Origin of the sequence: Pseudovibrio sp. Ad13 (assembly GCF_001623225.1) — a bacterium.
Lineage (GTDB): Bacteria > Pseudomonadota > Alphaproteobacteria > Rhizobiales > Stappiaceae > Pseudovibrio.
On record NZ_LMCC01000018.1, the window covers coordinates 344,929 to 402,055 of the forward strand.

The window sequence follows — 57,127 nt, forward strand, 5'->3', positions numbered from 1 at the left end:
ACCGATGTGATGTAGTCCTTCGCATCGGTATAAAACGCGCTCGCATCAACAATCAAATTCCCGCTGTCGAAACGCGCACCAATCTCTGCGGTCACTGACGTTTCAGGATCAAGGTCAGCGTTACCATAGATTTTTCCAGCAGGAGAAAATACTGAGCCCAACGTGCTTTGGAGGAGTGTCGGATATACATATCCCTGAGACACATGCGCTCTTAGCGCAAAATTCTCAAAGCCCGTATAGTTTAGACCCAAAGCACCCACAAATGCCTGATCGCTCTCATCCCGATCACCTGCAGTGCCTTTATTCTCACTCGCAACGAAGTAATAACGGCCACCAGCAGTTAGCGTAAGATCATCATTCAGATCCCACTCATTCTGAAGGAACGCAGACAAAGTCGTAAGTTTGGCCTCATCTCGCTCTGTAATATTGACCGGGAAGACAGGTCCAGGAACGCTGATAGTGGTCGTGCCAGTGCTGAAACTATCCTTATCCAACTGATCCTGGACAGCCTGAAAGCCGATTGAGGTCAACATGTTGTCAAACAAGGTCAGATCAGCTTGCCCATTCAGGCCGAATGTAAGCAGTTCGCTCTCAGTCTTATTCTCACGCTTCAAAACTGGCGCTCCAGGAGGAGCCAGCTCATAGTCTACAAGAGCCACACGATCAATCTGCTGGACGTATCCATCCAAATGGATTTTAGCAATGCTCTCATTTACATCGGTAAAGTCATAGAATAGGCCAACTTTGGAACGGTCGCGCTTTGGCAAGTCCATATCAAACTGACGCATCACAAACCCGATATCAGCAGGATCGGTGTAAACCTCACTTTCCTGCTCAAATCGTTCAGCCTTGATACTAAATTTATGTTGGTCGCCAGTGTAGCCAACATAGGCCGTTACACTCTGGTTTTCAAAAGCACTACCTTCCAGCGTGCCATCTGCTGTTTCGCGATCACCATGTTTGGATTTGCTAGCAGAAAACCGATAGTCCCACTGATCAATAGTCCCAGCAGCTGAGCTGAACCCCGTAATACCATTAGTAGAGGAATCGAAGGTCGTTCCGATCTCAACCTGCACGGCACGATCGGCACCCTTCTTAGTGATAATATTTACAACGCCGCCAATAGCTTTCGAGCCATGCAGGACCGAGCCCGGGCCCTTCACCACTTCTATGCGTTCGATATCAGACGGGGAAATCAGAAATACAGCACCATAAGAAGTATGATCAGAGATCTCTTGCCCATCTACGAGCACAACATTTCGCGAAGATTCTTCACCACGAATGCTGATCCGCTTCATACCTGCAACGTTGCTATCGATAATCTTGATGCCAGGAACATCACGCAGAACTTCAGTTACACTATCTGCAACAGCCCGCTCAATCTGCTCGCTCTCCACCACAGCAACGGAGCGGGTTACTTCATCCAGGCTTTGCTCACTACGCGAAGCTGTGACGACAATTGGCCCGAGCTCTTGTGGCTCTGTTTGCTCCTGAGAATATGCACCTGACTGCAGTGCGAGATAGCAGATTCCGGTCATCAAGCCGGAGACAAAACCCTTGGACATCCCTACAACCTTTAATATGAGTTAATTACTCATATTATTGGATTGAGATATCTATCAATGTAAAAATAGCCACTCAAGTAAAATACATGAATATAATACTCATATTTGTGTCATTTTAAACACATCTCAGGTTGCTTCTCCTTACTTCATTTGATTTGGATCAAGCAATCACACAGACAAGAGCTTCTGGCAGATGACAATCAGCAGTTTCGTCAACGGCTGATTCGACTCACTTACTTTGGTAGGAGCAAAGAAAAACCCACCTTCGAGAACTCTCAAAGGTGGGTTACTACTCTAGCGCCCTATGCAACTAGCCTAAGCGATGCTTAGTCATAAACAGCAGAGACGTTCTCTTTGTAAGCTTCCAGCGCGTTGGCTGGCAGGCTGTGGGCGATGCCTTGGTGGCAATCAATACAGGTCTTGCCTTCCTTGAATGCATCAGAGTGAGCGGCAGAGGCACGACCTTCCTGAAGAACGAAGTCCATAGAGTTGAACTCATGACAGTTGCGGCACTCGCGACTATCGGTCTTCTTCATTGCAGTCCAAACATTAGTCGCCAGTTGAAGACGCTTCTCCTCAAACTTCTCCGGACTATCAATAGAGCCCAGAGCCTTGTGATATAGCTCTCTGGAAGCTTGTACTTTGCGAACCACCTTATGCACCCACTCTTTTGGCACATGACAGTCCGGGCATGTTGCCCGCACGCCAGATGCATTCGCATAGTGGGCCGTCTCAGTATACTCCGCATAAACATTTGCTTCCATCTCATGACAGCCGATGCAGAATTCTTCGGTATTCGTCATCTCCATGGACCAGTTGAAACTACCCCAAAAAACCACACCGACAACAACGCCAATCAGCAACAGAGCGCCTGCAGAAATTGTCGTTGCAGGATGTCTCAAAAACCGCCAGATCCGTTTGAACAAGCCAGGTCCCTGATCTTTACTGGGAATTGCGCCTTGATTGCTCATATTAAATTCCTCCAGTCAGAAGTGCCATCTAGCGTTCGCTTGACGGAGTAAATTCATTCTCCACCAGCGGATCAGCATCGACTTGAGGAACATGGCATTGCGTACAGAACCAGCGTGTACCTGCAACCCGGTCCAGCTGACGTCCTTCACGGTCTGCATAATGTGTCATGGACAAGGTTGGTGCTTTTTTCTCCCCTGCATTGGCCCAGTCATGGCACGTCAGACACTGGTTGACTTTCAGGTCAACCTGATAAGCCTCAGTCTTGTGTGGCACCAATGGTGGTTGCTGACGGAACTCACGGTTCACCCGAGTGTTTTGCGGGCGAGCAATCGGCTCGACGAAGACAGGTTCATCAACCTGTACACCCCGCAATGACTTTACCCCCTCTGCATGTGCGCTCAAGGCAGCAAAGCCGGTAAGGTGCAAAACCGCCATAATGGTGATAGCCTTCCAAGGCACTCCCGTTTTCATTTGTGACCTCCCATAGCTTTGGTCGTGACCGGATCGCGGGGGCCCGGTTCGATTGAAGTAGGTTGAATAAGTTGAGTATCGAAACGATGGGTGAAACTGAAAACATCCAGATCGCATACGTCGATACAGCGACCACAAGACGTACAGTCTCGATTTACAATCAGCGGGGTATCATCCCCTTTGCCTCGCAAAGCCGGAGAGATTACGTGGATCTCGGGGCAAACCTCGAAGCAGTCCATACAGTCATCACAAGCATCCCGGTTCTTCGCAGAAACCCGCAGCAAGCTCTTGGTGTTGAGCAGCCCATAGACAGCCCCCATAGGACAAAGGTGCCCACACCAACCATGCCGGGAGACAAAGGTGTCGAATAAAAACACCATCAACACCGCAGCCCAGGCAAACCCCATGCCGAACACCAATCCGCGGTGCAGCAAGGTCACGGGATTGACTAGCTCATAAGCAAGAGAGCCAGATCCGGCAGCAACCAGCAGCGTCATGGCCAGCACCCAATATCGGGTGTGCTTTTTCGGTTGCCATCCTTTTTTCAGATCAAGCTTGCGGTGCAACCAGTTGGCGCTATCAGTCACGACGTTCATGGGACAAACCCATGAGCAATACAGCCGGCCGCCAAACACCGCGTAAAAGCCAACCACAATGGCAACACCAATCAAACCTGTCAGTTCAGGCCAATGTCCTGTCACCATCGTCTGCAGCAGCAGGAAGGGATCTGTCAGCGGAAGGATATCCAGCGTCATGCTGGAGGTCAGTGTTCCTTTGACTATCCAGAGGCCTGCCCACGGCCCTGCAAGGAAGAGAGCCAGAATGAGCAATTGCGAGCTCCGTCTGAGTAACAGAAATCTGTTGCGCAGCACCCAGCTTCTCTTCTTCTCTTTTGGTACATGAGCGTCTAATGCATGAGTGGTCATGGCCGCCCCTTCCCTGGCTGGAATACGGGCTCAAACCCACCAGCATCCGGCACACGATCAGGCAGATCAATCACACCGGGAACCAACGCATTTCCTGCTTTGGCTTTTTCCTCCCAACCAAGCCGGTAGTGCTCAGCACTCTCAGCTCTGGCAATTCGGCGAGGAAGAACCTTGATTGCAGCTTCTGGCAACACACACGACTGCTCGCATTTACCGCAACCCGTGCAGACGTCTGCATAGACAGTTGGCGAAAAGACTGCGTGACTACCGGTCCGCGTGTTTGGTGTCATTTCGAGTGTGATCGCTTCATCAATCAGCGGGCAAACCCGATAACAAACCTCACAACGCAAACCGAGGAAGTTAAGGCAGTTCTCCTGGTCAATCAGAACAGCCACACCCATATCAGCATCGTCGATATCGGTGAGAGAATGATCCAGTGCCCCTGTCGGACAGGCAGCAACACAAGGAATATCCTCACACATTTCACAAGGCACATCGCGGGCTGTAAAGTATGGCGTTCCTGTTGCCGGGCCAGTTTCACCAAGCTCGGCGAGTTTCAGCGTGTCATATGGGCAATCGCGAACACACAGTCCGCATCGCACACACGCACTCAAAAACTCTTCTTCAGAGAGAGCTCCGGGCGGTCTGATGGCGTCGGCAGGAAAAGCCTTAGCCTGCGCCTGATAGACCGTCAGAAACGTCGCAGCAACAGCACAGCCACACGCTGTGCGGGCCGCGTCGCCAAGAAACTGGCGACGCTTTGCACTGCTGAGGCCTGTCTTTTTGAGATCAGACATGGTTCTTATCCATTGCTGCTCAGAGGGTTGCTCTAAGCGCTTTCCACCTTACAAGCGCACTTTTTGTAGTCGGTTTCTTTCGAAATCGGACAAGTGGCATCGAGTGTAAGCTTGTTGGTCAACTGGTTTGCATCGAAGAAAGGCATGTAAACCAAGCCTTTTGGAACCTTGTTCCGGCCCCTGGTTTCCAGGCGTGTCAGCACTTCACCACGACGAGTGGAGATAGTGACTTCCTGCCCTCTTCGAAGACCACGCTCCCGCGCATCTTGCGGATGCATAAACAGAACAGCAGACGGGAATGCCCGATGAAGCTCTGGGACGCGCTGCGTCATGGAGCCTGTATGCCAGTGTTCAAGCACACGACCGGTGCAGAGCCAGAGGTCATACTCGTTGTCTGGCACTTCTGCTGGCGGCTCATAAGGTGCGAAGATGATGTTCGCCTTGCCATCAGGCTTACCGTAGAATTTAACGCCTTCACCTTTTTTAACGTAAGGATCGTACCCCTCGCGGAAGCGATAGAGTGTTTCCTTGCCATCAACCACTGGCCAGCGGAGACCCCTCGCTTTGTGGTAGACATCAAAGTCAGCCAAGTCGTGCGCATGGCCACGCCCAAATTCGGCATATTCTTCAAACAACCCTTTTTGAACGTAGAAGCCGAAGTCTTCAGACTCATGGTTATTGAAGCCTTCTTTGACTTCAGAGACCGGGAACTTATCGACGACCCCATTGGCATAAAGCACTTCAAAGAGTGTCTTGCCGCGCAACTCAGGCATTTTGGCAAGCAGTTCTTCAGGCCAGACTTCTTCTGTCTTGAAGTACTTAGAGAACTCCATAACCTGCCAGACATCTGACATGGCTTCACCCGGAGCTTTCACCTGCTGACGCCAGAACTGGGTACGGCGCTCTGCGTTACCATAGGCCCCTTCTTTTTCCACCCACATAGCTGTTGGCAGAATAAGATCAGCAGCCATTGCTGTAACGGTTGGATATGGATCAGAGACAACAATAAAGTTCTCAGGATTACGATACCCCGGCCAGCCTTCCTCGTTCATATTAGGAGCTGCTTGCAGGTTATTCGTGCACTGAACCCAATAGGCATTCAACTTGCCATCTTTAAGCATGCGATGATGCAGAACTGCATGGTACCCAGGCTTGGCAGGAATTGTTCCTTCAGGAATTTTCCAGGCAGTCTCACAGATTTCACGGTGCTTAGGATTTTTGACCACCATGTCTGCAGGCAGACGGTGCGCAAATGTTCCGACCTCACGGGCAGTACCACATGCAGATGGCTGACCCGTCAGCGAAAATGGACCATTGCCAGGCTCAGAGATCTTACCAGTGAGAAGATGAATGTTGTAGCAAAGGCTGTTCACCCAGCTGCCGCGTGAGTGCTGATTAAAGCCCATTGTCCAGAGAGACATAACCTTGCGGTTAGGATCAGCATAGATCTTCGCCAGCTTCAGAAGTTTTTCAGCCGGAACGCCAGACATTTCTTCTGTATACTCAAGCGTATACTTGGAAACGAGCTGCTTATACTCCTCAAAGTCGATCTTGGAGATCTTACCAGAGCCAGCATTTTCAGCAGCCTGCTCGCGCGGATCATTCGGACGCAAACCGTAACCGATATCTGTCGCAGTTTTGGTGATGTTGACGTGCTTATTGACGAAGTCCCAGTTCACCGCATCATTTTCAATGATGTAGTTAGCGATGAAGTTGAGGATCACCAGATCAGTCTGTGGCGTGAACATCATGCCGTTGTCAGCAAGTTCAAAGCAACGGTGCTCGAAAGTAGAAAGCACATGAACTTCACAGCCCGGCTTGGTCAGACGGGTATCTGTAATACGTGACCAAAGGATTGGGTGCATCTCTGCCATGTTCGAGCCCCAAAGCACGAATGCATCGGCAAGCTCCATGTCATCATAACAACCCATCGGCTCATCAATACCGAAGGTCCGAATAAAACCTGCCACAGCTGACGCCATGCAATGGCGAGCATTCGGATCAATGTTGTTAGAGCGCAGACCAGCCTTCATAAATTTGGAAGCAGCATACCCTTCCCAGATAGTCCACTGACCAGAACCAAACATACCGACTGCGGTTGGGCCTTTTTCCTTCAATGCATCCTTGAATTTTTCGGACATGACAGTGAAAGCTTCATCCCAGGAGACAGGCTCAAACTCACCATGCTTGTCATAGACGCCAGCGGTCTTACGTAGAAGCGGTGTTGTCAGACGATCCTTGCCGTACATGATCTTGGAAAGGAAATAGCCTTTGATACAGTTCAAACCGCGGTTCACTGGTGCATCAGGATCACCTTGTGTGGCGACAACACGGTCGTCCTTAACACCTACAAGGAGAGAGCAACCTGTTCCGCAAAAGCGGCAAACAGCCTTGTCCCAGCGTATATCGGAGGCTTTTCCCTGAGCCTCGGCGGACTTTGGTAAAGCGATACCAGCTGCAGAAGCAGTTGCTGCAACCGCTGCTGACTTTATAATATCTCTGCGAGATGCCGTGATTGACATGTTTTGCCTCCCGTTAGGCCGCCTTCAAGTCAGGGTCGGTGTTTGGTTCGAATTGATGATAGGTAAGACCAGCGGACACGACGCCTGGCGTCCGGTGAATTTCCAGCACCTGCTGATCAGCGAAGGTCTCTTCCGTATCCTCTGCAGTCACAACAAGCTGGTTTGTATCCTCTTTGGTGATATGAACTTCCACGCCCGGCAGGGCGGACAATGCTTCAGAAACCTCTTGGGTTTTCCCCGCTAAGCAATTAACGAGAACGCCGCAAATGTTCATAGAACCTCCTCTTGGAGTTTAATTTCGCGCATTTCGATGGATCCATTGGGACAGGCAACAAGGCAGGCACCACACCCGGTACAAGCCTCACTGTCCAAATCAGGAATTTGCTGGCCACCTAGGCCAAGATGAAATCGGATTGCCCTCATCTCACAAAAGTCAGCGCAGGCCCGGCACGCGATCTTTTGATAGGAAAGGCAGTTGGAGCCGATCGTGGCTTTCATCGCCCAGGGAGCGTCTTCAGTCTTAACGAGCGCTCCCTTTTTGCAAACGTCGACGCACGCTTCACAGAAGGTGCAGGATCCCACTCCAAAATCGACAACAGCCAATCTGCTCCGCTCAGAAATTCGAAGGATCTTTTCAGGACACGCAGAAACACAATCACCGCAACCGGTGCATACATCGGAAAATTCAACTTCACCAATACTGTAAGGCGGACACGGCTTATCCTCCGCATACTTGGACATACCAAGAAAATGCCGCCTTCCCATCTGCGCTTTCATGATAGAATCAACTTCTCAACTGAACTGAGAAAAATATATCAACGAGATTACTTTTGTATTTTGATTGCAATCAAATTGAATGCTTCAGAAATACTAGTACGAATAACTCAAGATTTAAATTTAACTTGAGTTTACATCTCACGTTTCCGTGATAGTTTAGCTTTCGTCCACATTTCAAATTACTTCAAACTAAACTAATTTAGTGATTTCTGAAGTAACGTCAGTACGTTCATCAAAGCCCCCCAAAATCCGGACCTGAAACCGACTATTTTAAAGCTGAAATTTTGTACTGCTTTTGTGGAGGCTGATGCACTTTGTAAAACTATTACGCACACTCAAAAACATAAAGATTACAGTGGATTTCCACGTACTTTTTCTTGGTCGTGTGCTGATGTTTTTTGCAAGTGATTTGCACTCTCGAAAACGAGCTATTTTTCTGAAAAAACAACGTCTTTAGGCTTAAAAATCAACGGACATTTCGAAGCCAACAACCCATGCATCAGAGATATTTGTCTGGCCATTTGGGTTCACCACATACTGCCCATCGACCGTCGTATAGAACCATTCCGTAAACTGAAAACGATGGTTCACCTCAAACACAAGTTCATAGGTCTGGCCTGGCAGGTCATCACTGAAGAAACCAAGATAAAATGCACCCGCTGTGATGTCGTTATCCCGGCTATCAAGCAGTCCTTTGTAGTAGGCACCACCACTCACTCCATAAGGCAAACTGTTGATGCTTTGTTGTAGCGCAAGCGTGAAAAGCCCCCAGAGATTAAGGCCTTGATCCGGTTGCTCTTCATAGACCATCTGGTTCGCTATGAAATAGAGCCCCCAGTTGCCCTCTTCCGTCGCGTTTGCATCGGTGAAAGGCGTGTAATCACTGGTGTCATAATAACCGCCAAGCATATACCGGCCTGGCAAGTAAGCACTGGTCTTCTCCTGCCCAACCAGAACCCCACCTTCTGCAATCACCAACACGCCGTCTTCGGGATTGAACTTGAAGTTAAATCCTTGATCTTCGTTGTCCTGCGCATTCAAGTCCGCGTTGTATGCACCGACAGAAAGGTAGAGAAAGTCCTCTGGTTTCACTGTTCCCCGAACACCCCACTGGCTGAAAGGGGGAGTAGTAAATGAAGGCAAGTTTTCAAGAAGCTGGGCCGGGTTTCCATTAACAGCGCTGTTGACATAAAGCGGGAAAGCCTCACTGAACGCAAAGTCCGCCCCCGCAGAAAGTCGACCTATCGCAATCTCCACCCGATCATTCGCCAGCGTCTGCAAAATGTTCATCTGCGAGACACCGAAAACATCGCCGATAAAGATCTGCGCCACATCAAAAACGTTATTGATGTCTTCACCAGACAAATCTCGCCCAAGCCCCTGATACAAACCAAGACTGAAACTGGTTCCGCTCAAGCCCATCAGTTTTTCAAAGTCAAAGTTGATATTGGCCCCGAGCGCTCCGGCATAAGCGGCACTTTGCCGTTCTCCTCCAACCGGATTTGCCATGATATCGTGGGTGTAATTCAACTCCGGATCGATACCCATATCGTTGAGCTTCGTCCGATACCCGCCCCAGTCTCCGGTAGCAGTCTCCCAATCGCCCCAGTTCAATGGCCAACGAGAACCTTGCGCCTGCGCTATGCCGTTGAAAAGTACATAAAACCAAAGACATGCGAGCAGCAGGCCACGCCACTTCATCAAACTTGCCAGTGAGGTTAGAGCAACAGACGCTCGCAACTGTTGTTTCTCCTGTCAGGAAACACCAAATCAGATGGAACGCAGCACAACTCCAGCGGGACAACGCTATGCTGGCACATTAATTTTTGCTTCTGAATTGATAAAACTATCAATCAGAACAATCAGATGGCCACAGCGCACAAAAAAAGCGCGATCCTTGTAGATCGCGCTCGACTTCCGATGCTTGCAAAACAGATGGTTAGTCCAGCAAACCATCCGATTTATCCATCAGATAACGGATATGTTTTGCAAAGGGATACGCAAACGGATAGCCCAATACAACACCGCCAGCCATCGCAAGATAAGGTGACATCACTGGCCATCCAACCCATGAGAAAATCAGCGACAAAAAGAAGAGGTTGATACCGACCGCTCCAATACCCAGTGGGTAAAGGTAGAGTGCCAGCCTTCTTACACTGATGCGATAGCTGAGGTCTTCTTCACTCATCTGCCTTTTACAACCCGGTGCACGACATAAAGTGAGACAACAAGCATAACAGTAGCAAGACCAAACCACAGCTCAGCAGTCGCACTTTGCGGCTGAGGCACAGGACGTTGGTATCCGGAAACTGCAGCCATTGCGGACAAAGGCAGCAGACCTGCCATAAAGCCCATAACCATATAGAAAAGCTTCATAATCTAATACTCCCTTGTCAAGCTTCTATAGATATCCGGTAGCGCACGTGTCAGACGTTCCGGATTTGGAAAGAGCGTATAACCACCTTTGCCAAAGATACGGGCAAACCAATCCTGCCCATCCTCATCAACAATCACACCATGAACAGCCATGCCCAGTTTGCGGGCTTCACGAACAGCCATATGACTGTCTTCAATTCCGTGAATGCCTTCATAGTGATCAAGATCGTTCGGCTTTCCATCTGTTAGTACAATCAAAAGCTTCCGCTGTGTTTGCTGCAAGGCAAGCTGCGCAGTGGTATGCCGGATCGCCGCTCCCAAACGGGTGTAGTAACACGGCTTGAGCCCGCCAATCTTTGCAATCACCTCATCCGTCATCGGCTCGTTGAAATCTTTGGCTTTGTTCATGAAAACCCGGTCGCGTTTCAATGAAGAAAAGCCCCAGACCCCCAGATGATCGCCACTTGCATCAACTCCGCCAGACAAAGCAGCAAGCGCGGCCCCCGCAATCTCGATAACATTGGAATCGCCAACCGCACTCTCAGTAGAACGGGATGTATCAAGCAACATAGCAACGGATAGATCGCGCTCAACCGCACGTGAATCCTGGAAGATCCGATCGGATGCGTAACCTGAAGCCTTTAGATCAACCTGAGCCGTCACCAAAGCATCCAGATCCAGCTCGCTGCCTTCAGCCTGACGCATCTGCATGATCCGCTTTGGACGCAACGCTTCAAACTGGCGCTTCACCTGACGAATGCGGCGCTTATGGTAAGGATCCGTCAGCAGCACGCTCTCATAATCAGGCTCGGCATCCTTCTCCAGAACGCGGCAATGATCCTCCAAAAACTTACGTTGGCGGTGATCCCACTCAGGATATGTGAATTTGTCGGAAAGGCGTTCGTGGTCTGCATCTTCTGGAGACAAATCCAGATGCAGCCGCAACCGTGTCGCTGCTTTCCGCTGATTTTTCGAAAGGCTGATATAATCCTGATCATCAGCAGCTTTCTGCGCATTTTCCTCTTCGTCGTCATCGGTACTACGATTGAGGTTCATGCTTTCTACCCAGGAGAGGATCGCCTCAAACCGATGTAGAATAAAACTGTCTTTACGATCCGCCTGCTCCCGCTTTTCGCGTTTAGCTTTGCGTTTCGTTGTTGCACTTGATCCTTGCGGAGTTGGCGGAGCCTGCTCATCCGAGCGCTCTTCACCACGCTCACCGTTGACCAACTCGCTGGAAATCCAGATCGGTACAGGTGCAAAGGTGCAATATCCGCGCGGAGCTGTCAGCTTCCAGCGCTCATCAACACATTCCATCGCCTTGCGAATTGTTGCACTTGTGCTGGTGACAGCCCGCGGGCCGCCAAGCAATTCAAGAACAATAGCTTCAACTGCAGCTTCCCACTCAGGAAGGCTTGGACGCTTACGGGTTTGCAGAAGAAACTCGCAGGACTGACGGAAGAAATCATGGAGACCAACGCACTTGCCCCAAACACGTTCAATCGCCTGTTTGGCCAAAGCCAATGCCTGAACATCCGCCTGCAACGGATCCTCTGGCTTTGCCTGCACATCGCAGTTCGCTGCAAATGCAGCAAGCCAGATGTAATGGGCCCGGTTCATTTCGGCCTCTGGAAAAACGCCAAGAACCGGAGGAAGTCTCAAACGTTCGCCGTCAAACTCTGGCAGAAAGATTGTTTCTGCAGCGTTGCCGAGCTTACGTTTTACGGGCATACGGTAGGTTGAAGCCGTCGCCGGAGCTTGACTGATCTCGACTTTAGCTTCACCACCTAACCCGCGAAACACCACTTGTACGGAGGTGCGAAGCTTAGCCAGCTCGACCTCCATATCCTCATGGTGCACTGGAGCACCCAGGCTTGAAGCATAATCATGCCACAGATTACCTACGGCTTCTTCAGGCTCTAAAAACTCCAGTATTTGCTCTTTCATCAGGCTCACCCGTAAACAACTGCGATCAAATCACGAAGCGCAACCTGAACATCAGGCTCATCACTCAGTGGCTCAACAACAGAGTATTGCAGTGCTTTCTCGACTGGCATACCACCAGCAATCAGGGATGCAGCATAAATCAGCAAGCGAGTGGAAACACCCTCTTCCAGATCCAGGCTGGAAAGACCGCGGATATGGCCGGCAAGACGAACCAAGGATTTGGAACGCTCAACATCCAGTCCGCTTTCTTTAGCAACGACCTGTATCTCGGTTTCCGCATCAGGAAAATCGAAGGTCGTGGAGAGGAAGCGCTGCCGTGTGGAAGGCTTCATCTGCTTCAGAACGTTCTGATAGCCGGGGTTGTAGCTGGCAACGAGCATGAAGTTCGGAGGAGCTTGCAGCTCTTCGCCAGTTCTCTCAATGATGAGACGACGACGGTTATCGGTCAGCGGGTGCAAAACAACCGCGACGTCTTTCCGTGCTTCGATCACTTCATCAAGATAGCAGATCGCACCTTCGCGAACAGCGCGGGTCAGCGGGCCATCAACCCACTCAGTCACGCCGCCTTTAAGCAGGTAACGACCAATAAGGTCTGCTGCGGAAAGATCATCGTGGCAAGCCACAGTGTAGATCGGGCGACCCAGCTTTGCGGCCATGTGTTCCACAAAGCGGGTTTTGCCGCAGCCCGTCGGCCCCTTCAAAAGAAGGGGCAGACCTTTGTTAAAAGCCGTTTCAAATAATGCACATTCATCGGCGATAGGCTGATAATAGGGCACATCAAAAACGTGGTTCTGTACAGTCATTAACGACCACCTTCCAGAACTGCTTGGGCTTCAGGAGTACTACCGGTCGTTGGTTTGGAACCAGAGTTCGCTGTGAACAATTCCTTGCGCGGTACGAGCAGGGAGTAGATGAACAGCAGAGCACCAATCACAACAGCCGCACCAGCACCGAAGCGCATGATGTAGAACACTGTCAGCTGGTCCTGTACGGACATGAAGTCTTCACCAACAACACGCTGCATGTGTGTCTGGATGGTTCCAGCAAATGTCAGCACGAAGGTCATGAAGGACATACCACCAGTCATGAGCCAGAAGCTGCCCATGTTGAGAACCTGATTGTATGGGTTACGACCCTTAAGCAATGGCATTGCGTAAGTGAAGATCGCAAGGTTCAGAGCAACGTATGCGCCGAAGAAGGCAAGGTGACCGTGCGCTGCAGTGATCTGTGTACCATGTGAGTAGAAGTTCACACCGTGCAGAGTATGCAGGAAGCCCCATACGCCAGCGCCGAAGAACGCGACAGTTGCGGAACCGAGAGACCACAGCAGTGCTGCTTTGTTTGGATGGTTCTTACGACCTTTCCAGACCATGACGAAGGAGAAGGTCATCATCAGGAAGAATGGTATGACTTCCAGAGTAGAGAAGACGGAACCAATCCACTGCCAGTAGCCAGGCAAGCCAATCCAATAATAGTGGTGTCCTGTACCAAGAATACCGGAGAACAGAGCAGTCGCTACGATGATGTAGAGCCACTTCTCGATCACTTCGCGGTCAACACCGGTGAGTTTCAGCATCAGGAAGCCAAGGATGGAAGCCATCACAAGTTCCCAGGTACCTTCTACCCAAAGGTGAACAACGTACCACCAGTACATTTTATCAAGGCTCAGGTTGTCTGGGTTGTAGAATGCAAACAGCCACAGCAGGGAAAGAGCCCAAAGGCCAATCACCAGAATGTTTGTGATCGCAGTCTTACGACCTTTCAACACAGTCATTGAGATGTTGAAGAGGAAGATCAACGCAGCAACAAGAATGCCGACTTTAACCCAGAGCGGCTGCTCGAGGAATTCACGACCTTCATGGATGCCCATGATGTAGCTGACAACAGCACCCAGTGTACCAACCACGAGAATGATCAGCTGAATGTAAGCGAGTTTAACAGAGTGGATCTCACGCTCGCTCTCTTCCGGGATGATGAAGTAAGCCGCACCAAAGAAGCCCAGCAGAAGCCAGACGATCAGTGCGTTGGTATGCAACATGCGAACGATGTTGAACGGCAGCAACTCCGAAAGGAAGTTAGGTGCAACATAAATCCAGCCAGCGAGCAAACCGCCCAGAACCTGGATTGCGAATAGGCCAAGCGCAGCTACGAAGTAGGCATACGCGACTTTTTGAGAACTGTATTTCATAATACCACCCCTTAACCAGCGTCGTTCGGTGGCCAGTCTTGCGTGTTGGTCTTGTCAGCCCAACGCAAGAATTCAGAGAGGCCGCGGACTTCTTCTTTGGTCAGATCGAAGAAAGGCATCTGGCGACGACCTTCGATGCGGCTCGGCTGAGCTTCCATCCAGGAGCCAAGGGTCTCAGCTGCATCATCCGGATCATCCAGCACGCCCCAACGTGTCATCACATTGCCGACTTCAGGAGCAAAGTAAGCGCCTTCCCCGTGCAACGTATGGCAGTTGATGCAAGCATGCTTTTCCCAAACGTGCTTTCCGAGGACAACCTCGTCAGTGAGATCAGCTTTTGAAGTCGATTCATTGACGACGTAAAGGTGGCTGTCGATTGAGAGCACGGCAAATATGCCTATGAAGAATAAGGATCCCCCATAAAAAATATTTCGTGCCCGCGATTTTGTAAGGAATTCTGACATCTACGGAATCCTATCGTGGTTACGGTCCCGAAGATGATAAAATTGACGCCACTGGGGAAGTTTGTGCTAGAACAACCTATTCGGTAATTACCGGATATAGGAGAAAAACACATTTAAAAACAATAGGATATAAAATCGAGAATACTGGTATTTATGCCTAGTAACACTCAGGCGATCGCTCAACGGTACTCAAGAGTCAGCCATTGGGTCCAAATCAGCCAGAGTCTTCAGCTTATTCATCTCCGTCACGATGACCTTTTTGCGCCCGCTATTCACAATTCCTTGTTTTTCCCAAGCGCTTAGCAAACGGCTCACAGTGTACAAAGTTGTACCTGTCATCTCAGAGATATTCTGGCGTGTGAGAGGAAAATCAATTTCCATTCCCTCATCGGTGATGCGGCTGCTTTGGATTGCAAGCCTCAGCAAAGCACGTGCAACACGCTGCTCAACCTGCTGTGTGGCCAGTTCCAGAATGTGGTTGTTCGCTTCAGAGATACGCTCTCCGACGGTTTTGTAGGTTTCCGTCGCAAATCCATCGTACTTTTCGACAAACGTCTTCCAGAGACTTGTCGGCCAGAACAGCACGAGGCAGTCATCAATCGCCACAGCACTGGCTGGGTAAGTCGTCCTGCCAATTGCGGAGGCAATGCCCATAAGCTCGCCACTGACGATGTGACGCGCAATTACCTGATCTCCGGAAGCCGTGGTGCGAATAACGCGCACATGACCGTCCAACAGCAGGAAAAACCGCTCAGCTGGCTCATGCTCTTCGAAAATAGCCTGACCCGCGCTGAAACGCTTTGGCGTTGCTGCGTCCAAAATCTCTCTGATATCAACGCGTTCCAGCTTTCGGAACGGAGGAATATGGGAAATAAGATTTTCGTCAAGACTTCTCAAAGAAGACACCGTAGATCAATTAGAAAACACCCAAGCCAATCTGCGAGTGTTTTAGCGTATGTACTCGTAGGATTAAGCCGGTTGTTTATAGCAGAAAACATTAAGAAATTCACAGTGAACTCATTGGTGTAGGCCATTTTCTGCACATGAGTTCCAACTATCATATGTGCGCTACGTTTTTTCCGCTGTGAGCTCCTGATTTTGAAGGTTTTTCAACGTGTAATTCTCTCAAGAACAAGAACAATGGCAAGCCTAACGACACACCAACGGTGAACACAGCAAGAATCGGAAGCCAAAGACGCTTCATTCCAAGTCGTTGCCCTTCGGCAAAGATAAAGCCTATCAAAACCACCGCCGAAACCACCACATCAAGCCAGGCAAAAGCCGATATTCCGCCAGCAAATGCTTCAGCAAGAAGTTGCGGCAGGTTCAACCCGTTCTCAAGCAACCATGGCATAAACGCCCCGTACGGCAGCAGAAATCCCAAAATACAAAGAAGGCCATAAAAATACTTCATCTCTGGCTCCGCAGCCCACAATCATCAAATCAACAAAGCGATCCTATTGAAGTTCTCCCGCCAGAACAACAAAAGCCCCACCACAAGGGCGGGGCTCGCAGTAATCATCAGATGCTTCACAGATCAGCTGTCGCCGAAGAACTCCGCATCATACCCCATAGAGGCTTTAAGCAGTTCCTGCGTGTAGGCTGTCTCCGGTGTAGAGCTTCGCATCGCTTCCACATCCATCACCTCAACAACCTCACCATGCTGCATCACTGCAATCTCATCACACATATGTGCAACCACCGCCAGATCGTGCGTCACCATCACATAGGTAAGGTTATGCTCCTTCCGCAGATCAGCAAACAGGTTCAGAATTTCAGCCTGTACAGATACATCCAACGCTGAAGTTGGCTCATCCAACAATAGAATCTCCGGCTCCAACATCAACGCGCGTGCAACAGCTACACGCTGTCGCTGGCCACCGGAAAGCTGATGCGGATACCGAAAGCGGAAATCTGCTCCAAGCCCCACGTCATCCAGAGCCCGAAGCACACGTCCATCAATATCATCAAACCCATGTAATTTCAGAGGTTCTGACAAAACTCGATCAACGGTGTGGCGTGGGTGCAAGGACGCGTAAGGGTCCTGAAAAACCATCTGAATCTTGCGGGCAAAAACCTTATCACGCTTATGCGAAACAGGGGCGCCGTCAATATCGATCTCACCATCCCAGCCCTCAACCAGCCCACACACAGCGCGCAAAACAGTTGACTTACCTGAACCAGATTCACCGACAATACCAAAACTGCCGCCTTGCTGAACCTTAACGCTTACGTTTTTGACAGCCTGAAAGCGATCCGGTCCCTCACCGAAATAGACGTTGAGGTCTTTGATCTCGAGGCGAGCGTCTTTTGTTGCTTCCGCAACCCATGGCTTACGTTCCATCACAGCACTATCAGACCCGGGCATCGACACTGACCTCCTGCTTCCAGCTGTCCTGACGTTGCAGTGCTTCAAGGCGCCCCTTGGGCTCCTCAATGCGAGGCAGCGCATTCAGCAACCCACGTGTGTAAGGATGCGTCGCATTGTGCAGCTCGCTGGCCTTACAGGTCTCTACAATACGTCCTGCGTACATAATGATAATTCGGTCACAGAAGGACGAGACAAGATTCAGATCGTGACTGATGAAGATCAGCCCCATTCCGCGCTCCTGCACCAACTTGTCCATGATCGCCAACACTTTCATCTGCACAGTCACATCCAATGCAGAGGTCGGCTCATCAGCAATCAGAAGCTTTGGATCAGTGATCAACATCATCGCGATCATCACACGCTGCCCCATACCGCCTGAAAGCTCATGCGGATAAGAATTGAACACACGCTCAGGGTTGCGGATCTGAACAGCCTCCAACATCTCCAGAGCGCCCTGACGAGCCTCACGGCGAGAAGATTTGGTGTGCAGGCGCAGAGCCTCACAAATCTGCTTGCCAACCGTGTGAACAGGGTTCAGCGAGAACTTCGGATCCTGCATCACCATAGAGATCTGGTGCCCGCGAATTTTCCGCATCTGCCGTTCCGAATAGTCCAGCAGATTCTCACCATTGAACTTAATCGACTTGGCTTCCATCTGGCCCGGAGACCGGATCAGGCGCAAAATACTCCGCCCGGTCATAGATTTGCCGGAGCCACTTTCGCCCACAATGCCAACGCGCTCACGCCCGACAGAGAACGAAATGCCACGAACTGCATCAACGGTACCGCTACGTGTTGGGAAACGAACCCAAAGGTCCTCAACGCTTAAAAGCGTATCACTCATGGTTCTCTCCCCTAGCTCTGGCTCTTTTTCGGATCAAGAATATCGCGCAGACCATCACCCAGCAGGTTGAAGCCCAAAGACACGATAAAGATCGCCATACCCGGCATGGCAGCAACCCACCAATGGTCCAGAATAAACTTGCGACCAGCAGAGATCATTGCACCCCACTCAGGCTCTGGAGGCTGAGCACCAAGACCAAGGAAACCAAGGCCGGCAGCTGTCAGAATAATCCCCGCCATATCAAGCGTCACACGCACGATGATGGAGGACAGACACAGCGGCCATACATGTCCAATAATGATATGCATGACACCAGCCCCCTGCAAACGCACAGCGCTGATGTAATCCGCATTGCGAATGGTCAGAGTTTCGGCGCGAGCAATACGCGCATACGGAGGCCATGCCGTCAGACTGATCGCGATAATCGCACTCTCGATACCCGCCCCAAGCGCAGCAACGAAGGCAAGCGCCAAAATAAGCTTTGGAAACGCCAGGAAGATATCAACCAGACGCATAAGTGCCTGATCAACCCAACCGCCCAGATACCCGGCAACAGTTCCAATCAGCAAGCCGAACACTGGTGCTGTGAACGCTACAATGCCTACAATCAGAAGCGTAATACGAGAACCGTAAACGAGGCGGCTCCAGATGTCGCGGCCAAGCTCATCAGTTCCAAGCAGGTGACCATCCACCCCCGGCGCGGTCAAACGTTTGGCAAGGTCTTGTGCATTTGGCTCTGTTGTTGCCAGCAGTGGCGCAAAAATCGCCATCAGAACCAAGCTCAGAATAATCAGGAACCCGAGAAACGCGAGCTTGTTTTCATAGAGTTTCATCCACCCCATATAAAACTGCACAGCCCGCGCATGTCCGCGGGATGTAGGTGCATCAGAGGAGAGCCATGCTTTCAAGCCAGCTCTGTCAGGCACGTTAGATTTTACAGGTGCTGTTGTCATCGTGCCCTCGGATCAACCACTTTGTACATGAAGTCGGAGAAGAGATTGAGGCCCACAAAGATAGCACCAACCACAACTGTTCCACCCAGCACCGCATTCATATCGGCAGAAAGCAGAGCATTGGTGATGTAGTTGCCCAGACCCGGCCATGAGAAGATAATCTCTGTCAGCACAGACCCTTCCAGCAGGTTCGCGTAGGAAAGCGCGATCACTGTAATAAGCGGGATCATCACATTGGGCAGCGCATGCCGCCAGATCACAGCAGTCTCAGAAACACCCTTCACGCGCGCGGTGGTGATGTACTCCTGAGAGAACTGTTCCAGCATAAACGAGCGGGTCATACGGGAAATGTAAGCAATAGAATAATAGCCAAGAATACTTGCAGGCAGAATGATGTGGCTCACCGCATTCCAGAAGATCTCGATCTCTCCTGCAATCAGGCTATCGATGAGGATCATGCCTGAAACAACAGGAACTATGTCTTCATAATAGATGTCGATACGACCCGGGCCACTAACCCAGCCAAGAATACCATAGAAAATCAAGAGGCCCATCAAGCCGAACCAGAAAATCGGCATGGAGTAGCCAAACAGACCAACAAGGCGGATCAGCTGGTCTGGCCAACGGCCTTCGTTCACAGCAGCCAAAACGCCCATCGGCACACCAATGCCAACCCCGGCAATTGTTGCGAGGGTCGCAAGTTCCAGTGTAGCCGGGAACACGCGGGCAATATCCTCAACAACGGGCCGCGCTGTCAGCGTCGACATCCCGAAGTCGCCCATCGCCACCTGCTTCAAGAACAGCATAAACTGCACGTAAAGCGGCTGATCAAGACCCATGGCCTTGTACGCAGCTTCGTAAATTTCCTGAGAGGCACGCTCACCAACAACCGCGAGGACCGGGTCGACTGGCATAACACGCGCAATAATGAAGGTGACGAAAAGAAGCCCCGCCATAGTGATGGCAATGGAGAAAAGGCCAGCGATTAAACCTTTTAAAATCTTGTAGAGCGGCGAGGTAAACCCTCGCCGCGCCACAGTCGCTGTAGAGTCAGCGATGCTCATTTGTAATTAGCCAATCTTATTTTTTTACAGGCCAGAAGAATACGCCAGTAATAGCGCCACCCGGGTTGAAGCCGGTTACGTTTGCAGCCATGGAGTTCTGTTCAATCTGCTGGAACATAACTGAGAATGGAGCTTCTTTCTGGAAGGTCTTCTGAGCTTGCACGTACATGCGAGCACGCTTTTCGCGGTCACTTTCCTGTACAGCCAGATCGGTCAGTTTGGTCAGCTCTGTTGCTGGGTAAGCGTTACGCCATGCCAGTTTACCAACATGCTTACCTTCATCGGAGTTATCCGGGTTGTTTGCGAAAGTATCAGCATTTGTGTGTGGATCTGGGTAATCCGGACCCCATGCACCTACGTAGATCTGGAAGTCACGAGCGCGGTAACGACCAAGGATCTGCTTGCCAGTTCCCTGTGTGATAGACGCGCGAATGCCAGCCTGACCAAAGGTGTTCTGCAAGCTCTGAGCAATTTCAACGCGCTCAGTCGCATTACGAACGATGAACTCAACATCGAAACCATCGGCATAACCTGCCTGGTCGAGCAGCTCTTTAGCTTTCTCAACGTTCAGTGAGAATGGAGTGTCCTTCAGTTCGCCCATATAGGTCTGCGGAAGGAACGCCTGCTGGATGGTGTACTGACCCTTCAGGAAAGAACCGGTCATGCCTTTGTAGTCAACGAGATACTTCAGAGCTTCCGCAACCTTTGGATGGGACAGCGCCTTATCCTTCTGGTTGAAGGAGATGTACATCAGACGACCACGGAGCGTGTCTTCAACCTTCAGATCTTCGTTGGTGGAGATCGCAGCAATATCTTCTGGAGACAGGTGACGGGCAACATCAACATCGCCTTTTTCCAGCATCAGACGCTGAGAAGCAGATTCCATCACGTGACGCACGATAACGCGCTTCATCGCAACTTCACCACGCCAGTATCCTGGAACAGCAGTCAGAGAATAAGACTCATTTGGCTTCCAGCTCTGCAGCTTAAACGCGCCAGAACCAGCAGAATTTGTTTTCAGCCAGCCATTACCCCAGTCGCCATCAACTTCATTGGACTTAACCAGTTCACTATCAACGATAGAAGCAATTGCAGAAGTGAAGCAGTTCAGCACGAAAGAAGGAGCGTACTTCTTATCTGTCGTAATCTGGAAAGTGTTCTCATCAACGGCTTTGATTGTCTCACTCATGTTTTCAGGAGTGAAGCCAAACTGCGTAAGAATGAAAGACGGTGTTTTCTTCATCGCAACGGCACGGCGAAGGCTGTATTCAGCATCCTTTGCAGTAACAGGGTTGCCGGTGTGGAACTTGACGCCCTCACGCATTTTAAAAGTAAAGGTCTTGCCGTCCTCTGAGATTTCCCAGCTCGTTGCCAGACCTGGCTCATAACCTTTGGACAGGTCAGCTGGGTTCAGCTGTACCAGACGGTCATACATGTTGTTCGCCATGTCTGTACCGGAAAACTCAAACATTTCCTGCGGATCGAGCGAAATGATATCGTCAATACGGCCAGCAACAATGAGCATGTTAGGTGGAGTTGCAGCACCAGCCTCAGAGATGATAGCGCCGGAAATTGGCATCGCCACGCTTGCAGCAAGCGCCAGCGAGAGAAGACTACGCTTAAATTGCATTATAAAATGCTCCCCTATTTATAAAATGCCTTCACATCGTTAGTCGCGCGAAGGCGAAAGAATTGTAACCGCATCTAAGTGCAATCACTGATTAAATTCTTTCACTTTTTAAGAATAGGAACAAGTACCCTTGGTTGAGCTCAGCCAAAGAATACCATGCACCAGCTCAATCCTTGCTTGATTCTGGACGGCTAACCTTGCGGTTTCTGCCAGTAATCAAACCTCCCCTAACGGACTAGTCAATTGGTATGATCAAGCCTGATTCAGTCTAAAAAAATCAGCTATTTAATCGTTTTAAGAAATGAAGAGGCGTCTCAGAAAAAGTAAACGCTGCACACAAGGTGCAGCGTTGGAACTCTATGCCAAATTGGAGTGAGCCTGTGAGCAATTTTATTTATCACGCACCCTCAAGAGTTGCAGTCTTTTCATGTTGACCTAACGTCCCCAATTTTGAAAACGCGAATCCGTCACCGCCAAACACATGCCCATGGCTGCAATCCAGCTTCACTTTGCAGCTCTCACCAGCCTTCGCAGTAGCATCACCCCTGCCCTGAACGGTGATCAAAGAACCGTCGGTCAAGCGCACATGCAGGAAGTGGCTCTCGCCAAGTTCCTCAATAACCTCGACCTTCCCGGAAAGCTCGCCTTCCGTTCCGCTGCCCATGTGCTCGGGACGAATACCAAACTCAACCTTGTTGCCAACAGCAAGGCCAGTCGGATCAACGACAACCTTCACAGGATCAGAGCCGATAACCGACAGCTCAACACCGTCTTCAGCAACACTTGTCACCTGCGCTTCAATGAAGTTCATCTTCGGCGATCCGATGAAGCCAGCCACGAACTTGTTGCGTGGACGATGGTACAGCTCAAGCGGGCTACCAACCTGCTCAATCCGGCCAGCATTCAGCACCACAATCCGGTCTGCAAGCGTCATTGCCTCCACCTGATCGTGGGTCACGTACACCATGGTGGCGTCCATGTCCTGATGCAGCTTGGCAATCTCAATACGCATCTGCACACGCAGCGCCGCATCAAGGTTGGAAAGCGGCTCATCAAACAGGAAGACCTTAGGATTACGAACAATCGCACGGCCAATCGCCACGCGCTGACGCTGACCACCAGACAGCTGCTTCGGCTTGCGTTCCAGCAACGGAGTCAGCTCGAGGATACGAGCCGCCTCCATCACCTTGTCTTTGATATCCTCTTTTGAATGCTTGGAGAGTTCAAGACCAAACGCCATATTCTCATAAACATTCATGTGCGGATAAAGAGCATAGCTCTGGAACACCATGGCTATCTTGCGTTCCTTAGGAGAACGCTGGTTCACCAGATCTCCATCAATGAACATGTCGCCATCAGTGATATCTTCAAGCCCTGCAATCAGGCGCAATAAAGTCGATTTACCGCAGCCGGATGGCCCAACAAACACGATCAACTCGCGATCTTTGATCTGCAAGTCAACGCCGTGGATGATGCGGGTTGACCCGAAGTCCTTGACGATACCCTTGAGTGTTACATCTGCCATGGTGTTGCCCTCAGCTTAGTTCTTTGAGATTTGCAAGTAAGCCACTTGCCATGCAGGCAGGTTGAGTGCCTCGCCGTCCATTTCCGCACTAAATCCATGCCCCTCCAGCAACGCAGCAGAGCTGTACGCTCCCAGAGCAACACGCATATCATTATTTGTCAGGTTGAAGACGCAAAGCACTTTCTCGCCTTCATGCTCACGCACAAACGCCAGCACATCTTCTCCCAGATCAGCAAAGTCCAAAGACCCTTTTTGCAGAACCTTCTGGCCTTTACGCCACTGCAGGTATTTCGCTGTCCGGCGAAGTGGAGAAGCCTCATCTCCAGCCTGAGCTTCCGCACTGTGATCCAGATGGTCTTGCGCCATCGGCAACCAAGGCTTGCCAGTGGTGAAGCCACCGTCCTTGGTCCATGCAATCGGCGTACGGCACCCGTCACGGCCTTTATATTCAGGCCAGAACTCAATGCCGTAAGGATCTTGAAGGTCTTCCAGAGCCACATCAGCTTCTTTAAAGCCCAGTTCCTCACCCTGATAAATGCATGGGCTACCACGCAAGGAGGCGCTTAGCGCCATCAAAGCTGGTGTCGCCACCTGAGGATCAACATCAGCAGGAAGCCGTGATCCCATACGCTTCACATCGTGGTTGGACATCGCCCAGCTCGGCCAGCCCTCAGTCACAATGTTCTGCAGGTTGGTCACCCGCTCACGCACATAGGTTGCAGTTGGCGTGTTGGAAAGCAGATCAAAGCTGTACGCCATGTGCAGGCGCCCCTCACCAGAGGTGTATTGCTTCATAATCTCACTGGCTTCATGCCCTGCACCGATTTCACCAACTGTGGTGGTGTTCGGATACTCGTTCATCACAGCCCGTAAGCGCTCAAGGAACGGCAGGTTTTCTGGCTGCGATTTGTCAAACTTGTGATCCTGGAACGCATAAGGGTTCACACCAGTCACATCCGCAAGACTATCAGGATCGGGATATGGCGGGTTGTCACGCAGCTGCTTGTCGTGAACGTAAAAGTTCACGGTATCCAGACGGAACCCGTCAACACCCAGCTCCAACCAGAACCGACCTGCATCAAGCACGGCCTGCTGCACTTCCTCGCAATGGAAATTCAGATCCGGCTGAGAACGCAGGAAGTTATGCAGGTAGTACTGACAACGGCGGCTGTCCCACTGCCACGCAGAACCACCAAAGATGGAGAGCCAGTTGTTTGGCGGAGACCCATCAGCCTTCGGGTCTGCCCAGACATACCAGTCAGACTTGCTGTTGGTCTTATTGCTCCGGCTTTCCTTAAACCACTCATGTTGCTCAGAGGTGTGTGAAATCACCAGATCGATCAGAACACGAATGCCTTTACCATGCGCTTTAGCTACCAGCTCTTTGAAATCATCCAGAGAGCCGAACATCGGATCAACGTCTTCATAATCAGAAACGTCGTATCCAAAGTCATCCATCGGCGACTTCATGAAAGGCGAAATCCAGATCGCATCAGCACCAAGATCGGAGATGTAGTCCAGCTTCTCTGTAATACCTGGAAGGTCACCAATGCCATCGCCATTGCTATCTGCGAAAGACCGCGGATAGATTTGATAAATGACTGCGCCCCGCCACCAATCCGGATCGTTCGCCAGAACGCGATGGCTTGTATTTTCGTTTATTGGGGTAGAGAGGTTCATTCCAGTTATCCTTTAACCGCACCAGCTGTAAGACCAGCGACGATTTTTCGTTGAAACACCAGGACTAGGACCACGATCGGGACGGTCACTAGTACAGAAGCAGCCATGATATTGCCCCATGGCAGCTCGTATTCAGTTGCGCCGGACATCAGGGCAATCGCCACTGGCACGGTGCGAACTTCGTTGGATAGAGTAAAGGTGAGCGCGAACAGGAACTCGTTCCACGCACCGATGAAGGCAAGCAGACCAGTGGTCACCATCGCTGGCCACATCAGCGGCAGGAAGATCCGGCGCACAATGGTCAGCGGAGAAGCTCCGTCAACAACAGCAGCCTCTTCAAGCTCCTTCGGCAATTCTTTCATGAAGGTCGTCAGCACCCACACAGTGAACGGCAGGGTCAGCACTGTGTTCGGGATAATCAAACCCGGCAGAGAGTTGTAAAGCCCCATGGAGCGGATCAGCTCATACATGCCAGAAAGGATCGCCACCTGTGGGAACATGGAGACTGACAGGATTGTCATCAACAACAAGCCACGGCCCCGGAAGTGGATACGAGCCAGCGCATAAGATGCCGTCACTGCGATAATCAGCGACAGGATCACAACCGAGGTCGCCACAATCACCGAGTTCAGAATATTGAGGCCAAACGGCTGTTCTTTGAAGATGGAGAAATAGTTCCCCGTCGTGAAGGATGTTGGGAACACGGACGGATTGAACAGCTCCTGCCCACTGCGAAAACTCGTAACAATCGCGTAGTAGAACGGGAAGACCGAGAAAATCACGACCACAACAACGAGTGTGTAAAACAGAATAGACTTCATCTGTCTGTTCATGATTGTTCTCCTTCACCGGACTTCAGCCCACCTGCCACCACGGTAATGGTCGTCAGCAGAGCGATCACAATGAACAGCAGCGTCGCAGCCGCAGAACCATAGCCAACCTCCTGGAAATCAACCAGTTGCTGTCTTGCATAAACTGACATGGACATGGTCGAGGTGGAGCTGGACGTCAGCACGTAAATCAGATCAAACACACGCAGCGCATCAAGACTACGGAAAATCACTGCAACAATGATCGCCGGGCGGATCAGCGGCAACGTCACCTTGAAGAACACGCGGATCGGGTTGATGCCATCCACGCGGGCAGCCTCATAGATATCACCCGGAAGCATCTGAAGGGCAGCAAGGGTCAGCAGTGCCATGAACGGCGTTGTTTTCCAGACATCCACCATGATCACAGCCCACATCGCGGTGGAAGGATCAGCCGTCCAGGCAATCGGCTCAGACAGAATGCCGACACCCAGCAGAATTTCGTTAATCACACCAAACTGATCATGAAGCATCCAGCCCCACATCTTGGCGGAAACAATGGTCGGGATCGCCCAGGGGATCAGAACCGCAGCACGCACAAGGCCACGGCCTTTGAACTCTGCATTCAGGATCAACGCAATGAGAAGCCCGAATAGAGTTTCAAAACCAACAGAGATGACAGAAAACCAGAGAGTATTCCAAACCGCATTCCACCACTCGGCATCAACGAGAACGCCATAAGCCTCTCCGTCATAATACGAGAGATAGTTCTCAAAGCCGATGAATTGAGATTGGCTGAGATCTGTGAGGTTTGCGTCGGTAAAACCCAACCAGATGGTGCGAAGCAACGGCCAGCCTGCAACAGCGGCCAAAGCAATCATCATGGGGGCGAGAAAAAGCCACGCGGCGCGCAATCTGGCAGAGCTCAGATTGGAGCGTTTTGCCTTACGAGTGGCTGTACCATCCTGCTGAAGAGCAAGGGTCATCCTCTGATCCTTGGTTTCTTTATTTCAGGGAAACTCCAAGGAACCACCCAGGAGCTCGGTTCAGTGTTGCGGCCATCGGGAGGCCGCAACACAGATCGCAAGTCTAGGGAGGAGACTTACCAGCCTTTACGCTTGATGCGTTTCAGGTTCTTTTCAAGCTTCGCAAGGGATGCCTCTGCTTCGGTTTTACCGGAAAGCACGTCATGCACTGCATTGTAAAATGCATTGGAAACTTTGTTGTAGTTAGAACCAGTTGCACGGGATGGGCGTGCCACAGCATTGGTGAAGGTGTCTTTCAACTGACCCATGAACGGGCTTGCTGCAAGAACATCCGCATCAGAGTACAGCTCAGCAATGGTTGGGTTGTAAGACCCTTCAATAGCACGCTGTTTCTGGCTCTTTTTGCTGGTCAGATGCATAACAAGGCTTGCAGCTGCTTCTGGGTCTTTGGAGTATTTAGAAACAGCAAGCTGCCAACCACCAAGAGTACCGGTCTGCTTTCCGTCTTCACTACCCTTAGGCAGAGCCATCACACCGATTTTGCCTTTGATCGGGGAATCGTCAGCCTGACCGAGAGACCATGCATAAGGCCAGTTCCGCATGAACACTGCATTACCGGACTGGAACACACCGCGTGCATCTTCTTCCTGATAGGAAAGAACACCAGAAGGTGCAATTGTACCGGTCCAGCTTGCTGCAAGGGACAGAGCTTTTACAGCTTTTTCGTTGTTGATGGTAATATCACCATCAGCGTTCACAACATCGCCGCCGCCAAAGCTGTCGACCCACTCAAGAGCGTCACAGGTCAGACCTTCATAAGCCTTCGCCTGATAAACAAAGCCCCACATTTTATTGTTGCCAGCTGCGCGTTCAGCATCCTGAATTTTTTTCGCGCTTGCGGTCAGATCGCCCCAGGTTTCAGGAGCCTTTTCACCATACTTTTCGAGCAGGTCTTTGCGGTAAAACAGCAGGCCAGCGTCAGTGTACCAAGGCATAGCAACCAGCTTGCCTTTGTAGGTGTTGTTCGCAACGATTGGCTGGAAGTGCATGTCTTCTGCGCCATTGGAATATGGCTTCAGATCAGCAAGGTGGCTTCCCAGAATACCCGGCCAGATAACGTCAATCTGGAAAACATCAATATCGGAAGAACCAGAGCTCAGGATCTGCTGGTACAGCGCCAGTTGCTCAGTAGAAGATGCAGGTGCAGCGAAAAACTTGACGGTGTTGCCAGTTTCTTTGGCCCACTCGGTTGCAGCACCTTTACAGAGCTTAGCGCCCTGACCAACGCTACCGCAAACAACGGTAACTTCAGCAGCCATTGCATAACCCGCAACGCCAGCCATACCAGCAACAGCAACAGCAGAACCTAATAATGTACGACGGATACCCATAATGGGACGCCTCCCTGTTTCGTCCATGGCCCTTGGTTCAACGAATTCCCAATCGTTGTCCGGCCATTAATTACCCCTCCAGAGCGAAGGGCTCCCCAAACACTGGTCATCTTTCAAAAGATTCCCAAAGCGCTTTGAGACAAGCAAAGTTTAGTCACCGGTCTAAGTCAATAGTAAAAATCCGTAGGAACTTTTGTGAGGCTGTCCATCTGGCGTCATATTTTGCAACGCAGCACCCACAAAATAGCTGAATTCTCCTAAGTTTAGAGCCCATCATATGTGGTATTTTACTGCACCTCTGAAAAATATCAGTTTTCCACTGTCTCCGTTACCGTTTCCAAAGCGCTTTGGAAAAGACAAAGGTCCTACTGGATTTTAGGCAGACTTCTGGGCTAGATTTCATCCAAGCATGCGGGAGAAAAAGGGGCTATAAACAAGGCGCACAGCAAGTTTGAGCCATTGAATTATTATGAATCTTAAGAGTTTAGCCAATCACCTCGGTCTTTCACAAACCACAGTCAGCAGAGCTCTGAACGGGTATTCTGACGTGTCTCTCGCCACCCGAAACCGGGTTTCGGAGGCAGCAAAGACCTATGGCTATCGTCCCAATGTCAACGCACGCCGTCTGGCAACCGGACGCTCCTGCGTGATCGGCATCGCCTTCCCCACTGACATGAACATGTTTCTCGACCCGCATTTCATCGAGTTTCTGACAGGTCTTTCAGAGAAGGCATCCGAGCTTGACTACGACATCATGATCTCTTCCTCGCAGAGTGAGGAAGTGGACGTCTACCGCCGCTTTGCGGAAAAAGGCACAGTTGATCTGGTAATCCTGTCCAACGTGGACCTCAGCGAAGAGCGCATCCGTCTTCTGCAAGACCTCAACATGCCATTCATCGTCCATGGCCGCACTGCCACCTGTGACAGCTACTCGTACATCGACATCGACAACTACGGCGTCTTCCACGAGCCCACAAAGATGTTGCTGGAAATGGGCCACGACAAGATCGCGATCCTCAACGGCCATCCCAACCGTGTCTACGCCATTGACCGGCTCAACGGCTGGCAGGATGCGTTGAAGGAACGAGGCGTCACGCCGAACCCGGATTATATGCGTGCAGGCGCTATGTCAGAGGAAAACGGCTACACCTTCGCCATGGAGATCTTGCAGCTCGAAAACCGCCCGACTGCCCTGCTCTGCTCAAGTGTGGTCATGGCAAAAGGCGCGTACAGAGCCTGTAGCGAACTCGGCATCAGGATCGGTTCGGAAGTCTCCATCGTCGCCCACGATGACAACGTGCCCTTCGCCCAAGCATCTGACATGAACCCGCCACTGACCGTCACCCGCTCTCCACTGCGCGATGCAGGTCGGGAGATCGCGATCATGGCGATGAACTACCTCAAGGGCACAGACATCAAAGAGCTGCAATGCCTGTGGCACCCGGAACTTATTTTCCGCAAATCTGTAGGCGCACCGCCACGCACGGACATCTAGCCTAGGGAATTTACTCAGTTCCTTGAGTGGGATCATTGCCATACAACTTGAGTCTGAGGCTATAGTGTAACGTAGCTGCACATTCAGGTTGGGGCCCCCTATGCCGACGCCAGTATTTATCGCTGAAAACACGACCAAAACCTATGTCACCAACGAGGTTGAGGTGCACGCACTTCGCGGTGTCTCCATGACACTCTTTGAAGGCGAAATGGTTGTGCTGCTTGGACCATCCGGCTCCGGCAAATCCACATTCCTTAACATTCTCGGCGGGTTAGACAACGCCACCTCCGGCACGGTCTCGTTCATGGGCAAAAACCTGACTGACTTCAGCGAAAGCGAACTGACACGTTATCGGCGCGATTACGTCGGCTTCGTCTTCCAGTTTTACAACCTCATTCCCAGCCTCAACGCATGGGAAAACGTGGCTCTGACAACAGAGATCGCCAGGAACCCAATGGACCCGCAGGAAGCATTGGAACTGGTCGGCCTCGGCAAACGCTCCTCCCACTTCCCGGCGGAAATGTCCGGCGGTGAACAGCAGCGCGTCGCCATCGCCCGCGCCATCGCCAAACGGCCAGAAGTCCTGCTTTGTGATGAACCCACTGGCGCGCTCGACACCAAAACCGGCACGCTGGTTCTGGAAGCCTTACAGCGCATCAATCTGGAACTTGGCACGACCACCGCAATCATCACCCACAACACGGCCATCCAGCAAATGGCAAACCGTGTCTACGTCTTCAAAGACGGCGCAATCGAGAGCACGCACGAAAACGAAACACCCAAGCAGCCTTCGGAGGTTGCATGGTAGCTCTGCCCGTCCTTGACCGAAAAGTCATCCGCGACTTGAAACGCCTGTGGGCGCAAGTGCTCGCGATTGCTTTGGTCATGGCGTGCGGAGTGATGACGCTGATTCTCGCACAAGGCGCCTACCGCTCTCTCAGCCAGACACAGGAAACCTATTACGATCAATACCGCTTCGGCCACATCTTCGCACAAGCCGTCCGTGCACCTGATCACCTGAAAGAGCGCATCGCAGCCATTGATGGCGTAGCAGCCGTCGAAATGCGCATTGTCCGCTCCGCCATCCTCGACATTCCGCAGATGGCAGAACCCGCCGCTGGCATTGCGCTTTCCTTGCCCTCAGGCAGAAAGCCTGCCGTCAACCGCCTCTACTTACGCGCAGGCCGCTTGCCGGAAGGCTCCCGTACCAACCAAGTCGCTCTGGATTCCCGTTTTGCCAAAGCGCACGGCCTCAACCCCGGTGACACTTTCAGCGCAATCTTGAACGGCAAGAAGCTCAACCTCGAAATCACGGGTATCATCCTCTCCCCAGAGTTCATCTACGCCCTCGGCCCCGGAGATCTGGTCCCCGACGACCGCCGCTTCGCCGTCTTCTTCATGGCTCAATCCGCCATGGAAGGCCTGTTCGACATGAAGAACGCGGCCAACGATATTTCGCTGCGGCTGCTCAGAGGCGCCTGTACACCTTGCGTACTGGAACAACTCGACCGCTTGCTCAAGCCATACGGTGGCACCGGCGCGTATAAACGCAAAGACCAGCAATCCCACGCCTTTCTGGATGCGGAGCTCACCCAGCTTTCCGCCATGGCGAAAGTGCTACCCCCCATATTCCTGCTGGTCTCCGCTTTCCTCGTCAACATGATCCTGTCCCGCCTGATCGCTCTGGAGCGGGAGCAGATCGGCCTGCTGAAAGCCTGCGGTTACTCTTCATGGTCCGTCGCGGGTCACTACGCCAAACTCGTCTCTTTCATTGCGCTTCTGGGCGTTGGAATCGGCTCCATTGCTGGCAACTACATGGGCAAGCTGATGACTCAAATGTATGCGCAGTACTTCTCGTTCCCATTCCTCGTATTCGATGAAAGCCCGGACCTCTACCTCATCGCCACTGCCATCTCGTTACTCGCTGCTTTGGGCGGTGCGCTCTCTTCCATCATGAAAGCTGCCCGCCTGCCACCCGCAGTCGCCATGCGTCCACCTGCACCGCCACGTTTCCGCAGTTTCCTCTCGCTCAAGTCAAAGTGCGTTCGCATCCTGTCCCAGCTCAGCACCATGGGCCTGCGCCATCTCATGCACAATCCGGTCCGCAGCCTGCTCACCAGCCTTGGCGTCTCTTTCGCGCTGGCCCTGCTCGTCTCCGCGCTGTTCCTGACCAATTCCATGGACCACATGATCAACGTGGCCTTCAACAAAGCAGAAACCGCAGATGCCCGCCTGACACTGGCAGATGACAAAGCCCCCAGCGTGCTCGATGACATCCTGCGCCTGCCCGGCGTTCTCACCGCAGAAGCCTACAGACAAGAACCTGTCATCCTGCGCTTTGGTCCCAAAGAAAAGCGCGTCGCCATCACAGGTCGCCCAACCAACGCCAATCTCTCCCGCATTCTGGATCTTGATGAGCGCGCTATTGAAATGCCCCGCACCGGTCTCATGCTGCCAACTCACCTCGCCAACCAGCTGGGTGTAAAGCCGGGCGAAATGCTCACCGTAGAGCTCACCAGGCACAACTCGATCCTGCGGCAGGTTCGGGTCTCAGGCACCGTCACCGGCTACATGGGCATCTCCGCCTCCATGCACATAGACGCGCTGAACGCCCTTGTCCCCACCGGCCCACGCATCTCTGATCTGGCGATCAACATCGACCGCACACGGCTTGATGATCTCTACGATGCTGTCAAAGAAACTCCGGGCCTCGGCGGCATCGCCATGCAGATGCTTTCTCGCGAAAAGTTCCGCGAGCTCATGGATCAGAGCGTCAACTCCATGCTGGTTGCCTACATCACCATCGCCGTCATCGTGGCCTTTGGCGTGGTCTACAACGCCGCCCGCATTCAGCTGTCAGAACGGGGCCGCGAACTGGCCAGCCTCCGTGTCATTGGCTTCTCCAAACAGGAAGTCTTCCACGTCATTCTGGTGGAAATGGCCATGATTGTTCTGCTGGCACAGCCCATGGGCTGGCTCATCGGCTATGGCATGGCAGCAGGCATGATACAGGGCTTCGCCAGCGATCTCTTCCGCGTGCCGCTTGTGGTACTGCCAAGCACCTACGCCATCGCCAGCTTTGTCATTCTCACAGCCGCACTGGCCTGTGCGCTTATCGTGCGCCGCCGTGTGGGCAAACTTGATCTCATCAAAACCTTAAAAACGAGGGAATAGGAATGAACGGTAAATACGTCAAACGAGGCGCATATATTGCTGTCGCCCTGCTCGTTCTTCTCCTCATTGGTTGGGCCTTGCAGGAAAAGCCAATCTCCGTTGAAACAGCCAAAGTCACCCGCGGCGACCTGATTGTCACCGTGGAGGAAGACGGCAAAACCCGCGTCAAAGAGATCTACAAAATCTCCGCCCCAATCGCCGGACGGGTCGACCGTTCCCTGTTGGAGGTCGGCGACAAGGTGTCCCGCGGCGAAACCACAGTCGCCACCATCAACCCGCTTCCACTCCGTTCATGAACGCCCGCACCAAGGCAGAGGCACTGGCTGGAGTTGAAACCGCCAAAGCTGCCATCTCATTGGCAGAAGCTGAGCTCGCCTCCGCCAAGGCAGAACACAAACTGGCCAAGTCAGAACTCATCCGCGCCCAACGCCTCAACCACTCCAAAACCATCTCTGACGCGCAATTGGAACGCGTGGAAATTGACGTCACCCTCAAAGCCGCCAAAGTCCAAAGCGCAGAAGCTCAAATCGCCCAGCGGGGCAGCGACCTGCAAAGCGCCAAAGCCCGCCTGATCGAGCCTCACATCGCCCAAGACCCCGAACGGTCTGAAGAGCTGGCCGTCCGCATGATCACCCCCATCAACGGCGTCGTCCTCAATCTGGCAGTCGAAAGCGAACAGACCATCCAGTCTGGCGCGCTCCTGATGGAACTGGGCGATCCCGCTGATATCGAGGTGGTTGTTGACCTGCTCTCCACCGAGGCCGTCAAAATCGCAGAGGGCGCAAAAGCAACTCTGGTCGACTGGGGCGGCAACACCCTGAAGGCAACCGTCCGCCGCATTGATCCCGCAGGCTTCACCAAGGTCTCAGCCCTCGGCATTGAAGAGCAACGCGTCAACGCCATTCTGGATCTGGACACCCCGGCACTGGAACTCGGCCACGGCTTCCACCTGCGTGCTGCCATCGAAACATGGCACGGCAAAAACGTCCTGCGCATCCCCATGACCGCCCTCTTCAGAGAGGGCAACGACTGGGCCACCTTCAAAGTCATCAACGGCAAAGCCCAACTCCAACTCCTGACCATCGGCGCCTTCAACCAGGACATGGCCGAAGTCCGCACTGGTTTGAACCAGAACGACACCGTGATCCAGTTCCCAGGAGATACGGTCTCACATGGCACAGCAGTGGTGGCGGAGTGAGTATCATGACATTTGATCCCAATAGATACTTGAAAGAATTAGACCTTTACCCAGCATCTAACCCAGATGACGAAAGCAAAATTACTAAAGCGTTCGAAACGGCACTTGACACGCGGAAGTTTGAAATCCAGCTCTACTGGCAACGTGCAGCATATTTTTGGGCATTCACAGCAGCTGCCCTCACAGGTTTTGTAGCGATTCAAGCAATAAAAGGATCGGAGGTAACAGATGCCCTATCACTTCTGATTGCTACTGTTGGCCTTTTTGCAGCAACCGCATGGCACCAAGTCAACAAAGGCAGTAAAGCTTGGCAGGAGAATTGGGAAAACCACGTTGACTACCTACAGAAGCACGTAGTTGGAAATCTCTTTCAAGTTGTTTTGCTGAAAGATAGCACGAAGTTATTTTCTGTATCGCGCATCAATAGCCATATCAGCAGATCAATGATTTTACTTTGGCTCGCGCTAGTAACGGTATTTGGGATATTAGTTTGGGAAAAGGCAGGCTTTCCAGAACTTGAATTTCTTTCTACGGAACTTCTGAAAGCAGAAACACCAGGTTCAATCATCGGCAACGTAAAACCATCTATTTCAATCGCTGTCGAGAATCCAACCGTCACAGTTAAATTTGACGAGCAGACCGCCAGGCATAACAATCTCGATATCACTGCACTAATAATTGCATTCTTTGGTTCATTTTGGAGTCTGTTACTTTGGAGCGGCTGTTTAGGCTCCAGTTCTGAAAGCACACAACGCAGGATTAGAGATTATAACTCTCATGATCCGCGTAGTTACAATCCGGGCTGCTGTGAAAGGTCAACAAATGGGATAGCAAGTTTTTGGCAAAAACTAGGATGCGATGGCAGGTTAATAAGTGTCTTAGTATTTGGAATACCTTGGGTAATTGGAACGGCAAAGTTGGTCGATGCCGCCCTATCATACTTGTCTTAAACGGGTTCAATCAGCCTTCTCTGCCTCTCTCTCCCGCCGGGCCAGTTCCATCTTCCACCAACGATCTCGCAGCGCCACGCGGTTTTCGCGGTAGCGGTCTTCCAGCACCTCCATGTGGGCCACACGGTCTGTCCGGAAGGCACGGAAATCCTTGCGCAGTTCGCACCACGCCACGATCATTCGAGAATGTGCAAAGAAGGTCAGGCTCAGCGGCCATATCAGGCGCTCACTCATCTCGCCCTGCGCGTCCTCATAAGTCAGCCGCAACTTGTTCTGCCCGCGAATAGCCTGCCGCACATCCTTCAGCTCAATCCGTGCTGTGGGAATCGGCTCCACCCCGAAATCCGGCGCATAAAGCGGCGCTTCAATGAACTCATCCCGCGCTTCGGGAGACAGCACCGCCGCAATCTTGGCAATCACGTCACTGGCTGTGCGAATAAGCTGCTCATCCCCACGCACCTGCACATGGCGCAGGCCCATCATCACCGCTTCCAGCTCATCACTGTTGAACATCAACGGCGGCAGATCATACCCCTCATCCAGCACATAACCGACACCCGCCTCCCCACGGATCGGCACACCAGTCGATTGCAGGCTGACAATGTCGCGGTAAAGCGTGCGAACAGAGATTTCCAGTTCCTCCGCCATCGCATCACCGGTCACCGGCCCACGATGACGTCGCAACAACTGAACGACCTGCAGCAACCGATCTGCCCTGCGCATGTAATCCTCCGGAAAGTTTCGGCCAGAAATTTTGGGAACGCCAAACACTCCTGACACAATGCTGTCAGGAGCACCTTGCTACCAATCTCCCACGAAACACAAGCGGAGAAAGCAAATGCTCACACATCACAAATTCAGCGCCAAACTCGATGGCGTCAGCGCAAGCCCGTTTTGCCTGAAAGTAGACATCCTGCTCGCCATGGCAGGCCTCTCCCATGATGTTCTGGAAGGCCCGGCAGCCCTGCAAACCGCCCCAAAGGGCAAGCTGCCTGTCATGAAGGACAACGAAGAGCTCATTGCCGATTCCGAGTTCATCAGACGGCATTTGGTGGTCAATTATAACGCTGATTTTTCAGGAGGTTATTCTGAAGTCGAACTGGCTGTTGGGCACGCCTTCATGCGCATGGCAGAACATTCATTGTACTTCGTCACCGTCTGCACCCGCTGGCTGCCAGATGAGAATTTCGCCATTATTGAAGACCAGTTCTTCGGTATCCTACCACCAGAAATGCGTAGTTCCCTCGCAAACGAATCTCGCAAAAGCGTCATCGCCAAAGTCAACAACCACGGCTACGGTCAGCACACATGGAAAGAACGCCTCGCATTGGGCCGCGCAGACTTGCAAGCCATCTCCACCCAGCTCGGTGACAAACCATACCTGCTCGGCGACCGCTCCTGCTTTGCTGATGCCGCCATCGGCGCCCAAATCCTCTGCACCCTCTCCAACCTGCCCTTCTCCGGCTGGAAGGAAACCACCGAGCAGTTCCCCAACCTCGTCGCCTACGCAGACCGCATCAAAGAAGCCTACCCGGAGAAAGCAACCGAAGCAGCCTAATCAACACCCCCGCCGGATTGGTGCATCTGGCGGGGGTTGTCACATTCACTACGATTGCTTCAAATACGCAATCACATCCTCAGCATTCTGCGCCGGATCATTCACCGGATACATAACGTGTTCCACCACACCATCCTTGATGATCATGGTGAGCCTTTTCAGCAGAACCATGCCACCAGCCTCAAAAGTCGGCAGCTCCATCGCCTTCGTCAGTTCCAGTTTCTCATCAGAAAGCAAAGCAAACGGCAAATGCAGACGCTCAGCGGCTTCAGCCTGAAACGCTGTCGACTGAGTAGAAAGCCCAAACACCGCTTTTGCCCCGGCAGCTTTTAACTCACCAAAGTGATCCCGGAATGCACAGGATTGAGGCGTACATCCACGAGCTCCGGGAATGAGATCCCACCCTTCAATTGGCCCTTCATTCGGAGGGCTCGTTCTGGGATAGGCATAGACAACAGTGCGGCCCTGTAACGCTGACAAATCAATCATCTCAGCATTGGTTGTCCGCAGTTTCAGCGCCGGAAGCTTCATGCCAAGCAAACTCTTAGTGTCAGTCACAATCAATCAAACCTTCTCCAATAAAAACCCCGCCGAACATTCTCATCCGGCGGGGCTATCTCACTCATAAAACATCGCCGCTAAGCGTCTTGCGTCATCAGCTGTTGGTTCTTACGTGCCATCACCTGCCGCACCACAACAGGCAGCATCAACACTCCACCGATTGCCATGGTTTGCAAGCCCGGCGCAACGAAGAACATCGCCGCAAAGGCCGTCCAATACCGCTCCAGCTTATTCAGCCCCGCCAGCATGTAGCCAGAGAACGCCACACCCAGCAGACCAATGCCACACATGGCACCCGCCAGAGTTACGCTCAGGTCGTACCAGGTGAACTCCGGCGTCACCAACAGCAGTGCAGGAGAGTAAACGAACACAAACGGCACCAGCGCCTTTGCGATACCAAGACGGAACGCCGTGTTGCCGGTCTTGAACGGGTTCGCACCAGCAATCCCAGCCCCGGCATAAGCAGCCAGCGCCACAGGCGGCGTAATGTCTGCAAGTACGCCGTAGTAGAACACGAAGAAGTGCGCCACCAGCGGCTGAACGCCCAGCAAGGCAAGCGCAGGTGCAGCAATGGAAACCAGAATGATATAGGTCGCCGTTGTCGGAATACCCGCGCCCATGATGATGCAGGCAACTGCCGTAAACAACAGGGTGAAGAACAGCGTCAGCCCATTCTGCGTCACATACTCTGCAAGCATACCGGACGCAATAAACCCGCCCAGATCAGAAGCAGCCTGTGTCACCACAAACGAAAGCCGGAAGCCCGTTCCCGTCAGCGTCACCACGCCAACAATGATGCCAACAGCTGCAGCAGCAGCCCCAACAGCCAGCGAGTACTTGGCCCCTGTCGCCAGGGACTCAATCAGGTCTTTGAGACCCATCCGGTTATGCGGGTTTAAAATCCCAACAACCACACAAGCAGTAATCCCCCAAACCGCTGCAAAGTCGGGCGTTTTACCGGAGATGATCAGGTAAACCAGAATGCCCAGCGGGATGACGGAGAGCCAGTGCTGCTTCATCACCACCAACGCTTTCGGCAGCTCATCCTTGGTAAGGCCGCGCAAACCAAGGCGTTTGGCTTCCAGATGCACCATCACAAAGATGCCGAAGTAATGCAGCATTGCCGGGAACATCGCCGCAAGCAGCACCTCACGGTACGGGATCTCTAAAAACTCCACCATGATGAAGGCAGCAGCCCCCATAATCGGCGGCGTAATCTGCCCGCCCGTTGATGCCGTCGCTTCAACAGCCCCCGCAAAGTGTGGCGGATAACCAACCTTTTTCATCGCTGGAATGGTGAGCGAGCCTGTCGTCACCGTGTTGGCAATGGAACTGCCGGAAATCGTGCCCAGCATGGCAGAGGAGAAGATCGCAACCTTCGCAGGCCCGCCTGCATAGCGTCCGGCAATCACAGAGGCCAGATCGATAAACAACTGCCCAAGGCCAATGCGCGTAGCTAAAACACCAAACAAAACAAACAGGAACACATACTTGGCAACCACCCCAATGGCGATGCCGTAAATGCCCTGGTTCGTCATGTAAAGGTGATTGATCAGCCCCGTCCAGCTCGCGCCCGGGTGCCGCAGAGCGCCCGGTGCGTACATGCCAAACACGGCATAGCCAACGAAGATCAACGCAATCAGCGGCAGCGTTGGTCCGACGGACCGGCGCGCTGCTTCCAGCACCAGCATCAGCAACACGGTGCCCATAAACACATCAATCGGCGCAGGAGCCCCAACACGGGAGGCAACCGCCTCAGCTGGCAACAATGGCAAATACATTGCCGCTGCCACAGCCATCACCGCCAGCACGATATCCCACAGGTGCACTCCACTCGGGCGCCACCATGTGGAAGGTGCAGGCTGACTGCTCGTGCTCTTGATGAAACTGAAAAGAACAAACACCAGCCCCAGCACAAACGAGAGGTGAATGCCGCGATGGACAAGCTCTCGAATAAGCCCAAAGCCGGACGCGTAATAATGATAGAGCGACATGGCAACAAGTGCTGCTGTTATAACAACAGCAAGCACCGGACCAGCCGCTCTGAATGTGAGGTCTGGATCGTATTTCCGTTCCAGATCCTCAAGGGATTGATCTGTCGTATCCTGAGACATCAGCCCTGCGTTTCATTTAGATTGAAAACAGCAGCGCCCGGCAGATGTCTACCGGGCACCGCAAAATCATCAAAGGTAACCAGACTCTACTTGATCAGGCCAGCTTCTTTGTAGAAACGCTCGGCACCCGGATGCAGCGGCACACCAAGACCATCCGTTGCAGTTTCCATGGTGATGGTTTTGCCTTTGGAATGGCCAACATCCAGCAGCTTGCGGGTCTTGTCGTTCCACATCGCTTTGGTGATGTTATAGATCAGCTCGTCGTCTTCTTTCGCGCTGGTGATCCACTGCGCACCAACGGTCAAAGTGGTTGTTGCATCAACACCTTGGTAGGCACCAGATGGAATGTCTGAGCTTGCAAAGAAGCCGTACTTCTCAACCAGACTTTCAGCTTCCGGACCTGTGATCGGAACGATCTTGATGTCTTCAGCAGACGCCAGCTCAACCACAGCACCGGTTGGGAAACCAGCAACCACAAAGAACGCATCAACCTTGCCGTTGCGCAGTGCTTCCGCCGCAGCAGAACCCTTCAGCGCTTCAGCAGTGATGTCAGAGGTGGAAAGGCCATAAGCAGCAAGGATCAGGTTCGCATCCGTGTATGTGCCAGAACCCGGTTCATCCAAAGACACGCGCTTGCCCTTCAGGTCAGCAACAGAGTTGATGCCGCTGTCAGCTTTTGCAATCAAATGAATATGCTCTGGGAACAACGCTGCGATGGAGCGCAGATCCTTCATCGGCTCCTTACCTTCCATGGTGCCGGTACCGGAAAACGCCCAGTAAGCAACGTCAGACTGTGCGAAACCAGAGTTACGCAGACCGGAATTGATCGCATTCACGTTATCAACGGAACCACGGGAAGAAACAGCAGAAGCAATCAGACCCGGTACACCGCAAGACCCACCAGCATCACAGGCACGAGAGCCCGGAGGATTGGAGATCGCATTGGCGATCATGCCGCCAACCGGGTAGTAGGTGTAAGCTGTACCGCCTGTGCCAATGGTAAAGAACTTAAGGTCCTGCGCCAAAGCCTGACCAGAAAACAGCGCCGCGCCGCCAACAATAGCTGCAGCTGTCGCCAATTTAGTAATGGAAGATAGAAGCGTCATAGCCCCCCCGGGAAATATACGAGAGACAGGATACTCTACGGCGTAGAAGCGCCATAAAATCGTCTGCCCCAAACACTATGAGAAGTCTGAGCAGTCACCGAAAAATCAAAAAGGACGCTCGACTGATGTAATGAAGTGAACAAGAAATATTCACGCGAATTAGAAAACACGCTTCAACCAGAGATCGCAAGCGAAATACGAGATTTTTCGTAGGCAAGCGCAAGAAAATGTAATTTCAGGTCATTCCAAACGCGACTGGCGCATGAATATGTCAGACAAAGTCTGATTTCGGAACAAAAGCTACAAAACCCATTCATGAGCCAAATTCCGCAAGAATTGCGAAGCACGTGCAAATTCAATTGAGTACAGTCCTGATACTACAAATTTGAGCGTGCACGTTCTCTTCGCTATAGACCGGATGGGTGCACATATGATTCATTGGGCTCCGCTGCAATGAAGGAGTGATTTTATGAGGGTAAGTGGCAAAAAGATGCTTCTGTTACTCGTTGTTCTGGTTGGCTTGCTGTTTGCTATCGGTGGCGCTGTTGTCTGGTGGATGATGCAACAACCCATGTTCAAGCCGGGCACCGTTGCCCAGCGCACAGACCTGACGCCCGTCGGCATCTCAGACGACTTCTGGGAAGTCGCACCAGATGTGAAGCTGAAACACTTCTCAACCGGCGAAGGCCGCAACATCCTCTTCATCCATGGTGGACCCGGCATTCCAACCATGGCAAGCGCTCCGGGTTTTGACCTGCTCTCAGACGAGTACCGCGTCAACTACTACGACCAGCGCGGTGTAGGCCGCTCCACACGCCCCTTCGACCGCTTCCCGGCAGAAGACAGCACATGGACAAAGATCCAGCTGCTGGAAAGCACCCTCGGCATCTCTCAGCAACTAGCAGATATTGAACGCATCCGCAAACTGCTAGGCGATGACAAGCTCATCCTCATGGGCCACTCCTACGGCGCCCTGCTCGCCTCCCTCTATGCCGCCGAGTTCCCTGAGAATGTCGATAAGCTCGTCTTGCTCAATCCGGCAGACCTGCTCGTCTTCCCCTCTGGCAACAAAGGCCTGTTTGAGAACGTTCGCGAGCTCCTGCCAGAGCGGGATCACAAAGCCTACGACAAATGGCAGCGCCGTTATCTGGATCTCGGTCAGGTCTTCAAAGAAGATGAAGCCAGCCTGCAACAGCTGGATGCAGACTTCCTGCCATACTTCATCAAGGCCACAGGTGACACCATCAAAGGTGCCCCGCCCATCTCACAGGATCTCTTCGGCAGTTGGTACACCCGCGCTCAGTTCTTCGGCCTTGGCAGACGCCATGACTGGAGCAAGCATATGGGCAACATCACAGCTGACACGCTGATCATCCATGGCGACAAAGACTTCCAGCCACTCGCAGTCTCTGAAATCTATGAGGACGCGATCCCGAACGCAAAACTGGAACGCATAGAAGAAGCCGCCCACTTCCCGCACTTCAACAACCCAGAAGAGCTAACCGGCAAACTACGCCCGTTCCTGAACAAGTAACCACCACGATCTGCATGCTCCCGGTCAGTCTGGGAGCATGCTGCATTCCATTCGGCACAGGTCGCATTGAGGCACCTCCCGAGTACCGCGACCTCCCCAAAGCAAAGCGCTCTACTCTTCCGCCTCAATCAGCTTGTGGCTGTCTTCTGCAGTCAGATCCAGCCCATAGGCCTCGCGCATATTTGCGATAAAGGCCAGCGTCTCCGGACCAAAAGGCGCCTTGCCTTCAAAGCTGTGCAGCACGATGCCTTCAACCAGATCCCCCAGCCCCATCTCATGATGAGCCGCCACGGCTTTGAGCACCTTCAGCACTCGTTTTTCAAGTCGCACTCCGGTCTGCACCCGTTCAATCTTACGTCGTGTCATGTCTGCCTCTCGCGCATCGAGTGGTTTACACCACAAACGAATCTGGTAACATGGTACCAAGTTACCATTCAAAATATCTCGGTTATTCCCTCATGTCAAACAATCTCAAAGGGGTCCTCTCGGCCCTTTTGGCTACGGCGTTGTTCACGCTCACCTCCGCCTTGGCCAAAGTCGCAACGACAGAATATCACGTGCTGCAGATCCTCTTCTTCCGTCAATGCTTTGTCTTTGCCTCTGCCTTGCCCGTGCTCATAAAAACCTTCCCCCATGGTTTCAAAACCAAGCATCCGCTTCCTCATGCATTGCGTCTGACAGGCGCTTTCGTCGCGCTCTCAACAGGCATCTGGGCTGTTGCGCTCCTCCCGCTCACAACAGCAACCACGCTTGCCTTTGCCAAGGTCTTCTTTGTTGCCATCCTTGCTTCCCTGTTTTTGGGTGAGTCAACAACAAGAACACGCGTCACCGGCATCATCCTTGGCTTCGTCGGCGTATTGATCGTCATCCGCCCCGGCTTTGACGGCTTTGCCAGCCTCTACACGCTCATCCCACTGGCAGGAGCCCTTGGAGCAGCTGTTGCTGTAGTCTGCGTCCGCAAGCTCTCTCAAACAGAGAGCACCGCAACGCTGCTCGGGTATCAGGCAGTCTTCGTCGGCCTCATGGCAGGTGTACCCATGTTCTGGCTTTGGAAGACCCCAGACCTGTTCGGTCTATTGCTCCTCACCATCATGGCCCTCATCGCCACTCTGGGCCAATGGGTCGGCATCAAAGCCCTCAGACTGGAAGAAGCCAGCGTGGTCGGCAGTGTGGAATACATCTCACTGATCTACGCCGCCCTGCTCGGCCTTGTGCTCTTCTCCGAGCTGCCAGACACCTTCACCCTCATCGGTGCAGCGGTCATCATCTTCTCCGCCCTGTACATGATGCAAAAAGAACATCGCCGGAAAGCAGCACTCAAACCAACCTAGCGTACCGGGCATTGGGGGGAATAACTTTTCGGGTGGTCAGCAAAACAGGCTGCCCGCCTACCGTGGGACCATCAGCCCCGAGCAACGTAGAAAAAACACATCCAACGCAAACGAACGCACAAATTAACGCAAAGCAGATATCCCCGCTCCAGAGGCCCTCGCCTAAAGGTAGGGAACCAGAATATCTGAAAGCACAGAGCCCTTCGGGTAAGCGTAGACGCTACCCTGTTCATAAACGTAAGGCGCAACTTCAAGACCCGCCTCAGCGCAAATGAGTTGGCCGCCCAGCACATCCCAGCTGTTCACGCAGCCATTGTAGGCGCCATCCACCTGTCCCGTCGCCGCCTGACACAACGCCCATGCTGCAGACCCGCAAATACGGATTTGATGCTGCTCTGACACCAGCCGATTGACCTTGTTGAGGAAATCGAGGTTATTCTCCTGCTTGTAGTTAAAGCACAGGTTCACCACCAGCTCATGGTCACAGGCCTGTCTGGGTCGCAATCTCTTGCCATCCTCAAACGCCCCTATCCCCCGCGTCGCATAAATCGTCCGGCGGTGAAAAGGCGCATGGACAACAGCAACTGCGGGTCCTTGCTCATCAACAAAAGCCATGGAAATACAAAAGTCTGGCCGCCCGTAAAGGTAGTTAGTCGTCCCATCAATCGGGTCAATAACCCAGCACGGCGGTGTCAGCTCGCCGCCCGTTTCTTCCCCCTTGAAACCATGCTCAGGGAAGGCTTCGCTTAACGCCTGCTTGATGCGCCGCTCAACTTCACAGTCCGCTTCACTCACGTAATCCAACAAGCCTTTGCTGCCAATCTGCAGCTTGTCGCGGTCATGAAAGACCTCAAGAGCATAAGCACCAGCCTCCTCTGCAATCATTCGGGCTGTGGTGAGTATCTCTTGCTGCATGTCGGGCACCTTCGCTGGTTATGACCGTCTGGTTGTGCCCTTAAGGTATTGAGCAGTTCATTCAAAAGAGCAACTTCGTATCAGGACTACCTTCAGCCTTAGCCGCTAGCCTTTATCAGGAGTAGAAATGAGCTGGACTGAAACCTGATGAACCGAGAACTGCCCCTGCTCTACGCGTGTCTTGCTCTGGCCGGAACCATTCCGTTTATCGCCGGAGCCATAGGTTTATCAGTGGGTTACTCATTTCTGCCACTGGTGGGCGCAACTGTCATAGCAGTCAGTTTATATGCCCTTGTCATCCTCTCCTTCATGGCGGGAAGCCAATGGGGCATGTTCTTCATCGCTCCTCACCCAAGGCGTGCATGGCTGCTGTTATGGAGCAACTTTGTCGCACTGTCCGGCTGGTGCCTGTTCCTGTTTACCGCTCCGATCATCTTCATTCTCGGACTTATCATCCTCTTCTCGGGCATGCTGTTTGTGGATTTCTATTTGCAAAATCTGGAAATCACATCGCGAAACTACCTCGGCGTGCGCATCACAGCCACCATCATCACGCTCATCGCACTGGGCGTCATCGCCCTCAACGTCTGAGGTTTATCCCCTCTCAACAACCTAAAACCCACCCACAAACGAAAAATGCCAGCAAGGTCTCCCTCACTGGCATCATAAAATCTAACTGTTTGGCAACGCTTACATATTGATAGAGCGCCACAACATGGTAGATCGATTCCCACTCCGGCAATACGCCAAAACAGGCCTAGGCGCTTCCGCAAGAAAATCAATCAGTTCTTGACCTGCTTCAGCAAAATCTGTCCCCGGTCCGATTGGAATGTAAATGTGCTCCAGACCCTGCTCTTCAGCTGCTCCAGAAACCTCCAGATAAGTCGGCTGGTTCGGCGCTTCATCATCCGGTCGGTTACAGACGATAGACCGGAAACCCTGCTCACGTGCCTTCTCCATGTCCTCAGGATAGAGCTGCCCGGCAAGCCAATAATCCTCGGTAAGTTGACGCGCACGCAGCTGGCCACCACCACCGCCTGAAATTTTCTGAAGTAGATTAGAGAACATTGACTGGCACTTTCAAATAGGTTTGACCGGTTTCGTTTTCTGCCTCAGGCAAACGACCGGCTCTCATATTCACCTGAATGCTCGGCACAATTAGGTTAGGCACATCAAGCGTTGCATCCCGAGCTTCGCGCATTTCGACGAACTTTTCACGACTAGTACTATTACCTACGTGAATGTTCTCTGCTTTCTCAGCAGCAACGGTTGTTTCAAACAAGATCTCACGTCCATTCGCACCATAGTCATGGCACATGAACAAACGCATTTCGTCAGGCAAACTCAACACCTTATGGATGGAAGCATACAGCACGGACGCATCTCCCCCCGGGAAGTCAGCCCGCGCAGTGCCGCTATCCGGCATAAACAACGTATCCCCCACAAACGCCGCATCACCAATCACATGCACCATGCACGCTGGCGTATGCCCCGGCGTATGCATCGCAAAGCACTTCAGCTTCCCGATCTGATAGGTATCCCCGTCCTGAAACAGCTTATCAAACTGGCTGCCATCGCGTGCAAACTCGGTGCCTGCATTAAACACCTTACCAAACACACCCTGAACAACTGTCACCTGCTCACCAATACCAATCTTGCCGCCCAGCTTCTGCTGAATATACGGCGCAGCAGACAGGTGGTCAGCATGCACATGGGTTTCGAGCAGCCATTCCAGCTTCAGATCATTTTCGCGGATGTACGCAATGATTTCATCGGCATGCTCAAAGCTGATGCGCCCTGCCGGATAGTCGATATCCATCACACTGTCGATGACCGCACATGCCTTTGTTTCCGGGTCTGTCACCACATAAGTGATGGTGTTCGACACCGGATCAAAGAAATCCTTGATCTCCACTTTCTGATCCATCTGCACAGGATAGCTGCTCATAACCTTCTCCCACCTAAATCCATGATTTATCAATGAAACACATGACAGATCAGGCCTCTTTCAACGCTCTTCGCATTGAGAGGCTGGCAACCAGTCTCGCGACCAGCATCCCCGCCGTCATGCATAAAACAAACACAATCGCCTGAGGCGACAGCAATGAAACTGAAACCAGTGCAGGACCCGGACACAGACCGATTAATCCCCATCCCGCACCAAATGTAGCTGACCCAAAAATCAACCGTTTATCGATCTGCTGAAACGTCGGAATCCGAAAGTCATCCGCCACAAACGGACGCGGTAGAAAGCGCGCCAGACGGAAAAACGGAAAGGCCACCAGAATGGCGCCGCCCATCACAAAGGCGAGACTTGGATCCCAATTTCCAAACACATCAAGGAAGTTTTGCACCTTCAAAGGATTGCTCATTCCCGCAACGACCAGCCCCGCCCCAAAGGTCAGGCCAGCCAAAAAACCAGCGATGATCCGTTGCATGTTATCCCCCCACCACGTGGCGAAGGACGAACACAACAGCAATGCCGACCGACATAAAGGTGATCGTCGCGGCCAGTGACCGAACAGACAGGCGCGACAAACCACAAACACCATGCCCACTCGTGCATCCGCTTCCAAACACCGAGCCAAAGCCAACAAGAGCCCCTGCAATCGCGATCAGCGTCAGGTCTCCTGTAAACACCTGCTCAATCTCAAATCCCCCTGCCATCAGCAGCAGAGGCGCAAGAACGATCCCAACAACAAACGACAGTTGCCAGCCCTTCTCACCATGCACCCAGGCCGACTTGCCATTGGCAAGCGTACCGGACTCAAACAAACGGCTATAAATACCGCTAATCCCCGCAATCCGCCCATTGGCGAGCAACAGGATGACAGTAGACAAGCCGATTAAAACGCCTCCGGCTAACGAGGCATATGGAGTAAACTCAGTCATATTTTATACTCGTTCTTTCCCCTGCAGAGGAAAGTTCGGTTGATGGAGAAACTGACCAGGGCATGCGCGATACCATGATCAAAATGTATGTTTTCTAATTTAGTTTTCTCTAATATATAAGTCGATTTTGGAGAGTCAAGTCACAACCGGCAGCAATTATGCCAATCGCCTAATACTCATCGCCAGTTGCGCAGATTGATCACCTCCCTTAGGCTTGCCGTATACGTAAAGAAACGACCCTAAATCGCCGTTGGGAGATGAATTTGGGAAAGCGTCGTTTCTGCTTGAAATACAAAGGGATGGATATGATTGACGAAGACCTGAAAGGTGAACTTGAGCTTTTTCGCGATAATGTAAAGCGGTTCATCGAAGCAGAGATTCTCCCGCACTACGACGAATGGGAGAAGGCAGATATCTTCCCGCGTGACATCTGGAACAAGATGGGCGAGCAAGGCCTGCTCTCTGTAGACACCCCGGAAGCATATGGCGGGTTCGGCACCAACTTCCTGTTCTCCATGGTCATCATAGAAGAGTTCACCCGCGCCAACTGTTCTGGTCTGGGCGTTTCTCTCAGCGTGCATTCCGATATTGTTGCCCCTTATATCCTCAATCACGGCAGTGAAGAGCAGAAGCAAAAGTATCTGCCAAAAATGGTGACAGGCGAATGCGTCGGCGCCATCGCAATGACTGAACCTGCAGCAGGTTCTGACCTTCAGGGCATCCGCACAATCGCACGCAAAGACGGCGATGATTACATCATCAACGGCAGCAAAATCTTCATCACCAACGGCCAGCATGCAGATGTTGTGATCGTTGTTGCTCGCACAAATCTGGACGTCTCCGGCTCCAAGGGAACCAGCCTTTTCCTCGTTGAGGCAGACAACCCAGGTTTCAAACGCGGTCAGAACCTCGACAAGATCGGTCTGCATTCCTCAGACACATCTGAGCTCTTCTTCGAAGACCTTCGCGTCCCGGCCAGCGCTTGCCTCGGCAGAATGGATGCTGGCTTCCACATCATGATGAACGAGCTCCCACGCGAACGGCTTACCCTCGCTGTTGGCGCTGTTGCAGGTGCCGAAGGCGTACTGGCAATGACGGCTGACTACGTAAAAGAACGTCAGGCCTTCGGTCGCCCTGTTGCTACCCTTCAGAACACCCGCTTCAAAATGGCAGAAATGGCAACCGACGTCCGCACCCACCGCGCGTTCGTAGACGAATGCTGCCGCCTGTTCCTGGAAGGCAAGCTCGACAACACAACCGTCAGCATGGCTAAACTCGGCACAACAGAAATGCAGGGCCGCGTTGTAGACGGCTGCCTCCAGCTCCACGGCGGCTACGGTTACATGAGAGAATACGGCGTTTCCCGCGCCTTCGTAGACGCCCGCGTCCAGCGCATCTACGGCGGTACTTCAGAAATCATGAAGGAACTGATCAGCCGCGAAGTGCTGGCTTAAACTTCTTCAGAGGGGAGGCTTTGGTCTCCCCTTTTGCTTATTGCACCAGCTTGTTGCGCACAACGCGCAGCTCATCAAACTGCATCACATCGTTTTCGGATGTCCAAAGATGCTTACCTTCCCCTCTAAGGATGGTTCCAAGCTCAGGGCTGTAGGCATATTTGGTAACAATATCCTCACCCTCTGCGCTAACGGTTTCAAGCGTCACATCAAGCACATCATAGGCGCAACTGCCAACCTGCAAGCGGTCAGGCTCACCGACGGAAAACTTGTAGGGCACGTCCCTGCGTACAAGGTCTTCGTTCTCGAACACATCAATGGATGCTGTCCAGACCTTACCAACTTCAAGCGGAAAGAACTCAGCAAACGGTATATCTGGCACGTAAGTCCGATTGATGTGAGCCCCTCGTTCATAGGAAAGGAACAAGCCCTTCTCATGAACATGTATCTGGTCACGCACCACCACATATCGCTCATTCAAATGCAGCTCTGTAACCTGTCCGTCCTCTTCAAGTCGAACAAACAAACGTACGGGAATACTGCTGTTTATGAGGACCATTCCGGTTTTCATCGTGTCTGCGGTTGGGCACACTTGTGCAACAGCCGCGCCACCAAAGAGTACGCTTCCCAGAAGTCCTAAAATTGTTTTGCTTATAACGCCGGAGCTTTGCATCGATCTATCATGTAGATTTATTCTTCTATTTATGGACGCTTATCTAGCAGCATTCTGAAAAAAGAGGATTGATATATACGTTATGCCCATTAGTCACTTTGAACTACGTATATCAACATAACACTTTGGTTAGTGCACTGATCTTACTGCTTAATTACAAACCAAGACGTTCAGTAATCCTCAATGCGTCGGTGTTGCGCTTTGACGCATGCAGCTTCAGGTTGGCCAAAATAGCGCTGATCCGGATACCGCGGTTCGCAATCCAGCGGTTTCTGTTGGATGGATGAGAAATACTGCGGTGGTGCAAAGCCACTGGTAACCATTGGTCATTCAGCACCGGCGCACCCGAAGACCCCGGCAGAGTATCACTTGAGTAAGTTATGAAGTGGTCATGAACGCTCAGGATTTGGCTGTTGCGAAGAGAAAGACTCTTCAACCCACCATTGGGATGATGAATGATTGAAACAGACTCACCTTTCACCGCCTTGCCAGATTGAGGCAACAACTTCAAAGAACCGAAGTCAGAGAGTGACCTGGCCTCTTTATTCCCCTCTTCAACAGAGACAAAACTGAAATCCAGATTGTTACTCGCGCTGGTAAAGAAGATCTCATCCGTGATCGAGAACTCGGCAGACCGCCCAAGCGAAAAATCCTCATCCATCTCATATTGAAAGATAGCCGAGGCCTGCGCTGCTGATTGCCGCGACCGGATCACATGGTTGTTGGTCAGAAGCAGGTTCGGCCCAACCATAAAGCCAGACCCGGCCCCTGCCGGAATACGTCCCCCCCGATAAAGCTGAACCTTGCAGATAGACCGCGCAGCCGCGACCCCACGGCTGAGGTAGTTGATCGGGAAGATGTCAGAAACACCCATGATCCGCTCAAAGGCAGTGTGATCCTCCTCCGGGATCAAACTCTTGCGCACATGCAGGCGTTCCAGCTCATCCCAAACAGCATCACCAAACTCGCCTGTCCCACGTTCACCTGCCGAGCTGCAATCACACCTATCCTCGCGCGAGTTCGCCATTTTGAAATCTCACCTTATCCAACATCATCCTTCCTGAAGAAGACCAATCCAGGCAGCTGCTGTGAGACCTCAGAGTTCATTCACCAAAAAACCAACTAAACACTAGCATTTTAGTCAATGTCATTTTCTGCAAATCAGAAAAACTTTAGCTTACCCTCTTGAACAATCATAAATTGCAATTACATTAGAACTACATTTGTAATGCAAAGGTGCTACATGCCATCAAGATCCATTTCGCTAAGCGTGCGATTAACGCAAGAGGAATCGGAGCGCTTGGCCCGGTTGAACTTTCCGGAAGCCAAAACGCCAAGTGACAAAATCCGGGCACTCATAGCCGCACCGGAAAGTAGCTTCGCATCACTGGGCGATGGCACGCACACATTTGCAGCGCGGAAACTGGTAAAACCAGCAAGCGACATGCTCGACCAGAGTGATCGCCAGTCAGACGTTCTGCGATTACTGACTGATCGCCTTCCGCTTCTTTTGGGTGAACTGGCTGGCAAAGCTGGCGAAACAGACCTGAAAGACGCAGAAGCCGCAGTTACAGAAGATTTTTTTGAGCTCATTGAGCTGGTGCTTCAGGCCGGATTGAGACGGAATCCTCGCCTGCAAAACCCGGAACTCTTCAAAGAGCTTGTCGATGATATGCGCAGCTCCACCGAACTTTTGCGCAACCGCTTAAACTCAAAGTAATACTGGAGGACTCAATGTCTGAATCTCTTTTATCTCGCGTCGGTCGTCTAGTCTCCGGAACTGCCAACTCTATTGTTGATGCCGTCGAAAGCTCTGCACCTGACATGGTGATGAAACAAGCTATTCGTGAACTCGACAACGCTGTTGAAGACGTCCGCGACGCTCTTAGCAAAGCAGCCGTCAAAAAGCACGTAGCAAGCCAGCGGCTCGCAGAGACCAACAAGTCACACGAAGAACTCTCCGAGAAAACCGCCATTGCCCTGCGCGCTGGCGAGAAGGATCTAGCCCGCGCGGCTGTTGCTCGCCAGATGGATCTGGAAGCGCAAATTCCAGTTCTGGAAAAGACAATTGCCGATGCTGGTGATGAAGAACAGGAGCTCAACAACTCCATCCTCGCCCTTCAGGGCCGCAAGCGCGAAATGTCAGACCAACTGGACGCTTACATTGTCCAAAAAAATGCTGCAACATCGCAAAGCACAACCGCAGATGGAGGCAGCGATCACAAGCTCAATACAGCCGTTGACAATGCCAACTCTGCATTTGATCGCGCAATGAAAGCGGCTACAGGAGTACCGGGTGTCGTAAACTCAGGAAGTATGGGTGACGATGCAAAGCTCGCAAAGCTGGATCAAATGACCCGCGACCACCGTGTAGAAGAGCGCCTTGCTGCGCTGGAAGCTGAACTGGAATAACAGCAACCGGCAATCATAGTGTTCATTGGGGGATGAATTGGCACAACTACTTTTTTCAAGCGAGACTTATCTCTTCACGCTCGCCATCTTCGTCATGCTCGCTCTGGCGCTGCTCGAAGTTGTCGGCATGGTGTTCGGGCTATCTCTTTCCGGTCTGGTCGATGATGTATTGCCGGATCTGGATATCGATGCAGATGTCGATATGGATGCAGACGTCTCGGTAGACGCGGTCGGCCTTGGCCCCGTCGACGGGTTCCTGGCATGGCTGGCCGTGGGCAAGGTCCCGTTCATCGTCTTGCTGATCATCCTGCTTACCAGCTTCGGCATCATAGGTGTGCTGATACAGTACACCGCTGCATCTGTCATAGGCTCATCAATCCCCTTCTGGATGGCGCTCATCCCGACAGTGATTGTCAGCTTCTGGTTCACCGCCACAACTGGTCATGCCATTGGCCGCATCATGCCCAAGGAAGAGACAGACGCACGCTCACGAAACAACCTGGTGGGCCAAGTTGCAGTCCTGACACTTGGCAATGCGACCATGGCTTTGCAGGCAGAAGCCCGCGTTACGGATAATTTTGGCACACGACATTACGTGCAGGTCATTCCAGATCAGCCAAACATCACATTAATGCAGGGAGACGAAGTCTTGCTTGTCGGCTTAAAAGGCTCCCTTTTCACAGCAATTGCGAACCCACACAAAAATTTATCACCTCGCCCAGACACGCTTGCAGATTAATCTCTCAATTTGAGGCCCAATATGTTTACAGAAAATCAAAACTCCGCCTTGGAGTCAGCCACTGGACTGACTGAGATGCTCGTCCTGGCAGCCGTTGTCCTTATTGCTCTTCTCGCAATCGGCATTGTCTTCTCCCGCCTCTACACTCGCTCTTCAAAAGAAGTCGCGTTTGTACGAACTGGCTTTGGTGGCCAGAAAGTCATCATGAACGGCGGCGCAATTGTCTTGCCAGTGCTGCACGATATCATTCAGGTGAATATGAACACCTTGCGCCTTGAAGTGCGCAGAGCCGATGAAGCTGCACTGATCACCCGCGATAGAATGCGTGTTGATGTGGTTGCTGAGTTTTACCTACGCGCTCAGCCAACCATCGAATCCATTGCCAATGCCGCACAAACCCTCGGCACTCGTACCATGCGTCCGGAAGACCTGAAGCACCTCATTGAAGGCAAGTTCGTCGATGCTCTGCGCGCCGTGGCTGCTGAAATGGCAATGGAGGAACTGCACGAACAGCGCGTTTCCTTCGTTCAAAAGGTACAGGCAGCTGTCTCCGAAGATCTGCTGAAAAACGGCCTTGAGCTGGAATCAGTCTCCCTGACCGGCCTTGACCAGACTCGCATGGAATACTTCAATCCGAACAACGCGTTTGATGCAGAAGGTCTGACCAAGCTCACGCAAGAAATTGAAGAGCGTCGCAGAAAGCGCAACGACATTGAGCAGGATACAGAAGTCCTGATACGCCGCAAAAACCTCGAAGCTGAGCAACAAAAGCTCGAAATCGCTCGTGAGGAAGAATACGCTTCACTGGAACAGCAGCGTGATCTGGAAATTCGTAAAGCCAAGCAACAAGCATTGATTGCCACGGAACAGGCAGAACGTCGCCGTGATGCAGAGCAGGCAGATATCACCTCGAAGCTGGAAATCCGCCAGTCAGCAATCGCATCCGAGCGCCAGGTCAAAGAGCAGGAAATTCTCAAGGACCGCGCACTGGAAGAAACGCGCATTGAAAAAGAGAAGGTTCTTGAGCTGACCCAACAGGACCGCTCAATTGCAGTCTCCGAGAAGTCCAAAGCGCTTTCAACTGCCGATGCTGCAGCAAACGAAGCCCGCGCTATTGCGATCAAGGCAGAAGAACAGGTCATCACAGCACGTGAGATCGAAGTAGCCGAACGTCACAAGCAGGTCGATCTGGTTCAGGCAGCTCAGGATGCAGAACGCTCCGCAATCGCCGTTACAGTTGGTGCGGAAGCAGAAAAGCAAGCTGCGGAAGACCATGCAGAAGCTGTTCGTCTGAAAGCCGGCGGTGATGCGGATCAGATCCGTATTGCAGCAAACGCGGAAGCAGATGCTGTCACGACCCGTGCAGAAGCAGACAAGCTGCGCCTCGCGGTAGAAGCAGAAGGTCAGCGTATCCTAAACGAGGCATCCAACCTCCTATCACCTGAGCAGATCAATATGCAGGTCAAACTGGCTTTGATCGAAGCTCTGCCACAGGTCATCAGCGAGAGCGTGAAGCCAATGGAGAACATCGACGAGATCAAAATCCTTCAGGTCGATGGTCTGGGTGGTGCAGCACCAGCAGCCAACGGAACACCAGCAGAAGGGTCTGCCGGTCTATCCGATCAGTTGGTCAACTCAGCCCTGAGATACCGCTCTCAGGCCCCACTGGTCGACAGTCTCCTCGGAGAACTGGGCATCTCCGGCGTAACGCCAAATGAGATGGCACAGTCAGTCTCCAAAGAAACCGTATAAACCACAAAAGCCCCGCTCAAAAGCGGGGCTTTTTCATTCAAAACAAAACGCTTAAATACCCATCTGCCGACTGGCCAGATCCTTCATGATCTCTGAAGAACCGCCACCAATCGTCATCACCTTGGTCTCACGGTAAATGCGCTCAACCTTGGTTCCGCGCATGTAACCTGCACCACCAAGCACCTGAAGGCACTCATTAGCCACATATTCCAGCGTACTAGTAGCAAGGTTCTTCGCCATGCAGATCTCGGTGATCGGGCTTTCTCCCAGCTGCAACCGCTGCGCCAGCTCTTCCAGCACAGCCCGAACTCCCTGCATCTTCATCGCCATATCAACAAATTTGTGTCGAATAACCTGACGATAAATGAGCGGCTTGCCGAACGTCTCGCGCTGCTTCGCCCAGTCAAGCGCCTCTTCAAAAACACCCAGCATGTGCCCATAACAGGCAGAAGCAAGGAACAGGCGCTCGTTGTTGAAATTCATCATGATGCCCATGAACCCGGCATTTTCGCCGCCGATCAGGTTTTCGACAGGCACCTTCACATTGTCAAAATGCAGCGTAGCAGTGTCAGAGGCCCACCATCCCATCTTGTGCAACGGCGTCTGAGTAAAGCCCTCCATACCCTTTTCAGCCAGCATCAGCGAAATGCCGCCCATGCCCGTATCACCTGTCCGCACAGCAACCGTATAGTAGTCTGCACGCATACCGGAAGTGATGAAGGTCTTCTCACCATTCAAAACGTAATGACCATTCTCACGGCGGGCAACGGTCTTCAGGTTCTGCACATCTGATCCACCACCCGGCTCGGTGATCGCAAGCGCCGAAATCTTCTCGCCTGCTAAAACTGACGGAATCACCCGTGCCTTCAACTCATCAGACCCAAGGTGCGCAATTGGAGGTGTGCCAATGGTGTGGCTCATCAAGCCCGCATTGATGCCTCCACTCCCCGCACGTCCAAGCTCAACAGCAGAAAGATAAGACAACGGATAATCGATACCCGTCCCGCCATACTCCTCAGGAAACATGATGCCGAGCAACCCAACATCCGCCGCCTTTTTGTAAAGCTCACGAGGAAACTCGTTGGCTTCATCCCACTGGGCGACGTAAGGAGTAATCTCCTTGGCAATGAAACGGGAAAGCACATCACGAAAAGCCTCATGCTCTTCGTTGAACATGGTGGACTTGCGCTTCAATCCGAAGTCAGGAAGACTCAAACTCATCATATTCTCCTCCGCAAAACCTGCGGGTCATTCACAAAATCACTGGCAGAAAATCTCAGGCGGTCTCTTCTTCCAGACGAACCAGTACATCGCGGCTATTCACCTGCGCGCCTTCCTGCGTCCCAAGTTCAGCAACAACACCATCACGCGGTGCCGTCAGCTCGTGCTGCATCTTCATTGCTTCCAGAACCAGCAGCACATCTCCTTTGAAGACTTGCGCACCCTGCTCTGTCTTCAAAGCAACAACAGCTCCCGGCATCGGTGCAATAATCGAGCTGGATGCAGCCGAATTGTCTTCTTTCTTGGAGCTGAAACTCTGCTCTTCGAAGAACTGCGTCTGCCCTTCCAACGAGATCCAAAGCCCCCCTTCAGGCGCTTCACTCACAAAGGCAGAGCGACGAACGCCGTCCGCTTCAAAAACAATGCTGCCGCGATCTTCACCTGTAAGAACCCGCAGGTCCTCCCGCGCAGAGACTTCCTCACCATCCAGTTTGATCCTCACGGGCAGAGGTGTCGCGGTCGTCCAGCGGCTTTGGCCTTTGCTGCGAGCAAACAAACACACGGCAAGATCCCGCATAAGCTCTCGCGTTGCATCTGCAGCAACAGAGCCAAGTTCACGATCATTAAGGAACGCCGTCGTTGCTTTGCCAGCTGCAAACACATCATCCTGCAACACACTCTTCAGGAAGGAGCCATTGTGAACCAGACCTTGCAGAACCAACTCATCCAGCCCGCGCAACAGCTTACGCCGTGCTTCATCCCGATCACTGCCATGCGCAATCAACTTGGCAATCATTGGATCGTAGTAGGATGAAATCTCGCTGCCCTGCTCAATGGCACTATCCACGCGCACGGAAAGATCATTGCCATTCCACGCCAGCACAGTACCCGTCTGCGGCAGAAAACCAGCGTCCGCATCTTCTGCATAGAGACGCAACTCCATGGCGTGGCCAGTAAAGGAAATATCCTCTTGGCTCAGCGGTAAAGGCTTTCCGGCAGCAACATCCAGCTGCCAGGCAACCAGATCCTGCCCGGTAATTTCCTCCGTCACCGGATGCTCCACCTGCAGGCGGGTATTCATCTCCATGAAGTAGAAACTGCCATCTTCAGCCAACAAAAACTCAACGGTCCCTGCCCCGCGATAGCCAATGGCCCGCGCCGCATCAACAGCAGCCTGCCCCATTGCCGTGCGGATTTCCGGCGTAACCGACGGCCCCGGCGCTTCCTCAATCACCTTCTGGTGGCGACGCTGCACAGAACAGTCCCGCTCACCCAGATGCACCACATTGCCATGATTATCAGCAAACACCTGAATCTCGACGTGACGTGGATTGATCACCGCCTTCTCAAGAATAAGCTCGCCATTGCCAAAAGCATTTTCAGCTTCTGAAGCCGCAGCCGCCAGCTTGTCTTCAAGCCCACTCAGGTCTTCAACCAAACGCAAACCGCGCCCGCCGCCACCAGCTGACGCCTTGATCATCAACGGCACGCCAATACGCGCCGCTTCTCCAGCCAATGTCTCCGTAGACTGATCCGCACCAGAATATCCCGGCACACACGGCACGCCTGCCTCAATCATCCGCAGTTTGGAAAGCCGCTTGGAGCCCATCAACTCAATCGCTTCCGCAGGCGGACCAATGAAGACCAATCCAGCATCCGCACAAGCGCACGCAAACTCCGCGTTTTCTGCCAGAAACCCATATCCCGGATGCACAGCCTGTGCGCCGGTTTTACGGGCAGCTTCCAATATAGCTTCAATATTCAGGTAGGAGTCTGCTGGTGTTGCCCCG

The 57,127-nt window shown here is 52.3% G+C and carries 55 protein-coding genes (2 of these 55 running past the window's edge); 15 read left to right on the plus strand and 40 right to left on the minus strand.

All coding sequences use genetic code 11. The features are described 5' to 3' along the window. The 26 genes from PsAD13_RS23105 to PsAD13_RS23235 form a co-directional block, all read right to left on the minus strand. Positions 1-1,565, minus strand: the 5' portion of a protein-coding gene (locus PsAD13_RS23105) for a TonB-dependent receptor (RefSeq protein ID WP_063319581.1). 511 nt of this gene lie to the left of the window's left edge; only the first 1,565 of its 2,076 coding nucleotides appear in the window; it begins with the start codon at positions 1,563-1,565; its stop codon lies off the left edge, out of view. A 326-nt stretch (positions 1,566-1,891) separates the two neighbouring features. After that, on the minus strand, positions 1,892-2,536 hold the full coding sequence (locus PsAD13_RS23110; RefSeq protein ID WP_063300196.1) for a NapC/NirT family cytochrome c: 645 nt from the start codon (positions 2,534-2,536) through the stop codon (positions 1,892-1,894). Positions 2,537-2,564: 28 nt separating this feature from the next. Further along, entirely contained in the window at positions 2,565-3,008 is a 444-nt protein-coding gene (locus tag PsAD13_RS23115) for a nitrate reductase cytochrome c-type subunit (protein WP_208980620.1), read from the minus strand. Next, on the minus strand, positions 3,005-3,934 hold the full coding sequence (gene napH / locus PsAD13_RS23120; protein ID WP_057461272.1) for a quinol dehydrogenase ferredoxin subunit NapH: 930 nt from the start codon (positions 3,932-3,934) through the stop codon (positions 3,005-3,007). Before napH ends, PsAD13_RS23115 begins: the two co-directional genes overlap by 4 nt. Beyond that, complete coding sequence (gene napG / locus PsAD13_RS23125) at positions 3,931-4,731, minus strand: ferredoxin-type protein NapG (RefSeq protein ID WP_057461271.1); 801 nt, start codon at positions 4,729-4,731, stop codon at positions 3,931-3,933. Before napG ends, napH begins: the two co-directional genes overlap by 4 nt. Before the next feature lie 32 nt (positions 4,732-4,763). Next, positions 4,764-7,253 (minus strand): nitrate reductase catalytic subunit NapA, encoded by a 2,490-nt coding sequence (gene napA / locus PsAD13_RS23130; protein WP_063319582.1) that lies wholly within the window; start codon positions 7,251-7,253, stop codon positions 4,764-4,766. Between the two features lie 13 nt (positions 7,254-7,266). Next, positions 7,267-7,527, minus strand: a complete 261-nt coding sequence (locus PsAD13_RS23135; protein WP_063303162.1) for a chaperone NapD — start codon at positions 7,525-7,527, stop codon at positions 7,267-7,269. Between the two features lie 962 nt (positions 7,528-8,489). Further along, entirely contained in the window at positions 8,490-9,770 is a 1,281-nt protein-coding gene (locus tag PsAD13_RS23145) for a carbohydrate porin (RefSeq protein ID WP_208986889.1), read from the minus strand. A gap of 199 nt (positions 9,771-9,969) precedes the next feature. Beyond that, entirely contained in the window at positions 9,970-10,218 is a 249-nt protein-coding gene (locus PsAD13_RS23150; protein WP_063319583.1) for a hypothetical protein, read from the minus strand. Further along, a complete protein-coding gene (locus tag PsAD13_RS23155) occupies positions 10,215-10,406 on the minus strand; it encodes a hypothetical protein (protein WP_063294049.1) in 192 nt (63 codons plus the stop codon). Before PsAD13_RS23155 ends, PsAD13_RS23150 begins: the two co-directional genes overlap by 4 nt. A gap of 3 nt (positions 10,407-10,409) precedes the next feature. Further along, complete coding sequence (locus tag PsAD13_RS23160; protein WP_193777088.1) at positions 10,410-12,353, minus strand: VWA domain-containing protein; 1,944 nt, start codon at positions 12,351-12,353, stop codon at positions 10,410-10,412. Positions 12,354-12,358: 5 nt separating this feature from the next. Then, positions 12,359-13,156 carry a CbbQ/NirQ/NorQ/GpvN family protein gene (locus PsAD13_RS23165; RefSeq protein WP_063294051.1) on the minus strand — a complete coding sequence of 266 codons (798 nt, stop codon included), beginning with the start codon at positions 13,154-13,156 and terminating at the stop codon, positions 12,359-12,361. Further along, positions 13,156-14,541 (minus strand): cbb3-type cytochrome c oxidase subunit I, encoded by a 1,386-nt coding sequence (locus tag PsAD13_RS23170; protein ID WP_057461264.1) that lies wholly within the window; start codon positions 14,539-14,541, stop codon positions 13,156-13,158. Before PsAD13_RS23170 ends, PsAD13_RS23165 begins: the two co-directional genes overlap by 1 nt. 11 nt (positions 14,542-14,552) lie before the next feature. Further along, positions 14,553-15,005 (minus strand): cytochrome c, encoded by a 453-nt coding sequence (locus PsAD13_RS23175; protein WP_057461263.1) that lies wholly within the window; start codon positions 15,003-15,005, stop codon positions 14,553-14,555. 189 nt (positions 15,006-15,194) lie between these two features. Beyond that, positions 15,195-15,911 (minus strand): Crp/Fnr family transcriptional regulator, encoded by a 717-nt coding sequence (locus PsAD13_RS23180; RefSeq protein WP_057461262.1) that lies wholly within the window; start codon positions 15,909-15,911, stop codon positions 15,195-15,197. 151 nt (positions 15,912-16,062) lie between these two features. Further along, positions 16,063-16,419, minus strand: a complete 357-nt coding sequence (locus tag PsAD13_RS23185) for a DUF2834 domain-containing protein (protein ID WP_063319632.1) — start codon at positions 16,417-16,419, stop codon at positions 16,063-16,065. A 123-nt stretch (positions 16,420-16,542) separates the two neighbouring features. Further along, positions 16,543-17,373 (minus strand): ABC transporter ATP-binding protein, encoded by an 831-nt coding sequence (locus PsAD13_RS23190; RefSeq protein WP_063319585.1) that lies wholly within the window; start codon positions 17,371-17,373, stop codon positions 16,543-16,545. Next, complete coding sequence (locus tag PsAD13_RS23195) at positions 17,360-18,220, minus strand: ABC transporter ATP-binding protein (RefSeq protein WP_063290107.1); 861 nt, start codon at positions 18,218-18,220, stop codon at positions 17,360-17,362. The genes PsAD13_RS23190 and PsAD13_RS23195 overlap by 14 nt, the downstream gene beginning before the upstream one ends. Before the next feature lie 11 nt (positions 18,221-18,231). After that, complete coding sequence (locus PsAD13_RS23200) at positions 18,232-19,173, minus strand: ABC transporter permease (RefSeq protein ID WP_057461258.1); 942 nt, start codon at positions 19,171-19,173, stop codon at positions 18,232-18,234. After that, positions 19,170-20,237: an ABC transporter permease gene (locus PsAD13_RS23205; protein WP_063319586.1), complete on the minus strand. Its 1,068-nt coding sequence runs from the start codon at positions 20,235-20,237 to the stop codon at positions 19,170-19,172. The genes PsAD13_RS23200 and PsAD13_RS23205 overlap by 4 nt, the downstream gene beginning before the upstream one ends. 16 nt (positions 20,238-20,253) lie before the next feature. Then, positions 20,254-21,867, minus strand: coding sequence for an ABC transporter substrate-binding protein (locus PsAD13_RS23210; protein WP_057461256.1), 1,614 nt, complete (start codon positions 21,865-21,867; stop codon positions 20,254-20,256). Between the two features lie 397 nt (positions 21,868-22,264). Next, positions 22,265-23,392: a sn-glycerol-3-phosphate ABC transporter ATP-binding protein UgpC gene (gene ugpC, locus PsAD13_RS23215; RefSeq protein WP_063319587.1), complete on the minus strand. Its 1,128-nt coding sequence runs from the start codon at positions 23,390-23,392 to the stop codon at positions 22,265-22,267. A gap of 15 nt (positions 23,393-23,407) precedes the next feature. Continuing rightward, positions 23,408-25,072, minus strand: a complete 1,665-nt coding sequence (locus tag PsAD13_RS23220) for an alpha-glucosidase family protein (RefSeq protein ID WP_063319588.1) — start codon at positions 25,070-25,072, stop codon at positions 23,408-23,410. Between the two features lie 5 nt (positions 25,073-25,077). After that, complete coding sequence (locus PsAD13_RS23225; protein ID WP_063319589.1) at positions 25,078-25,905, minus strand: carbohydrate ABC transporter permease; 828 nt, start codon at positions 25,903-25,905, stop codon at positions 25,078-25,080. Beyond that, positions 25,902-26,867 (minus strand): sugar ABC transporter permease, encoded by a 966-nt coding sequence (locus PsAD13_RS23230; RefSeq protein ID WP_063290112.1) that lies wholly within the window; start codon positions 26,865-26,867, stop codon positions 25,902-25,904. Before PsAD13_RS23230 ends, PsAD13_RS23225 begins: the two co-directional genes overlap by 4 nt. 116 nt (positions 26,868-26,983) lie before the next feature. Beyond that, positions 26,984-28,258, minus strand: a complete 1,275-nt coding sequence (locus PsAD13_RS23235; protein ID WP_063319590.1) for an ABC transporter substrate-binding protein — start codon at positions 28,256-28,258, stop codon at positions 26,984-26,986. Between the two features lie 469 nt (positions 28,259-28,727). Here PsAD13_RS23235 and PsAD13_RS23240 point away from each other — a divergent pair, with 469 nt between their 5' ends. The 6 genes from PsAD13_RS23240 to PsAD13_RS23260 all read left to right on the plus strand — a co-directional run bounded on the left by PsAD13_RS23240 (position 28,728) and on the right by PsAD13_RS23260 (position 35,075). Beyond that, the gene (locus tag PsAD13_RS23240; protein ID WP_063319591.1) at positions 28,728-29,753 is read left to right on the plus strand and encodes a substrate-binding domain-containing protein; all 1,026 of its coding nucleotides are present in this window, start codon (positions 28,728-28,730) and stop codon (positions 29,751-29,753) included. Between the two features lie 100 nt (positions 29,754-29,853). Beyond that, on the plus strand, positions 29,854-30,561 hold the full coding sequence (locus PsAD13_RS23245) for an ABC transporter ATP-binding protein (protein ID WP_063319592.1): 708 nt from the start codon (positions 29,854-29,856) through the stop codon (positions 30,559-30,561). Next, complete coding sequence (locus tag PsAD13_RS23250; protein WP_063319593.1) at positions 30,555-32,927, plus strand: FtsX-like permease family protein; 2,373 nt, start codon at positions 30,555-30,557, stop codon at positions 32,925-32,927. Before PsAD13_RS23245 ends, PsAD13_RS23250 begins: the two co-directional genes overlap by 7 nt. A 2-nt stretch (positions 32,928-32,929) precedes the next feature. Further along, positions 32,930-33,223: an efflux RND transporter periplasmic adaptor subunit gene (locus PsAD13_RS28170; RefSeq protein ID WP_208986890.1), complete on the plus strand. Its 294-nt coding sequence runs from the start codon at positions 32,930-32,932 to the stop codon at positions 33,221-33,223. After that, on the plus strand, positions 33,220-34,125 hold the full coding sequence (locus PsAD13_RS23255; protein WP_208986891.1) for an HlyD family efflux transporter periplasmic adaptor subunit: 906 nt from the start codon (positions 33,220-33,222) through the stop codon (positions 34,123-34,125). Before PsAD13_RS28170 ends, PsAD13_RS23255 begins: the two co-directional genes overlap by 4 nt. Before the next feature lie 5 nt (positions 34,126-34,130). Continuing rightward, positions 34,131-35,075, plus strand: a complete 945-nt coding sequence (locus PsAD13_RS23260) for a hypothetical protein (RefSeq protein WP_063319594.1) — start codon at positions 34,131-34,133, stop codon at positions 35,073-35,075. A gap of 6 nt (positions 35,076-35,081) precedes the next feature. Here PsAD13_RS23260 and PsAD13_RS23265 read toward each other — a convergent pair whose 3' ends face one another. Then, positions 35,082-35,798 (minus strand): YafY family protein, encoded by a 717-nt coding sequence (locus tag PsAD13_RS23265; protein ID WP_193777089.1) that lies wholly within the window; start codon positions 35,796-35,798, stop codon positions 35,082-35,084. A gap of 115 nt (positions 35,799-35,913) precedes the next feature. Between PsAD13_RS23265 and PsAD13_RS23270 the strand changes: the two genes are divergently transcribed. Beyond that, on the plus strand, positions 35,914-36,633 hold the full coding sequence (locus PsAD13_RS23270; RefSeq protein ID WP_063319595.1) for a glutathione S-transferase family protein: 720 nt from the start codon (positions 35,914-35,916) through the stop codon (positions 36,631-36,633). A gap of 48 nt (positions 36,634-36,681) precedes the next feature. Here the strand turns inward: PsAD13_RS23270 and PsAD13_RS23275 are convergent, their stop codons facing one another. The 3 genes from PsAD13_RS23275 to PsAD13_RS23285 all read right to left on the minus strand — a co-directional run bounded on the left by PsAD13_RS23275 (position 36,682) and on the right by PsAD13_RS23285 (position 40,414). After that, positions 36,682-37,164 carry a peroxiredoxin gene (locus PsAD13_RS23275; protein WP_084404803.1) on the minus strand — a complete coding sequence of 161 codons (483 nt, stop codon included), beginning with the start codon at positions 37,162-37,164 and terminating at the stop codon, positions 36,682-36,684. 107 nt (positions 37,165-37,271) lie between these two features. After that, positions 37,272-39,308: a TRAP transporter permease gene (locus tag PsAD13_RS23280; RefSeq protein WP_063319597.1), complete on the minus strand. Its 2,037-nt coding sequence runs from the start codon at positions 39,306-39,308 to the stop codon at positions 37,272-37,274. Between the two features lie 86 nt (positions 39,309-39,394). Further along, a complete protein-coding gene (locus PsAD13_RS23285) occupies positions 39,395-40,414 on the minus strand; it encodes a TAXI family TRAP transporter solute-binding subunit (RefSeq protein ID WP_057461241.1) in 1,020 nt (339 codons plus the stop codon). Between the two features lie 490 nt (positions 40,415-40,904). On the opposite strand from PsAD13_RS23285, the gene PsAD13_RS23290 reads away from it, so the two are divergent. Continuing rightward, positions 40,905-41,948, plus strand: coding sequence for an alpha/beta hydrolase (locus PsAD13_RS23290; protein ID WP_208986892.1), 1,044 nt, complete (start codon positions 40,905-40,907; stop codon positions 41,946-41,948). 111 nt (positions 41,949-42,059) lie between these two features. Here the strand turns inward: PsAD13_RS23290 and PsAD13_RS23295 are convergent, their stop codons facing one another. Further along, on the minus strand, positions 42,060-42,314 hold the full coding sequence (locus PsAD13_RS23295) for a hypothetical protein (protein ID WP_063298407.1): 255 nt from the start codon (positions 42,312-42,314) through the stop codon (positions 42,060-42,062). 92 nt (positions 42,315-42,406) lie between these two features. Between PsAD13_RS23295 and PsAD13_RS23300 the strand changes: the two genes are divergently transcribed. Continuing rightward, positions 42,407-43,279 carry a DMT family transporter gene (locus PsAD13_RS23300; RefSeq protein ID WP_063319599.1) on the plus strand — a complete coding sequence of 291 codons (873 nt, stop codon included), beginning with the start codon at positions 42,407-42,409 and terminating at the stop codon, positions 43,277-43,279. A gap of 162 nt (positions 43,280-43,441) precedes the next feature. On the opposite strand, the gene PsAD13_RS23305 is transcribed toward PsAD13_RS23300, so the two are convergent. Beyond that, complete coding sequence (locus tag PsAD13_RS23305) at positions 43,442-44,194, minus strand: inositol monophosphatase (RefSeq protein WP_063319600.1); 753 nt, start codon at positions 44,192-44,194, stop codon at positions 43,442-43,444. Between the two features lie 147 nt (positions 44,195-44,341). Here PsAD13_RS23305 and PsAD13_RS23310 point away from each other — a divergent pair, with 147 nt between their 5' ends. Further along, positions 44,342-44,785 (plus strand): DUF3429 domain-containing protein, encoded by a 444-nt coding sequence (locus PsAD13_RS23310; protein WP_082826966.1) that lies wholly within the window; start codon positions 44,342-44,344, stop codon positions 44,783-44,785. Positions 44,786-44,884: 99 nt separating this feature from the next. Here PsAD13_RS23310 and PsAD13_RS23315 read toward each other — a convergent pair whose 3' ends face one another. From PsAD13_RS23315 to PsAD13_RS23330, 4 genes are read right to left on the minus strand one after another with little or no spacing between them, the layout of a single operon-like run. After that, positions 44,885-45,262 carry a sulfur transferase domain-containing protein gene (locus PsAD13_RS23315; protein WP_063319601.1) on the minus strand — a complete coding sequence of 126 codons (378 nt, stop codon included), beginning with the start codon at positions 45,260-45,262 and terminating at the stop codon, positions 44,885-44,887. Continuing rightward, positions 45,252-46,142 (minus strand): MBL fold metallo-hydrolase, encoded by an 891-nt coding sequence (locus tag PsAD13_RS23320; RefSeq protein ID WP_084404800.1) that lies wholly within the window; start codon positions 46,140-46,142, stop codon positions 45,252-45,254. Before PsAD13_RS23320 ends, PsAD13_RS23315 begins: the two co-directional genes overlap by 11 nt. 49 nt (positions 46,143-46,191) lie before the next feature. Next, on the minus strand, positions 46,192-46,632 hold the full coding sequence (locus tag PsAD13_RS23325; protein ID WP_063294071.1) for a DUF6691 family protein: 441 nt from the start codon (positions 46,630-46,632) through the stop codon (positions 46,192-46,194). Between the two features lies 1 nt (position 46,633). Next, the gene (locus tag PsAD13_RS23330; RefSeq protein ID WP_063303144.1) at positions 46,634-47,086 is read right to left on the minus strand and encodes a YeeE/YedE thiosulfate transporter family protein; all 453 of its coding nucleotides are present in this window, start codon (positions 47,084-47,086) and stop codon (positions 46,634-46,636) included. A 305-nt stretch (positions 47,087-47,391) separates the two neighbouring features. On the opposite strand from PsAD13_RS23330, the gene PsAD13_RS23335 reads away from it, so the two are divergent. Further along, positions 47,392-48,540, plus strand: a complete 1,149-nt coding sequence (locus PsAD13_RS23335; protein WP_063303218.1) for an acyl-CoA dehydrogenase family protein — start codon at positions 47,392-47,394, stop codon at positions 48,538-48,540. A 37-nt stretch (positions 48,541-48,577) separates the two neighbouring features. Here the strand turns inward: PsAD13_RS23335 and PsAD13_RS23340 are convergent, their stop codons facing one another. Together PsAD13_RS23340 and PsAD13_RS23345 are read right to left on the minus strand one after the other, a co-directional pair. Next, a complete protein-coding gene (locus tag PsAD13_RS23340) occupies positions 48,578-49,213 on the minus strand; it encodes a hypothetical protein (protein WP_063319602.1) in 636 nt (211 codons plus the stop codon). A gap of 154 nt (positions 49,214-49,367) precedes the next feature. Next, entirely contained in the window at positions 49,368-50,240 is an 873-nt protein-coding gene (locus PsAD13_RS23345) for a serine protease (protein WP_063319603.1), read from the minus strand. 273 nt (positions 50,241-50,513) lie between these two features. Here PsAD13_RS23345 and PsAD13_RS23350 point away from each other — a divergent pair, with 273 nt between their 5' ends. Genes PsAD13_RS23350 through PsAD13_RS23365 form a run of 4 tightly spaced genes read left to right on the plus strand, consistent with a single transcriptional unit; the run spans position 50,514 to position 54,116 of the window. Continuing rightward, positions 50,514-50,933, plus strand: a complete 420-nt coding sequence (locus PsAD13_RS23350) for a hypothetical protein (protein ID WP_208980616.1) — start codon at positions 50,514-50,516, stop codon at positions 50,931-50,933. Between the two features lie 14 nt (positions 50,934-50,947). Then, positions 50,948-51,625, plus strand: coding sequence for a PspA/IM30 family protein (locus PsAD13_RS23355; protein ID WP_063319604.1), 678 nt, complete (start codon positions 50,948-50,950; stop codon positions 51,623-51,625). Between the two features lie 37 nt (positions 51,626-51,662). Then, positions 51,663-52,364 carry an OB-fold-containig protein gene (locus PsAD13_RS23360; RefSeq protein ID WP_063319605.1) on the plus strand — a complete coding sequence of 234 codons (702 nt, stop codon included), beginning with the start codon at positions 51,663-51,665 and terminating at the stop codon, positions 52,362-52,364. A 21-nt stretch (positions 52,365-52,385) separates the two neighbouring features. Next, positions 52,386-54,116, plus strand: a complete 1,731-nt coding sequence (locus PsAD13_RS23365) for a flotillin family protein (protein ID WP_082596486.1) — start codon at positions 52,386-52,388, stop codon at positions 54,114-54,116. Positions 54,117-54,167: 51 nt separating this feature from the next. On the opposite strand, the gene PsAD13_RS23370 is transcribed toward PsAD13_RS23365, so the two are convergent. Together PsAD13_RS23370 and PsAD13_RS23375 are read right to left on the minus strand one after the other, a co-directional pair. Then, on the minus strand, positions 54,168-55,340 hold the full coding sequence (locus PsAD13_RS23370; RefSeq protein WP_082831037.1) for an acyl-CoA dehydrogenase family protein: 1,173 nt from the start codon (positions 55,338-55,340) through the stop codon (positions 54,168-54,170). Between the two features lie 52 nt (positions 55,341-55,392). Beyond that, positions 55,393-57,127, minus strand: partial view of a biotin carboxylase N-terminal domain-containing protein gene (locus PsAD13_RS23375; protein ID WP_063319606.1) — the 3' portion only. Its footprint extends 155 nt past the window's final position; the window shows 1,735 of its 1,890 coding nt (coding positions 156-1,890); its start codon lies off the right edge, out of view — the gene reads right to left on this strand; it ends in the stop codon at positions 55,393-55,395.

Excerpts from the sequence above, each read along its gene's own strand:
- PsAD13_RS23190 (WP_063319585.1), bottom strand. The coding sequence starts at position 17,373 with ATGCCCGGGTCTGATAGTGCTGTGATGGAACGTAAGCCATGGGTTGCG.
- PsAD13_RS23135 (WP_063303162.1), bottom strand. The coding sequence starts at position 7,527 with ATGAACATTTGCGGCGTTCTCGTTAATTGCTTAGCGGGGAAAACCCAA.
- PsAD13_RS23275 (WP_084404803.1), bottom strand. The coding sequence starts at position 37,164 with ATGAAGCTTCCGGCGCTGAAACTGCGGACAACCAATGCTGAGATGATT.
- PsAD13_RS23175 (WP_057461263.1), bottom strand. The coding sequence starts at position 15,005 with ATGTCAGAATTCCTTACAAAATCGCGGGCACGAAATATTTTTTATGGG.
- PsAD13_RS23335 (WP_063303218.1), top strand. The coding sequence starts at position 47,392 with ATGATTGACGAAGACCTGAAAGGTGAACTTGAGCTTTTTCGCGATAAT.
- PsAD13_RS23295 (WP_063298407.1), bottom strand. The coding sequence starts at position 42,314 with ATGACACGACGTAAGATTGAACGGGTGCAGACCGGAGTGCGACTTGAA.
- napG (WP_057461271.1), bottom strand. The coding sequence starts at position 4,731 with ATGTCTGATCTCAAAAAGACAGGCCTCAGCAGTGCAAAGCGTCGCCAG.
- PsAD13_RS23300 (WP_063319599.1), top strand. The coding sequence starts at position 42,407 with ATGTCAAACAATCTCAAAGGGGTCCTCTCGGCCCTTTTGGCTACGGCG.
- PsAD13_RS23365 (WP_082596486.1), top strand. The coding sequence starts at position 52,386 with ATGTTTACAGAAAATCAAAACTCCGCCTTGGAGTCAGCCACTGGACTG.
- PsAD13_RS23185 (WP_063319632.1), bottom strand. The coding sequence starts at position 16,419 with ATGAAGTATTTTTATGGCCTTCTTTGTATTTTGGGATTTCTGCTGCCG.
- PsAD13_RS23250 (WP_063319593.1), top strand. The coding sequence starts at position 30,555 with ATGGTAGCTCTGCCCGTCCTTGACCGAAAAGTCATCCGCGACTTGAAA.
- PsAD13_RS23225 (WP_063319589.1), bottom strand. The coding sequence starts at position 25,905 with ATGAACAGACAGATGAAGTCTATTCTGTTTTACACACTCGTTGTTGTG.
- PsAD13_RS23110 (WP_063300196.1), bottom strand. The coding sequence starts at position 2,536 with ATGAGCAATCAAGGCGCAATTCCCAGTAAAGATCAGGGACCTGGCTTG.
- PsAD13_RS23230 (WP_063290112.1), bottom strand. The coding sequence starts at position 26,867 with ATGACCCTTGCTCTTCAGCAGGATGGTACAGCCACTCGTAAGGCAAAA.
- PsAD13_RS23195 (WP_063290107.1), bottom strand. The coding sequence starts at position 18,220 with ATGAGTGATACGCTTTTAAGCGTTGAGGACCTTTGGGTTCGTTTCCCA.
- PsAD13_RS23290 (WP_208986892.1), top strand. The coding sequence starts at position 40,905 with ATGCTTCTGTTACTCGTTGTTCTGGTTGGCTTGCTGTTTGCTATCGGT.
- PsAD13_RS23245 (WP_063319592.1), top strand. The coding sequence starts at position 29,854 with ATGCCGACGCCAGTATTTATCGCTGAAAACACGACCAAAACCTATGTC.
- PsAD13_RS23155 (WP_063294049.1), bottom strand. The coding sequence starts at position 10,406 with ATGAAGCTTTTCTATATGGTTATGGGCTTTATGGCAGGTCTGCTGCCT.
- PsAD13_RS23265 (WP_193777089.1), bottom strand. The coding sequence starts at position 35,798 with ATGCGCAGGGCAGATCGGTTGCTGCAGGTCGTTCAGTTGTTGCGACGT.
- PsAD13_RS23220 (WP_063319588.1), bottom strand. The coding sequence starts at position 25,072 with ATGAACCTCTCTACCCCAATAAACGAAAATACAAGCCATCGCGTTCTG.
- PsAD13_RS28170 (WP_208986890.1), top strand. The coding sequence starts at position 32,930 with ATGAACGGTAAATACGTCAAACGAGGCGCATATATTGCTGTCGCCCTG.
- PsAD13_RS23340 (WP_063319602.1), bottom strand. The coding sequence starts at position 49,213 with ATGCAAAGCTCCGGCGTTATAAGCAAAACAATTTTAGGACTTCTGGGA.
- PsAD13_RS23115 (WP_208980620.1), bottom strand. The coding sequence starts at position 3,008 with ATGAAAACGGGAGTGCCTTGGAAGGCTATCACCATTATGGCGGTTTTG.
- PsAD13_RS23325 (WP_063294071.1), bottom strand. The coding sequence starts at position 46,632 with ATGCAACGGATCATCGCTGGTTTTTTGGCTGGCCTGACCTTTGGGGCG.
- PsAD13_RS23310 (WP_082826966.1), top strand. The coding sequence starts at position 44,342 with ATGAACCGAGAACTGCCCCTGCTCTACGCGTGTCTTGCTCTGGCCGGA.
- PsAD13_RS23305 (WP_063319600.1), bottom strand. The coding sequence starts at position 44,194 with ATGCAGCAAGAGATACTCACCACAGCCCGAATGATTGCAGAGGAGGCT.
- PsAD13_RS23200 (WP_057461258.1), bottom strand. The coding sequence starts at position 19,173 with ATGACAACAGCACCTGTAAAATCTAACGTGCCTGACAGAGCTGGCTTG.
- PsAD13_RS23270 (WP_063319595.1), top strand. The coding sequence starts at position 35,914 with ATGCTCACACATCACAAATTCAGCGCCAAACTCGATGGCGTCAGCGCA.
- PsAD13_RS23240 (WP_063319591.1), top strand. The coding sequence starts at position 28,728 with ATGAATCTTAAGAGTTTAGCCAATCACCTCGGTCTTTCACAAACCACA.
- PsAD13_RS23150 (WP_063319583.1), bottom strand. The coding sequence starts at position 10,218 with ATGAGTGAAGAAGACCTCAGCTATCGCATCAGTGTAAGAAGGCTGGCA.
- PsAD13_RS23210 (WP_057461256.1), bottom strand. The coding sequence starts at position 21,867 with ATGCAATTTAAGCGTAGTCTTCTCTCGCTGGCGCTTGCTGCAAGCGTG.
- PsAD13_RS23205 (WP_063319586.1), bottom strand. The coding sequence starts at position 20,237 with ATGAGCATCGCTGACTCTACAGCGACTGTGGCGCGGCGAGGGTTTACC.
- PsAD13_RS23370 (WP_082831037.1), bottom strand. The coding sequence starts at position 55,340 with ATGATGAGTTTGAGTCTTCCTGACTTCGGATTGAAGCGCAAGTCCACC.
- PsAD13_RS23330 (WP_063303144.1), bottom strand. The coding sequence starts at position 47,086 with ATGACTGAGTTTACTCCATATGCCTCGTTAGCCGGAGGCGTTTTAATC.
- PsAD13_RS23345 (WP_063319603.1), bottom strand. The coding sequence starts at position 50,240 with ATGGCGAACTCGCGCGAGGATAGGTGTGATTGCAGCTCGGCAGGTGAA.
- PsAD13_RS23320 (WP_084404800.1), bottom strand. The coding sequence starts at position 46,142 with ATGAGCAGCTATCCTGTGCAGATGGATCAGAAAGTGGAGATCAAGGAT.
- PsAD13_RS23165 (WP_063294051.1), bottom strand. The coding sequence starts at position 13,156 with ATGACTGTACAGAACCACGTTTTTGATGTGCCCTATTATCAGCCTATC.
- PsAD13_RS23255 (WP_208986891.1), top strand. The coding sequence starts at position 33,220 with ATGAACGCCCGCACCAAGGCAGAGGCACTGGCTGGAGTTGAAACCGCC.
- PsAD13_RS23160 (WP_193777088.1), bottom strand. The coding sequence starts at position 12,353 with ATGAAAGAGCAAATACTGGAGTTTTTAGAGCCTGAAGAAGCCGTAGGT.
- PsAD13_RS23280 (WP_063319597.1), bottom strand. The coding sequence starts at position 39,308 with ATGTCTCAGGATACGACAGATCAATCCCTTGAGGATCTGGAACGGAAA.
- PsAD13_RS23315 (WP_063319601.1), bottom strand. The coding sequence starts at position 45,262 with ATGTTCTCTAATCTACTTCAGAAAATTTCAGGCGGTGGTGGTGGCCAG.
- PsAD13_RS23355 (WP_063319604.1), top strand. The coding sequence starts at position 50,948 with ATGTCTGAATCTCTTTTATCTCGCGTCGGTCGTCTAGTCTCCGGAACT.
- napA (WP_063319582.1), bottom strand. The coding sequence starts at position 7,253 with ATGTCAATCACGGCATCTCGCAGAGATATTATAAAGTCAGCAGCGGTT.
- PsAD13_RS23260 (WP_063319594.1), top strand. The coding sequence starts at position 34,131 with ATGACATTTGATCCCAATAGATACTTGAAAGAATTAGACCTTTACCCA.
- PsAD13_RS23170 (WP_057461264.1), bottom strand. The coding sequence starts at position 14,541 with ATGAAATACAGTTCTCAAAAAGTCGCGTATGCCTACTTCGTAGCTGCG.
- ugpC (WP_063319587.1), bottom strand. The coding sequence starts at position 23,392 with ATGGCAGATGTAACACTCAAGGGTATCGTCAAGGACTTCGGGTCAACC.
- PsAD13_RS23285 (WP_057461241.1), bottom strand. The coding sequence starts at position 40,414 with ATGACGCTTCTATCTTCCATTACTAAATTGGCGACAGCTGCAGCTATT.
- PsAD13_RS23235 (WP_063319590.1), bottom strand. The coding sequence starts at position 28,258 with ATGGGTATCCGTCGTACATTATTAGGTTCTGCTGTTGCTGTTGCTGGT.
- napH (WP_057461272.1), bottom strand. The coding sequence starts at position 3,934 with ATGACCACTCATGCATTAGACGCTCATGTACCAAAAGAGAAGAAGAGA.